We start from the raw sequence: 41,353 nt of genomic DNA, 5'->3' as shown, positions 1-41,353 counted from the left end.
CGGGGGCTGTTATTTCCCCCCCGGGCGCGCCCCCCGCCCGGCCCCCCCGGCCCCCCCCGCGGGGGGGGGCGGGCGTCGCCGCGTCGACAGCCGTAAGGCGTGACGGGGGCAGCCTGACACGCATGGTGCCGCCACGGCGGCGGTCGTGGCGGGGTCACAACCGCGGCGGCGGGCAGTCCCGCGGCACGGCCGCACCGGGCGACCATCTCGCCGGCTGGGCGCCGAGCGGGGCCGGCGCCGCCCCGCCCCCACCTCGCCACGAAAGCCCGAGCCGGCACGCCCGGGTCGGCCGGAGAGGCGTCCCGGGGCAGGTCAGCCCGCACGCCCGGCTCCCGGACCTGGGGTCTTTCGTTCGGATCAGGCCGGATCAGGGAGCGGGGTCCGGTGCCGTGCATCGCGAGGCGGAGGAGGGCGGCAGGGCGGAGCCCTGCCGACCGACGACAACGCGGCTGGGGGTACCCCCTGCTCGAAGAGCTTGGGGGAACGATGCCAGGCCCCGCGAGCCCGGCATGATCCAAACGAGAGGCCCTGGGGAAGGCCTCGCGGAACGGGTCCGCAGGGACCAGTACCGCCCCGCTCCTGGCCCACCGGGGCGCCGCTGTCTGCTGTGTGTCGCCGGTGGTGCGCCGGGAGGTCACGGACCCGGGCGGTCGAGTGGCCGACAGCGGCGGCGTGGGCGCCGGCAGGCGGTTCACTCGCCCGTGATGATCTCCGCCGCCGCTCGGCCGCAGACGCGGGCCGCGCCGTGGGTGGCGATGTGGAGGGCGCCGCGCGGGGGCGCCTGGGGGACGCCCATCTCGACGATCACCGTGTCCGGGCGGGCCGCGAGCAGGGTGTCCAGGGCGGCCGCCATCCAGGGGTGGCGGTGCTCGTCGCGGACGACGGCCACCACACGCCGGGTGCCGGCCTCCTGAAGGGCCGAGCGGCCCGCGCCCTCGCCGGCGAAGCTGCCCGTCCGGGTGCCCGGCAGGAGGCGGCAGAGCTCGGCGGCCACGCCCCACGGGGTCTCGTCGCCGACGGCGATGTTGGCGACGGGGGTGAGGGCGGCGACGTAGGGCGGATCCGTGAGCGGGGTGAAGCCCTCCGCGGCGGTGACACGCAGCGCGCGCCGGGCCGCCCGCAGCCCGGCCACCGGATCGGCGTCGCCGTCCGTCCCGGCCGGGCCCGCGGCCGCGGCGGTCCAGCGGGCGAGGGCGCGGACCCGGTCGGCGGCGTCCGCCAGCCGTTCCTCGGGCAGTTCACCGGAGCGGACCGCGGCGACCAGGGCGTCACGCAGACCGGTCACGGTCTCGTCGTCGGCCAGTCCGCCGCCCACGCAGATCGCGTCGGCTCCGGCGGCGATGGCCAGGACGCTGCCGCGCCGGATGCCGTAGTTGTCCGCGATGGCCCGCATCTCCATGCCGTCGGTGACGATCAGGCCCTCGTAGCCCAGTTCGCCGCGCAGCAGGTCGGTCAGCACCCGGCGGGACAACGTTGCCGGAAGCTCCGGGTCCAGGGCCGGCACCAGGATGTGGGCGCTCATCACGGCCTTGCTGCCGGCGGCGATCGCCGCGCGGAACGGGGCCAGTTCGCGCTCCTGGAGCACCTCGGCGCCCACGTCGATGCGGGGCATCGCGTGGTGGGAGTCCACGGCGGTGTCGCCGTGCCCGGGGAAGTGCTTGGTGCAGGCGGCGACCCCCGCGGACTGGAGGCCGGTGACGTAGGCGGCGGTGTGCCGGGCGACCAGGTCGGTGGAGGCCCCGAAGGACCGTACGCCGATGACCGGGTTGCCGGGGTTGGAGTTGACGTCCGCGGAGGGCGCCCAGTTGAAGTTCACTCCGCACTCGGCCAGCCGCCTGCCGAGTTCGCGGGCGACGGCCTGGGTCAGTTCCACGTCGTCCACCGCGCCCAGCGCGTGGTTGCCGGGGAAGCTGGAGCCGGTGCGCACCTCCAGACGGGTGACGTCGCCGCCCTCCTCGTCGATGGCGACCAGGACGTCCTCGCGTTCGGCGCGCAACTGGGCGGTGAGGGCGGCCAGCTGTTCGGGCGAGGCGATGTTCCGGCCGAACAGGCCGACCGAGGACAGGCCCTCGCCCAGGCGCCGGAGCAGCCAGTCTGGGGCCATGGTCCCGGTGAAGCCGGGCTGGAGGACCGTCAGCGCGTCGCGGGTGAGTGTGTCGGTGCCGGTGGCGATTGTCGTCATCGGGTGGCGTTATCCCTTCACGGCGCCCGCGGTCAGGCCACTGACGGCCTTGCGCTGGAGGTAGACGAAGAGGATCAGGATCGGGACGGCGAAGAGGGAGGAGGCCGCCATGGTCGCACCCCAGTCGTCGCCGAACTGGGTCTGGAAGCTGGACAGCCACAGCGGCAGCGTCTTGGACTCGGGGTCCTTGTTCAGCACCAGGACGAGGGCGAACTCGTTCCAGGCGGTGATGAAGCCGAACAGCGAGGTGGCCATCAGGCCCGGGGCGAGCAGCGGCAGGATGACCCGGCGGAAGGCCGTCATACGGGAGCAGCCGTCCACCATGGCCGCCTCCTCCAGTTCCTTCGGCACGGCGGCGACGAAGCCGCGCAGCGTCAGGATGGTGAAGGGCAGGATCATCATCGTGTAGAAGAGCGTCAGCGGCACGAGGCTGTTCAGCATCGACGCGTCCCGCACGATCATGTAGATGGCGATGATCATGACTTCCCAGGGCGCCATCTGGGCCAGCATGAAGCCGATGACGAAGCCGCGCCGCCCCTTGAAGCGCATCCGCGCCAGGGCGAAGGAGCCGGCCAGCGCGATGACCAGCGAGAAGATGACGGCGAGGACGGTGACGGTCACCGAGTTGGTGACGTACCTCCAGAAGTGGTCGACCGTCGTCGCCGTCCTGAAGTGTTCGAAGGTGAAGTCGACCGGGAACCAGACCGGGTCCTCGGAGATGATGTCGCCGGTCGGCTTGAAGGCCGTGGAGAACATCCAGTACACGGGGAAGACGAAGCCGATGAACAGGACGACGGCCGTGACGTTGGGCCACAGGCGGCCGAAGAGCGAACGCTTCACAGCTCGTCCTCCTCTTGCTTGAGCACGATCCTGAGGTAGTAGGCGGTCAGGCCGAGCAGGATCAGGATGGTCAGGACGGCGATCGCCGCACCCATGCCGTAGTGCTGGTTGCCCATGCCCTCGATGTAGGCGTAGACGGGCAAGGTCTCGGTGAGCCGGTCCGGGCCGCCGTTGTTGATGAGAAGGACCTGCGCGAACGCCTTGAAGACCCAGATGATCTCCAGGAAGGTCGTCGCGTAGAGGAAGGGCCGCAGGAACGGCAGGGTGACCGTGGTGAAGCTCCGCCAGGCACCGGCGCCGTCGAGGGAGGCCGCCTCGTACAGCTCGGCGGGGATGGTGGTGGTCGCCGCGTACAGGTTGATCGCGACGAACGGGATGGACCCCCACACGATCAGCGCGGTGATGACGAAGAACGTCGACATCCGGCTGCTGGTCCAGCTGTAGTCGGCCATCGAGTGCCAGCCGAGCTTGTCCAGCACCCAGTTGACGACGCCGAAGCGCTGGGCGAACAGCCACTGGTAGACGGTGCTGGCCGCCACGATGGGCATGGCCCAGGCCAGCACCAGGCCGATCAGCAGGGTGAACCGCATGCGCTTGCCGAGGCGGGCGAGCAGCAGGCCGACCAGCGTGCCCAGGACCATGATCAGGGCGACGTTGACCGCCGTGAACAGGATGGAGCGGAGGGTGACCCCCCAGAAGTCCTCACTGGTGAGGGTCTCCGTGTAGTTCTCGATGCCGTTCCACTCGGTGACGTGCTGGATCAGCTGCGTCATGTTGAGGTTCTGGAACGACAGCAGGAAGTCCTTCAGCAGCGGCCAGCCGAGCAGCAGCACAGTGGCCGCGCAGGCGGGCAGCAGCAACAGATAGGGGGCGAACCCGCCGCTGCGCGAGGCGGCTCGCGGTGTCGGACCGCCCGGTGCCCGGCCGTCCGCCCTGCGGGCGTCCACCGGGCCTGAGGGCGGCCGTTCGGTCTGCACGGTCATGCTCGCGATCTCTCTTCTCCGCCGAGGGGCCCTAGGTACGTCGACCCGCGTACAGGTGCCGGGGCGGGGCGGCCGTCCGTGGTACGGCCGCTCCGCCCCGGCTCACCCGGTGCTACTGCTTCTGCGCCAGGCGCTTGTTGAACTCGCCCTCGACCTGCTTGGCGGCCTCGGCCGGGGACTTCCCCTTCAGCACGGCGGTCATGTAGGCCTTGACCGGGTTCGGGTCGTTCTCCACCGCGGCCCACTCCGGGATCAGCGGCGTGGTGCCACCGCCCGCGGCGGCCGGGGCGGCGGCCTCGGCGACGGCGTTGCCCTGGAGGTTGCTCTGCAGCGACTCCTTGTTCGGGATGACGCCGTTCTCCTTGGCCAGCTGGCCCTCGTACTGGTCGGACAGGGCGATCTTCAGGAACTCGCGGGCGAGTTCCTGCTTCTTGCTGCCCGCGGCGACGGCGAGGTTGGAGCCGCCGAGGAAGACGCCCTCGGGCTTGTCGGCCGTGGCGCCCGGGATGGTGAAGTAGCCGATCTCCTTCTCGATCTTCGGGTTGGCCTTGATCGCGATGCCGGCCTCCCAGCCCATGCCGATGAAGGCGCCGACCTTGCCCTTGGCGAAGACCTCGCCCTGCTGCGGGTGGGCCTCGTCCTTGTCCTTGGGCGCCTTGGACAGGGCCTGGAACTTCTTGTAGGTCTCCATGGCGGCGGCGACCTTCGGGTCGGCCAGGTTGGAGACGTACTTGTCGCCGTCCTTCTTCACCAGCTCGCCGCCCTCGCCGATCACCAGGCCGACGAAGTGGTACCAGTTCTGGCCGGGCAGGTAGATCGGCTCGGCGCCGGTCTTGTCCCCGACCTTCTTGAGGTCGGCGTAGAACTCGTCGCGGGTCTTGGGGGTGTCCTTGATGCCGGCGTCGGCCCAGAGCTTCTTGTTGTAGAGGACGACGCGGTTGGCGAAGTACCACGGGGCCGCGTACTGCTTGCCCTCGTAGACGGAGGAGTTGTTGAGGGCCTCGGTCCAGTCGGCGCCGACCGAGGACTTCAGGTCCGCGAGGTCGGCGAGGCCGCCGGTCTTGGCGTAGGCCGGGGTCTGGGTGTTGCCGATCTCGAAGACGTCCGGCGGGTTCTCCTCGGACAGCGCGGTGGTCAGCTTCTGCTGGATGCCGTCCCACTGCTGGATCTCGAACTTGACCTTGGCCTTGGTCTTGGCCTCGAAGGCCGCGGAGACGTCCTTCTGCCACTGGTCCGGGGAGGAGCCGTCCATCACCCACACCGTGAGCGTCTGGCCGGCGTAGCCGTCCTTGCCGCTCTTGGCCTTGCCCCCGTCGTCGTCCTTGCCGCCCCCACACGCCGCGATGGAGACCATCATGCCCGCGATACCGATCGCGGCTACCAGCTTGCGCTTCACGCCACCCTCCTCAGGGATGCCACAAACCCCCCTGCCTCCCCGCGGTTGAGCGACATCCGAGCGTCGGCGTAACCGCCCGTGGGGCCGGGACCTGGACCAATGGTGTAGACCAGTACGGGGAGCTTGGCCCAGACCAATAGGGCTGTCAAGAGTGCGCCGACCCGCTCAGGTGGTCCGTTATGGGACCGCGATATGCAGGGACCTTTCATTGTTCGTCCGGCAAAATGGACGCTCGCGTTCCACTGGACCAGTGGCGACCGTACGCCACTCGCCGGCCGCGCCGGCCGCGTGGACCACCGACCCTGGCCGGGGTGATGGACTAGACCAGCCGGAGTCACGACGGTATACAGAGGAGATCACGGAGCGTACGGGTGACCACCCGGCACGCGAAGCCGTGCCACGATGTGAGCGGGGCCGACGGGACGTCGGCCGCTTCGGCACTGGAGCCGGGAAGGCGGAGCATGAGCACCGACGTCAGCAGTGCGGAGAACGAGGGTGGGGCGACCGTCCGTACCGCGCGCGTGCCCAAGTACTACCGCCTGAAGAAGCACCTGCTCGACATCACCCAGACGCTGCCGCCCGGCACTCCGGTCCCGCCGGAGCGGACCCTGGCGGCCGAGTTCGACACCTCGCGGACCACGGTGCGGCAGGCGCTTCAGGAGCTCGTCGTCGAGGGACGGCTGGAGCGCATCCAGGGCAAGGGCACCTTCGTCGCCAAGCCGAAGGTCTCCCAGGCGCTGCAACTGACCTCCTACACCGAGGACATGCGCGCCCAGGGCCTGGAGCCGACCTCGCAGCTGCTGGACATCGGCTACGTGACCGCCGACGACCGCCTGGCCGAACTGCTCGACATCACCGCCGGGGGGCGGGTGCTGCGCATCGAGCGGCTGCGCATGGCCAACGGCGAGCCGATGGCCATCGAGACCACCCACCTGTCGGCCAAGCGCTTCCCGGCGCTGCGGCGCAGCCTGGTGAAGTACACCTCCCTCTACACCGCCCTCGCCGAGGTCTACGACGTCCATCTCGCCGAGGCCGAGGAGACCATCGAGACCTCGCTGGCCACTCCGCGCGAGGCGGGCCTGCTCGGCACCGACGTGGGCCTGCCGATGCTGCTGCTGTCCCGGCACTCCCTGGACCGCGAGGGCCGGCCGGTGGAGTGGGTGCGGTCGGTGTACCGCGGGGACCGCTACAAGTTCGTGGCCCGTCTCAAGCGCCCGCAGGAGTAAGGGCCTTGTGATGGCGTAAGAATCTCGTGGCGGTCCGCGGCGTCATGTGCGCGAGGGATTCCGCGCGTGTGACACCGTGACCTAGATTGCCTGCGCACCGCACGGACGCTCGCCGGTGATCAGCTAGGGGACGGAGTCGCCACATGTCGAATGCCCCGGAAACCACCAGAGCGGTGGTGACACCCTTACGGGTCGTCATCGCCCTCTGTCTCGTCGTCCCCTTCGGGGCGCTGTTATGGGTGGGGTCGTACGCGAAGACGGATCCGGCGTTCATCGGGATCCCGTTCTTCTACTGGTACCAGATGCTGTGGGTGGTCCTCTCCGCGGCCCTGACGATGACCGCGTACCGGCTGTGGCTGCGTGATCAGCGCGCCGCCCGGGCCTCGCAGGCCGCCCCGACCGCCCCTACCTCCACGGCCGAGGACGGGGGTGCGGTGAAGTGAAGGACGGCGTCAACGGCGTCGCGCTCGGCGTCTGTGTCTTCTTCTTCCTGCTCGTCACCGTCATGGGCTTCCTGGCCGCGCGCTGGCGCCGTGCCGAGAACGAGCACAGCCTGGACGAATGGGGCCTGGGCGGCCGGTCGTTCGGCACCTGGGTGACCTGGTTCCTGCTCGGCGGCGACCTGTACACCGCCTACACCTTCGTGGCGGTGCCGGCCGCCGTCTACGCCACGGGCGCGGCCGGCTTCTTCGCGGTGCCGTACACGATCCTGGTCTACCCGCTGATCTTCACGTTCCTGCCGCGGCTGTGGTCGGTGTCCCACCGGCACGGATACGTGACCACCTCGGACTTCGTCCGCGGCCGGTTCGGCTCCAAGAGCCTGTCGCTGGCCGTGGCGCTCACCGGCATCCTCGCGACCATGCCGTACATCGCGCTCCAACTGGTCGGCATCCAGGCCGTCCTTGACGTGATGGGCGTCGGCGGCGGCGACAGCACCCACTGGTTCGTGAAGGACCTGCCGCTGCTGATCGCCTTCGGCGTGCTGGCGGCGTACACCTACTCGTCGGGGCTGCGCGCGCCCGCGCTGATCGCGTTCGTGAAGGACACCCTGATCTACATCGTGATCGCGGTGGCCATCATCTACATCCCGATCAAGCTGGGCGGCTTCGGCGAGGTGTTCGCCAAGGCGGACCAGAAGTTCAGCGAGTCGGGGACGGGCGGCCTGGTGCCGGCGGCGGCCGGTCAGTGGACGTACGCCACGCTGGCCCTGGGCTCCGCGCTCGCGCTGTTCATGTACCCGCACTCGATCACCGCGACCCTGTCCTCGCGCAGCCGCGAGGTGATCCGCCGCAACACCACGATCCTGCCGCTGTACTCGCTGATGCTGGGCCTGCTCGCCCTGCTGGGCTTCATGGCGATCGCGGCGGGCGTGCAGGTGAAGAACGGCCAGCTGGCCATTCCACAGCTGTTCGAGAACATGTTCCCGGACTGGTTCGCGGGGGTGGCGTTCGCTGCGATCGCCATCGGCGCGCTGGTGCCGGCGGCCATCATGTCGATCGCCGCCGCGAACCTGTTCACCCGCAACATCTACAAGGACTTCCTCCGTCCGCACGCGACGCCGAAGGAGGAGACCCGGGTCTCCAAGATCGTGTCGCTGCTGGTCAAGGTGGGCGCGCTGGTCTTCGTCCTGACCATGGACAAGACGGTCGCCATCAACTTCCAGCTGCTCGGCGGCATCTGGATCCTGCAGACCTTCCCGGCCCTGGTCGGCGGCCTGTTCACCCGCTGGTTCCACCGCTGGGCGCTGCTGGCGGGCTGGGCCGTCGGCATGGTCTACGGCACGGTCGCCGCCTACGGGGTCGCCTCGCCGACGCAGAAGCACTTCGGCGGCTCGGCGAAGGAGATCCCGGGCATCGGCGAGATCGGCTACATCGGCCTGACGGCGTTCGTGCTCAACGCGGCCGTCGCGGTGGTCCTGACGCTCGTGCTGAGGGCGGCGAAGGCGCCTGAGGGCGTGGACGAGACCCGGCCGGAGGACTACACGGCGGACGCCGGCGACCCGGACGTCGAGGTGGAACTCCCGCCGGCCACGGCGGCGGCCCCGCGCTGACAACCGGGAGGGGCATCCCACGGGCCGCCGGAGAAATCCGGCGGCCTGCCGCCGTGCCCGTGCGGCACACTCGGGCGCATGGACATCGTGATCCGGCCGGTGGAACCCGGCGAGTACGGCACCCTCGGTGAGATCACCGCGCAGGCCTACCTCCGGGACGGCCTCCTCGACTTCGGCGAGAGCGACGAGTATCTCGGCGAGCTGCGGGACGTGGCCAAGCGGGCGGCCGCGGCCGAGGTACTGGTGGCGGTGGCGGACGGGAAGGTGCTCGGCGGCGTGACCTTCGTCCCCGGCACGGGCCCCATGGCCGACCTCGCCGGTCCCGGGGAGACCGAGATACGGATGCTCGCCGTCGCGCACACGGCGCGCGGCCGAGGCGTCGGCGAGGCCCTCGTACGGGCCTGTCTGGACCGGGCACGGGCCGTGGAGGGCTGTGTCCGCGTGGTGCTGTCCACCCAGAGCGCCATGCACACCGCCCACCGCATCTACGAGCGCCTGGGCTTCGTCCGCACGCCGGGCCGGGACTGGAACCCCCTCCCGCACCTGGACGACATCATGCTGCTCACCTACGAGTTGACATTCTGACACGTTCCGGAATCGACACGGCACAACATATGGGGGTGCCCGACTCACTCAGCACAAGATGTATGCTCGTGCTCACTGTCGCCGCAGGGGAATCCGGTGCGAATCCGGAACTGTCCCGCAACGGTGTACTCGTGCGCGTATGCCCCCATGGGCCGTCACGAGCGTCAGTCCGAGGACCTGCCGACAGTGCGCCCGGCCGTCCGGTCCGGGTGCCCTGACGTCCGGGCTTCGTGGAATGGGCCGGTGGACGCGGCGCCGCGTGCGCTCGTGTGCTGCCCCCTGCCCTCGGCGAGGCCCCGTGCCGAGCGAGGGAGAGCTCCACGTGACCATCGCGCCAGCAGACCCGGTTTCAGCCACAGCTCCGGAAACCGACGGTCCAGGTGCCGTACTGCTGCGGACCCTGACCGAGCTGACCGCCGACCTCCCCGACGCCGACCCCGGCCGGGTCGCCGCCGCCGCGCTGCGCGGCCGGTCGGCGCGGGCCGACGAGGCCGAGTTGCGCGAGCTGGCCACGGAGGCGGCCGCCGGGCTCATCTCCGAGGACCCCGCCTACTCCCGGCTCGCGGCCAGGCTGCTGACCCTCGCCATCCGCGCCGAGGCCGCCTCCCAGGGCGTCGTGTCCTTCACCGACTCCGTCGCCGTCGGACACCGCGAGGGCCTTCTCGCCGACCGGACCGCCGAGTTCGCGCGCCGGTACGCCGACCGCCTCGACGCGCTGATCGACCCGGGCGCCGACGACCGCTTCGGCTACTTCGGCCTGCGCACCCTGCACAGCCGGTACCTGCTGCGGCACCCGATCACCCGCAAGGTGATCGAGACGCCGCAGCACTTCCTGCTGCGGGTCGCGGCGGGTCTCGCGCAGGACGACACCGCCCGGTCGGCCGACGAGGTCGAGGCGCTCTACGGATTGATGAGCCGCCTCGACTACCTCCCCTCCTCCCCCACGCTCTTCAACTCCGGTACGCGTCACCCCCAGATGTCGTCCTGCTACCTGCTCGACTCCCCCAGGGACGAGCTGGACTCCATCTACGAGCGCTACCTCCAGGTCGCGCGGCTGTCCAAGCACGCCGGCGGCATCGGCATCGCCTACTCCCGCATCCGCTCCCGCGGTTCGCTGATCCGCGGCACCAACGGGCACTCCAACGGCATCGTGCCGTTCCTGAAGACCCTGGACGCCTCGGTGGCCGCCGTGAACCAGGGCGGCCGCCGCAAGGGTGCCGCCGCGGTCTACCTGGAGACCTGGCACTCGGACATCGAGGAGTTCCTGGAGCTGCGCGACAACACCGGTGAGGACGCCCGCCGGACGCACAACCTCAACCTCGCGCACTGGGTCCCGGACGAGTTCATGCGCCGGGTGAACGCCGACGGGCAGTGGTCGCTGTTCTCCCCCTCGGACGTGCCGGAGCTGACCGACCTGTGGGGCGAGGAGTTCGACGCCGCGTACCGCGCCGCGGAGGCGCGTGGCCTGGCCAGGAAGACCATGCCGGCCCGCGACCTGTACGGCCGTATGATGCGCACCCTCGCGCAGACCGGCAACGGCTGGATGACCTTCAAGGACGCCGCCAACCGCACCGCCAACCAGACGGCGCAGCCGGGCCACGTCGTCCACTCCTCCAACCTCTGCACGGAGATCCTGGAGGTCACCGACGACGGCGAGACGGCGGTGTGCAACCTGGGTTCGGTCAACCTCGGCGCGTTCGTGGCCGGCGGGGACATCGACTGGGAGCGGCTGGACGAGACCGTCCGCACCGCGGTCACCTTCCTCGACCGCGTGGTCGACATCAACTTCTACCCGACCGAGCAGGCGGGCCGCTCCAACGCCCGCTGGCGGCCGGTGGGCCTGGGCGCCATGGGCCTTCAGGACGTCTTCTTCAAGCTGCGCCTGCCCTTCGACTCCCCGGAGGCGAAGGCCCTGTCCACCCGTATCGCCGAGCGGATCATGCTCGCCGCGTACGAGGCGTCCGCCGACCTCGCCGAGCGCAACGGCCCGCTGCCCGCGTGGGAGAAGACCCGTACGGCCCAGGGCGTGCTGCACCCCGACCACTACGACGTCGAGCTGACCTGGCCGGAGCGCTGGGCGGCCCTGCGCGAGCGGATCGCCGCCGTCGGCATGCGCAACTCGCTGCTGCTCGCGATCGCCCCGACCGCGACCATCGCCTCGATCGCGGGCGTGTACGAGTGCATCGAGCCGCAGGTCTCCAACCTCTTCAAGCGCGAGACGCTCTCCGGGGAGTTCCTGCAGGTCAACTCGTACCTGGTGAACGATCTGAAGGCGCTCGGCGTCTGGGACGCCCGCACCCGCGAGGCGCTGCGCGAGGCGAACGGCTCGGTGCAGGACTTCGCGTGGATCCCCGAGGACGTGCGGACGCTGTACCGCACGGCGTGGGAGATCCCGCAGCGCGGTCTGATCGACATGGCCGCGGCCCGCACCGCGTTCCTGGACCAGTCCCAGTCCCTGAACCTGTTCCTGGAGACGCCGACCATCGGCAAGCTCTCCTCGATGTACGCCTACGCCTGGAGGCAGGGGCTGAAGACGACGTACTACCTGCGGTCCCGCCCGGCGACCCGGATCGCGCGCGCCGCCCGGGCCCAGGCCGCCGCCACCGTCCCCGTCCAGCAGGCGGCGCCGGACGCCGACGCGATCGCCTGCTCCCTTGAGAACCCCGAGTCCTGCGAGGCCTGCCAGTAATGACCAGCGAGACCAAGAACCTGCTCGACCCCGGCTTCGAGCTGACGCTCCGTCCGATGCGCTACCCGGACTTCTACGAGCGCTACCGGGACGCCATCAAGAACACCTGGACCGTGGAGGAGGTCGACCTCCACTCGGACGTCGCCGACCTCGCCAAGCTGAGCCCGGGCGAGCAGCACCTCATCGGCCGGCTGGTCGCGTTCTTCGCGACGGGCGACTCGATCGTCGCCAACAACCTGGTGCTCACGCTCTACAAGCACATCAACTCCCCCGAGGCGCGCCTGTACTTGAGCAGGCAGCTGTTCGAGGAGGCCGTGCACGTCCAGTTCTATCTGACGCTGCTGGACACCTACCTCCCGGACCCGGAGGACCGCGCCGCCGCCTTCGACGCGGTGGAGAACATCCCCTCCATCCGGGAGAAGGCCGAGTTCTGCTTCAAGTGGATGGACTCGGTGGAGAAGCTGGACCAGCTGGAGACGAAGGCGGACCGCCGGCGCTTCCTGCTCAACCTCGTCTGCTTCGCCGCGTGCATCGAGGGCCTGTTCTTCTACGGCGCCTTCGCCTACGTCTACTGGTTCCGCAGCCGCGGCCTGCTGCACGGTCTGGCCACCGGCACCAACTGGGTGTTCCGTGACGAGACGATGCACATGTCCTTCGCCTTCGACGTGGTCGACACCGTGCGCAAGGAGGAGCCGGACCTCTTCGACGAGGACCTCCAGCGGCAGGTCACCGACATGCTGCGGGAGGCCGTCGAGGCCGAGCTGCAGTTCGCGCGCGACCTGTGCGGTGACGGCCTCCCGGGGATGAACACCGACTCGATGCGGCAGTACCTGGAGTGCGTCGCCGATCAGCGCCTGACGCGCCTCGGCTTCGCTCCGGTGTACGGCTCCGAGAACCCCTTCTCCTTCATGGAGCTCCAGGGCGTTCAGGAGCTGACCAACTTCTTCGAGCGGCGCCCGTCGGCGTACCAGGTGGCGGTGGAGGGCACCGTCGACCTGGACGAGGACTTCTGAGCCTCGTCGCGGCTCTCGCGGGCCTCCCGGTCCTCGTGGGCCTGGCGGATCCGGCGGTCGGCACGTCGGTCGTGGACGATGCCGATCACCGACGGCAGGACCATGAGGACCAGGAGTCCGAGGACGACGAGCATCGAGATCAGGCCTTGCAGCTGTGTCGTAGTCATGGACACCAGTGTGGCGCCGGACGCTCCTTACCGTGAGTGGCAGGACTGCCGTACACCTTCAAAATCCTGCCACCGCGGGGGCACACTGGAGCCATGCTGAAAAACGTGGCCACCGTGCTGCTGGACGGAGTGCACCCCTTCGAGCTCGGCGTGGTCTGCGAGGTGTTCGGACTCGACCGCAGTGACGAGGGGCTGCCTGTCTACGACTTCGCGGTCGTCTCCGCGGAGGGCCCGGCGCTGAGCACCCACGTCCCCGGCCTCACGGTCTCGACACCGCACGGCCTGGACCGGCTGGAGGAGGCCGACCTGATCACGGTGCCGGCCACCGACGCCGTCACCTCGCGCGGCTACCCGCCCGAGCTCCTTGACGCGCTGCGCCGGGCGGTGGACCGGGGCGCGCGGGTGCTCAGCGTCTGCTCGGGCGTCTTCGTGCTGGGCGCCGCCGGTCTGCTGGACGGGCGGCGCTGCGCGGCGCACTGGAGGCACGCGGACGAACTGGCCCGGCGCTTCCCCCGGGCGATGGTCGAGCCGGACGTGCTGTACGTGGACGCGGACCCGGTGATCACCTCGGCCGGCACCGCCTCCGGTATCGACGCCTGCCTGCACATCGTGCGCAAGGAACAGGGCCCGGAGGTCGCCAACAAGATCGCCCGGCGGATGGTGGTGCCCCCGCATCGCGACGGCGGGCAGGCCCAGTACATCGAGCGGCCGCTGCCGAAGTCCTCCTGCGACACGGTCGGCGAGGTGCTGGTCTGGATGGAGCAGCATCTGGACCAGGAGGTCACCGTCGAACAGCTCGCCGCCCGCGCCCATATGTCGCCGCGGACCTTCGCCCGCCGCTTCCAGCAGGAGACGGGTACCACTCCGTACCGCTGGCTGCTGCGCCAACGCGTGCTGCTGGCACAGCGGTTGCTGGAGGCGACGGACGAGACCATGGACACGATCGCGGACCGTACGGGGTTCGGGACCGCGGCGGCGCTGCGGCACCAGTTCGTCCGCGCGCTGGGCACCACCCCGAACTCCTACCGGCGCGCGTTCCGGGGCCCGCAGGCCGCCTGAACGCGCGCCGTGCCGCTCACGTCACCTCAGCACCGGCCGCACCAGCATCCTCTCCGGGCGCAGGGTGATGCCGACCCGGGGCGTGCCGTCCGAACCGGGAACCTCCTCGAAGCGGAACTTCGTCGCCACCGCGGCGGTGAACAGACTCAAAAGCGCCATCGAGAAGTGGTCACTGGGGCACTTGCGGTTGCCCACGCTGAACGGGCTCATGGCGTATTTCGGTACGTCCTTGGCGCGTTCCGGAAGCCAGCGGTCGGGGTCGAACTCAAGGTTGTCCGGATACGAGCGCCGATCTCGCTGGACGGCGTACGGGCTGTAGATGATGTCCGCCCCGGCCGGAATGCGATAGCCACCGAGTTCGGTTTCGGTCACCGCCCGCCGCGTCAATACCCATACGGCCGGCCGCAAACGCATCGTCTCCACGATGACATTGTTGGTGTGTGTGAGTCTGCGGACGTCGTCGAATCCGACCGGGCGGCCGCCGGTGACGGATTCGACCTCCGCACGGATCCGGTCACCGTGTTCCGGGTGTATCGCGAGCACCCGGAGCAGCCACATGATCGTGGCGCCCACCGTTTCGCTGCCCGGGGTGAGTATCGCGACCACCTGGTCGTGGATCTCCTGTTCCCCGATGGGCTCGCCATTGTCGTCCTTGGCCGTCAGCAATGCCGTCAGCAAATCGTCCGGATTCCGACCGGATGCCCGGCGCTCGGCGATGATCTCGTCGACGAGGAGATGCAGATCGGCGAGCGCCCGGTTGAATTCACGGTTGGCCGGCAGCGGCAGCCGGTACAGCGGCCCGAGCGGCACCACCATCCGCTGGTACATCCCGCGGAAGACGGTGGCCAGCGCGTCGCACAGCCGGTCGGCGCACTCGTCCATGTACCGGCCGCGCAGCAGGCAGCGGGCCGCGATCCGCACGGCGATCCGGAAGGCCTCCGAGGCGCAGTCGATCGTCTCCCCGGGCCGCCAGCGCTCGGTCAGCGCGTGCGCCTCCTCCTCCATGACCGGCCCGTAGGCGGGGATGGCGTCGAGCCGGAAGGCGGGCTGGATGGTGCGGCGCTGGCGCCGGTGCAGCGCGCCGTTGGAGGTGGCCACCCCCTCCTTGCCGACCAGGCCCTCCAAGGACTCCCACAGCGGGCCGGAGATGATGTAGTCGGGGCTGAGGGCCACCGCGCCGGTGAGGGCGGGCGTGGTGACGGCGTACACCGTCTTCGGGCCGAGCTGGAGCCGGACGACGTCGCCGTGGTCGCGCAGTTGGGACATGAAGGCCAGCGGATCGCGGACCAGTTTCAGACCGTGGCCGAGGAGCGGCACCCCGCCCCCGGCCACCGGTGGCTCTTGTGGTCCCGGTGCGTTGTGCCGGGTTTCCGACTGCACTGATTCGGCGGTCATTTCCCACCCGCCCCTTCGTTGTCGACGTACGGGGGTGTGGCCGGGTCCTCCCAACTGTCGACCATGTACCGGCCGGACTCGTGGTGGAACCAGTAGACGGAACTGAACCAGTTCCGCATATTGCCGAGGCACGCCCTTACGGCGGCGCTCAGTTCCTTTCCCCGTACCGTGCCGTCCGCGAGGCCGTCGGCGAAGCTCAATCCCTCCTGCTCCGCGAGCACGAATTCAGATACGCATTCCTCGATGCGCCCGCGCATTTCCGCTATCGCCTCCTCCGGACTCAGCCCGTCGTGTTTGACGAGACTGATCCCGAGGTTGTGCACCTCCTCGCCCGCTATTTCCTTGGGCAGTGAGCACAGATCGTTGTACCAGGCGGCGAATTCCTGACTCAGCAGCGCCGGACGCCGGTACGCGGGATTCTTCCGGACGGAGTCCGGGAGTTCACAGCCGGCGCTCGACTCCAGCAGATCGGTCCAGATCCAGTGGGCGAAGGTGAAGCGGCGCAGCGCGAGGTATTCCTCGACCGTGGGCACAACGTCCTCGACGCGGTTCTGGAATTCCCGGTCATAGGCGTCGATCACCGCGTGGAAGTGCCGCGCGAAGCGGGCGTTCCACCGCGCCGACAGGAACGAGTAGAAGCGCAGCACACTGTCCGCGAACCCCGCGACCAGGGCGTCCTGGTGGTGCAGGTGGTCCTGGGGGGAGTCCAGGGCCGTGTGCAGCGCGCGGCACAGCCGCTCCCAGGCGGCCGGCCGCCCGTGGACGACGTCGCGGTCCTGACGGTCGTCCCAGAGGAAGAACCACGCGCTGAAGTCCGCTATCGCCTGGACCACCTCGTCGGGGGCGCCGATGTAGTACCCCGCCATGAGGTCCGTGTAGCAGAGGCTGTCGGCGTGTTCCTCCACCTTGTCCGCGGACATGAGCCGCTTTTCCAGCAGCCAGCCGCGTGTCTTCTCCTGGAGTTGGGGCCAATACCCGTGCAACTGCCTGGGAAACTCGGCCTCGATCACCGGAAGCGCGAGCGTTGGTGGGACTGTGACCGCTGTCGTTGTCGGTGTGGTGCTGTATGGGAAAGCTGGCACGAACAAACCCCTCTCAGCCGCCGGTGGCGCACACCCTTCCGCCGTGCCGGGCGCACGCCGTCGCGTATCTCCGCACCCCCATTCAGCACCACAACTGACCGTTCTGGGAATGGATTTGCTCCATTCATCACCCCGGGATGCCGAGAATCTCCCCTTGTGTGACTGATTACGAATCACCAGAAGCGCACAAGGGATCGAATGCGTGACGGACACAAGTACGGCGCCCGACCGGACGTTCCGGTCGGGCGCCGTGTGCACAGGCCACTCGCGCCCCAACGGGCGGCAGGGGGTCAGTCGTTGGCGACCACGGGGTAGCGCGGCTCGTTCTCGGCCATCTGCCGCAGGGCGTCCTTGCGCTCACGCTTGGAGAGCCGGTCGATGTAGAGGTAGCCGTAGAGGTGGTCCGTCTCGTGCTGGAGGCACCGCGCGAAGTAGCCGGTGCCCCGCACCTTGATCGGGTTGCCCTGCTCGTCCTGCCCGGTCACCTCGGCGTAGTCGGGGCGGGCGAGCGGAGCGTAGGCGGTGGGCACGGACAGGCAGCCCTCGTTGCTGTCGTCCAGCCGGCGCTGCTCGGCGGGCAGCTCGACCAGCCGGGGGTTGCAGACGACCCCGACGTGCCGGGCGCCCTCGTCGTCCGGGCAGTCGTAGACGAAGACCTTCAGGTCCACGCCGATCTGGTTGGCGGCCAGGCCCACGCCCTCGGCGGTGTGCTGGCTGGCGAACATGTCGGCGACCAGCTGCTGGAGCTCCTCGCCGAAGTCGGTGACGTCCTTGCACTCCTTGTGCAGCACGGGGTTCCCGACGACCGTGATGGGCCGGGAGGTGCCGCGCTCACGCCAGGCCGTCTCGCGCTCCTCGCAGTCCTCCGTGTCGACGACGTACCCCTCGTCGTCGACGGGGAGCACGCCCGCGTGCTGCTGATCGGTGTCCTGCTGCGCCATGACCGACGTACGCCTTCCTGACAAGAACGGGGAGTGAATTCTGATACAGGGTACGGGGCCCGCGCCCCCGACCCGGCCCAGGACTGTCCGATATGCGACCGTGCCGGGAGGACTCGGCCGGCCACAACGGGCCCGCACGCGGGCCCGGGGCGGACCGGCGTCCTCAACAGACCTCTTCCAGATCCCGCCAGTCCCGCGAGTCCGGGCTGTCGGCCACCCACCCGTCCAGCAGCCCGCGGACCAGGGAAGCCGGAGCGGCCACTCCGCACTCCCGCTCCGGCACCCACAGCTGCCCGTCGGTGCGGTGCCCGAGCGGTCCGGGGTGCCCCGGCTCGCTGTGGTCGTGCGGATCGAGGTGCACCCCGTCGCCCTCGTCGGACGGCATCCGCGACTCCGAGCACATCCGGCACAGCAGCCGTACGGACGACGACCAGTCCTCGGCGGCGAAGCCGGCGTCGGCGGCGAGCTGCTCCAGCGCGTCCCGGTCGGCCTCGGTGGCGGCCTCCAGCAGGACCACCCAGGTGGGCACCGGCGAGGGCGCCCACAGCTCGATCTCGTCGAACACGGGGTAGGTGTGGCCGGCCGCGGTGGTCCGCTCCCCGTGGGGCACGCCGTCGTGCAGTACGACCTCGCCCCAGCGCCGCCCCGAGGAGGGCAGCGGGATGGACAGCACCTCGATCCGGGCCGGATCCAGGCGCCGACCCCAGACCACCTCGGCCTCGCCCTCCGGCGACAGCCGCACGGCCGCGCTGCCCAGTTCCATGCCCATCGGTTCCCCGGCGGCGGCCGCGCCTCCGGGCACCTTCAGTCCGTACGCCTGCCAGGCCCGCCGGGCCAGCGGCCAGTCCTGGAGTGCGGTGGCGGCGATGCCGACGTTCCACCAGTCGGGCGCCCCGGTCTCCTTCTCCAGCAGGGCCACGGCCCGCAGGCCCGCCGCCCTCGCCTGCTCCCAGTCGTGCCGGAACTTGTGCAGCAGGGCGAGGTTGAACCAGGACTCGGCCAGCCAGGGCTCCAGGTCGGCGGCGCGTGTCAGCAGCGCGCCCGCGTCCTCGTACCGGCCGTCGCCGATCAGCGTGAACGCCCGGTCGGTGGCCTGCCGCCAGGAGGCGGAGGGCCGGTGCCGTCCCTTGCCGAAGATCCTCACGATTCCCGCCTGCCAGTTCCGTCGAGTGGGTCGGCTTCTGCCCCCGGACACCCTCTCATTCGCATCCAACCACGTACGGCTGGAGGGACGCTCATTACCCATGGGTTACCCCTCGGCGGGAACCGTCAGGCCGTCCCGCGACAGCACCCGGCCCAGCGACTCCACCACCTCGGGGGCGTACGCGCCGGCCCCCGCCAGCCGCAGTTCCTCCAGGGCCCTGAGCGGGCCGCCGGGCCCGGCGTCGCGCGCCTTCTCCTCGTAGGCGTTGACCGCCCGCACGATCCGCGCGGGCAGCGGCTGCTCCCGGCAGGGGTCGGCCTGCCGCTCCACCACCACCGCGACCCGGGAGTCGACCCCGGTCTGCCGCACCACGGCCCCGCCGAGCAGCGCGATCCGCCGCTGCTCCTCGGCGGGCAGCCCCACGGTGGCCCCGGCGGGCACCGGGTCGACCAGGCTGAGCTGCCCGATGTCGTGCATCAGGGCCGCGTGCTCCAGCACGGTCAGCTCCGGTTCGGTCAGGCCCAGGTCCCGGCCCACGGCCCGGCTGAGCGCGGCCACCCGCCGGGCGTGCCCGGCCGGGGTGTACCCGGCGACCTCGGTGGCCCGGGCCAGGGAGGCGATGGTCTGCCGGTAGGTCCTCCGCACGGCCGCGTACCGTCTGAGGGACAGCTGGGTGAGCAGCAGCGGCAACGAGAACACGGGCAGCGCCCACAGTCCGGCCACGGCGACGGCGAGGGCCATGACCGCGCCGGTCGCGCACACCGCCGAGCCGATCCCGAGCAGGCTGCGCAGCTCCTCCCGCAGCAGCGGGCCGAACGGCCACCGGGTGCGGCAGTGCGCCTGCGCGGCGGCGAGCACGGTGCCGCACAGCGCGGTGAGCACCAGGAGCGCGAGCAGCAGCAGGGCGTACGCCGGGCCGACCCACCCCCGGAACACCCCTTTGCCGTAGAGGGGTTGGAAGCAGACGGCGGCGAAGGCGACGGTGAGGATCCGCCGCACGAGGTGGTCGAGCGTCCGCCCGCACCCGCGCGCGATGTGCGGCACACCGCCCAGCAGGCAGGCGGCGAGCACCACGGCGACGACCTGGAAGGCCCCGTGGTGGCTGGATCGGCCGGCGTCCTCGCCCAGCAGGGCGTACGACAGCGCCCCGGCGGCGCCGAGCGGCGCGGCCTCCCGGGCCTCCGACCCGGTCCACCGGGTGAGTTCGCCGACGAGGACCAGCAGCCCGAAGGCGAGGGCGGCCCCGCGTTCCTCGAGGCCGGTCCACAGGGTGACGGCGAGGGACAGCAGCGCGACCAGGGCCGCCGAGCCGCGGATGAGGAGCAGCAGGAGGGACCGGCTCATCGACGGGCTTCCGGCCGGCCGCCCCCGGACCGCTCCGACGCGCCGCCGGGACCACCGCCCGCGGACCGCTCCGGCACGCCGCCGGGACCGCCGTCGTCGGCGGCGGCCCCCGCCGCCGGAACGACGGGCGAGTCCTCCGCGCCGCCGGGAGCCGCCGCCGGGCCCGTGGTGCCGGGGACGGCACGGAACGGTGCCGTCGGGGCCACGGGCGTACCGTCCTGCGCGGTGACCGCCGGGTGCCAGCCGTACCGGTCCAGGGCCCGGACCAGCGCCGTGACCATCCGCGGGTCGAACTGACTCCCCGCGCAGCGCTCCAGCTCCGCCAGCGCTGCGGGCACCGGCCGGGCCCGCCGGTAGGACCGGGTGGACGTCATCGCGTCGAAGGCGTCCGCGACGGCCACCACGCGTGCGCTCTCGGGGATCTGACCACCTGTCAGCCCGTACGGGTAGCCGCCTCCGTCGAGTCGTTCGTGGTGGTGCAGGATCGCCGAGCGTGCCTCGCCCAGGAAGGAGATCCCGCGCACCATCTCGTGCCCGTACTCGGGGTGCAGCTCGATCACGCGCCGCTCCTCGGGGGTCAGCGGCCCGTCCTTGCGCAGCAGCCGGGTGGGGACGCCCAGCTTGCCCACGTCGTGCAGGATGCCGGCGAACCGCAGCACCTCGACCCGCTCGTCGTCCATGCCGAGCTCGCGCGCGATCATCATGGAGGCCTGGCCCACCCGCTCGCTGTGCCCGCGCGTGTAGCCGTCCTTGATGTCGACGGCCTGCACCAGCGCGCGGATGGTGGCCCGGTGCGCGGACCGCTCCCGGTGGTACTGGGCGTACACCCAGCCGGACACGCACATCGGCAGCAGCACGAGCAGCGCGGCGACCGGCCCGTAGGGGCTGCGCCACAGCACGGCCATCATCAGTCCCGCGAGCCCGTGCACCGCGATGGGCGCAGGCGACCGGGCGAACATCCCCTGCCAGGCCCGCCGTACCGGCACGTGCTCGGCGAGCGCGAGGACCCCGCCGTCCAGGGCCGTCAGCACCAGGCAGAAGGCGAGCACGGCGGCACCCGCGGGGAGCAGGACGTAGGGGAAGTCGCATCCGCCGACGGCGTCCCGGCCGCCCAGCGCCCCGTGCACCCGGGCGGCCGCCCACACCGCGAGGGCGAGCTGCGCGGCCCGCCAGATCCGGCGCAGCCCCTCGGGCCGCCGTCCGGCGCGGGCGAACAGGACGCCGGGCAGCGGGACGAGCGCGGCGGCGGGCGGCGGCAGCAGGAAGGCCGCCGCGAGCAGTACGGGGTAGAAGGGTCCGGCGAAGCCGAACCGGGCGAACTGCCTGCACCCGGCGTACACCGTGGTGAGCAGGGCGACCGCCCGCCAGGAGGTGTGTGTCACCGGCAGCGGCAGCAGACAGGCCAGGGCACCGAGGGCGGCACAGGCGACGTACGCACGGGCCCGCGGTGGAACCGCCTCCATGCCGCCCCTCCCCCGTCATGCCTCTCCCCTGGGAGCGTAGGGCGCACAGCCGGAAGTCCACGGGCCGAAGACCCGGGGATTAGCACGTTCGGGTGAAGAGCGTCCGGGTGGGTGCCCGAAGCGGATCCGCAAGCATGTCCGAGGCGCGTCCGACGTCTGTGCGAGCACGGGGTGCGGGCGGTGCCGGGTGCGGGCGGCAGGCGCGAAGGGAGCCGACGGGGCGCCGCGCGGGTGTCCGCGCGCGACGGGTCAGGACTCGTGCTGAGTCACCGGTGCCGCGGTCACGTCGTGCTCGGGGACGGTCTGGCCGGAGCGGATCAGATCGATCCGGCCCATGACCTTGGCACGCAGGTCGGCGGGGACGTCGTCATGTCCGCAGCACCGCTTGACCAGCTTCTTCACGGCCTGCTCCAGGCCGTACTTCTCCAGGCACGGCGAGCACTCCTCGAAGTGGTGCTCGAACTTGGTGCGATCGATGTCCGGCATCTCACTGTCGAGGAACTCGTAGAGGTGGTCGAGTACCTCACTGCAGTCCGTCTCGTGCGGGTCTCCGCAGCTCATGAGCCCGAGCCTTTCGCTTCGTTCGACTCTCCGGCGCCGGCCGGGACCAGTCCGCGCTCGCGGGCGTAGTCCTCGAGCATGCCGCGCAGTTGACGGCGGCCCCGGTGCAGCCGGGACATCACCGTCCCGATGGGTGTCCCCATGATGTCCGCGATCTCCTTGTACGCAAAGCCTTCTACGTCCGCGAGGTAGACGGCGATGCGGAATTCCTCGGGGATCGCCTGAAGCGCTTCCTTCACGTCCGAGTCGGGCAGGTGGTCGAGCGCCTGCGACTCGGCGGAGCGCAGACCGGTCGACATGTGCGACTCGGCACGGGCGAGCTGCCAGTCCTCGATCTCCTCGGCGGCACTGCGCTGCGGCTCGCGCTGCTTCTTGCGGTAGGAGTTGATGAAGGTGTTGGTGAGGATCCGGTACAGCCACGCCTTGAGGTTCGTGCCCTCACGGAACTGGTGGAAGGACGCGTACGCCTTGGCGTACGTCTCCTGCACCAGGTCCTCGGCGTCGGCCGGGTTGCGCGTCATGCGCAGGGCGGCCGAGTACATCTGGTCGAGGAATTCCAGCGCGTCCCGCTCGAAGCGCGCGCTGCGCTGGGCCGTCGACTCCACGGATGCGCCCACGCTCGTGCCCCGGCCCTCGGGCTGCTCCGCCTGGCCGTTGTCGGTCCCTGCGTCGGTACCGGGAACCGGACCCACCTCCTCAAGCGATGTCGTGGCACCGAATGCGGTTCCACTCGAATCGGAGGATAGACGACGACCCGTGCCTGCCGCCGCTCGAACAGGAGCGGTCCTCGCCGCGTGCAGCACCGTCCAGTCCAGGTCAGTGCGGCTGCTGCGGCTCGGGCAAACGGTCGAACCCATGCGGCGGACTCCCTCTCGTGTGACGTCGGCGCCGCTGAGCGGCACTACTGACCCGCTCAACAGCGGCGGTCCGCCAGGCATTCCCGGGAGTCACGGGAGTGACGCGGTCCACTGGGCGACGCCCTCGGTGATGATCTCCAGGACCTGGTCCTGCGTGATCCCCGCCCGCTTCGGCACGGCGAAGGCGTGATCGCCGTACGGCACCTCGACGAGCCGGTAGGAACCCTCCGGGAACTCCCCGGGCCTGCCGAACGGGTCGTTGCCACCCTGGACGACGAGCGTGGGCACCCCCGCGCCGAGCAGTTCGTCGGCGCGGGACCTCTCGGGCCTGCCCGGCGGGTGCAGCGGGAAGCTGAGGGCGAGCACGGCGTGCGCGCCCAGTTCGGCCGCCGTACGGCAGGCGACGCGCGCCCCGGCGCTCCGGCCGCCGGCGACCACCGGCAGCCCCGGCCCGGTGAGGGCGGGCCACAGGCCGCGCCAGCCGGCGTCCAGCGTCCGCGGCGCGGGCGCCACCTTCTTGCCCGCCACCCGCCAGGGCTGCTCGACCAGCGCGACGGTGACCCCGTGCGCCGGGAGTGTGCGCGCCAGGGCCTGGAGGTCGCGGGCCCCGACACCGCCGCCGGCTCCGTGGCTCACGGCGAGCACCAGGCGTGCCCCGTGGGCCGGGTGCCAGGTGATCCGGGCCGCGCCCGCTTCCGTCTCGACGATCTCGCTCACGTCGCTCATGTTCATGTCGTTCATGTTGCTCGCGTCGCCCACGTCGCTCACGTCAGAAGAGTGTGCCCTCTTCCGGTGCCGCGAGCTCCTCGAGCAGCTCCGGTCCGTTGTTGCGGACGTTGCTGACGGCCGTGGACACCGGGTAGGCGCGCATCAGGCCGGGGGCCGGCGGGGTGAGCAGCGCGCGCAGTTCGTCCGGGTCGGTGCGGGCCGGGTCCAGCCAGGCGTCCCAGCGGTCCGGGGTCAGCATCAGCGGCATCCGGGGGTGGATGTCCGCCAGCGAGCGCGGGCCCTCGGCCGGGGCCACCGCCAGCGGGGTCCGCTCGGCGTCCGTGGTGATCACCGAGCAGGTCGCCCACCAGGCCCGCGGGTGGTCGTCGGGCAGTGTCCGGTCCCGCCAGAACTCGTAGAGCCCGGCCATCGCGAAGACCGATCCGTCGGCCGGGGTCACGAAGTAGGGCTGCTTGCGCGGCCGCTTGCGCCTGCCCTCGACTTCCAGGTCCCGCTCCTGGGTGCCGGTGACCCACTCGTAGTAGCCGTCGGCGGGCACGACACAGCGCCGGGTGGCGAAGGCGCGGCGGTACGACGGCTTCTCGTGCACGGTCTCCGCGCGCGCGTTGATCATCCGGGCGGCGCCCTCGGGGGACTTCGACCAGGACGGGACGAGCCCCCACCTCAGCTTCCGCACCTGGCGAACCGGGCGGCGGTCGTCCGCGTCCTTCAAGGGACGGTCCAGGACGACGTGGACCTCCTTGGTCGGGGCCACGTTGTAGTCGGGCTCCAGGGTCTCCTCCGGGTCCCACTTCTGGATCTCGAAGACCCCCGCGAGGTCCTCGGGGCCGCGACTCGCTGCATACCGTCCACACATACGTGCAACACTGCCAGACCGCGCACACGGACAGGGAGCCACTCGGAAACATGGACATCCTCGCCGCCACCGCGCTGCCCGATCTCTGGGACCGGCTCGTCGGCACCCAGCCCGATCCCGACGTGTGGGTGGTGCTCGTCACCGCGGCCGCCGCGCTCGCAGTGGTCGTCCCGCACGGCCTGTGGCGCGTCTCGCGCAACGCGATCACCATCGCGCACGAGGGCGGGCACGGGCTGGTGGCGCTGCTCACCGGACGCACCCTGACCGGCATACGCCTGCACTCCGACACCAGCGGCCTGACCGTCAGCCGGGGCAAGCCGCACGGCATCGGCATGATCCTCACGGCGGCGGCCGGCTACACCGCTCCCCCGCTGCTGGGCCTGGGCGGCGCGGCCCTGCTCGCCACCGGTCGCATCACGCTGCTGCTGTGGGTGGCCACGGCGCTGCTGGTCGCGATGCTGGTGATGATCCGCAACGCCTACGGGGCGCTCACCGTGCTCCTCACCGGCGGCACGTTCCTGCTGGTGTCCTGGCTGACCGGGCCCCAGGTACAGGCCGCGTTCGCGTACGCGGTGGTGTGGTTCCTGCTGCTCGGCGGGGTGCGCCCGGCCTTCGAGCTCCAGGCCAAGCGGGCGCGCGGGGGCGCCGGGGACTCGGACGCGGACCAGTTGTCGCGGCTGACGCACGTCCCGGCGGCGCTGTGGCTGTTCCTGTTCCACGCGGTGTCGCTGTGCTCGCTGATCGGCGGCGGGCGGTGGCTGCTGACGGGGTGAGGCGGTCCCTCCGCTCTCCCTCGTCCGTCCCTCGTCGCCGGGCACGGTGTCGCAGGTCACGTGGCGGAGCCACCTCTCCGGCGGCACCGCGCCGAGCGTGCGTACCGGGCGCCGGGGCGCAGGCAGCGAACTCGGAACAGGCCCTAAGGTGGGGACCATGGCCCCGAACCCCGCGCACACCGCCCTCTGGCCCGCCCCGCACGCGAGCGGAGCCGTCGACGCGACGGTCCACGTGCCGGGGTCGAAGTCCGTCACCAACCGCGCCCTGGTGCTCGCCGCCCTCGCCTCCGAGCCGGGCTGGCTGCGCCGCCCGCTGCGCTCCCGCGACACGCTGCTGATGGCCGGCGCGCTGCGGGCCATGGGCGTCGGCATCGACGAGGGCGTGGGGCCGGACGGCACCGGGGAGGCCTGGCGCGTGATCCCCGCGGGGCTGCACGGCCCGGCCACGGTCGACGTCGGCAACGCCGGCACGGTGATGCGCTTCCTGCCGCCGGTCGCCGCGCTGGCCGACGGCCCCATCCGCTTCGACGGCGACCCGCGGTCGTACGAGCGTCCGCTGAACGGCGTCATCGACGCGCTGCGCGTCCTCGGCGCCCGGATCGACGACGACGGCCGCGGCGCGCTGCCGATGACCGTGCACGGCAGCGGCGCGCTGGACGGCGGGCCGGTGGAGATCGACGCCTCCTCCTCGTCCCAGTTCGTCAGCGCCCTGCTGCTGTCCGGACCGCGCTTCAACCAGGGCGTGGAGGTCCGGCACACCGGGTCGTCGCTGCCGTCGCTGCCGCACATCCGGATGACGGTCGACATGCTGCGGGCGGTCGGCGCACAGGTGGACACCCCCGAGTCGGGCGGCGAGCCGAACGTCTGGCGGGTCACCCCGGGCGCCCTGCTCGGCCGGGACCTGGTCGTGGAGCCCGACCTGTCCAACGCCCAGCCCTTCCTCGCGGCGGCGCTGGTGACCGGCGGCAAGGTCGTCGTCCCCGACTGGCCGGCCCGGACGACCCAGCCGGGTGACCGGCTGCGGCAGATCTTCACCGAGATGGGGGGTTCCTGCGAACTCACCGACTACGGCCTGGTGTTCACCGGTTCGGGTGCTGTCCACGGCATCGACGTCGACCTCGGCGAGGTCGGCGAGCTGACCCCGGGCATCGCGGCCGTCGCCGCGCTCGCGGACTCGCCCTCGACCCTGCGGGGCGTGGCCCATCTGCGGCTGCACGAGACCGACCGCCTGGCCGCGCTGACCAAGGAGATCAACGAACTCGGCGGTGACGTGACCGAGACGGCCGACGGCCTGCACATCCGCCCGCGCCGCCTGCACGGCGGGGTCTTCCACACCTACGAGGACCACCGCATGGCGACGGCCGGCGCGATCATCGGCCTCGCGGTCGAGGGCGTGCAGATCGAGGACGTGGCGACGACGGCGAAGACACTGCCGGACTTCCCGGACCTGTGGACCGGGATGCTCGGGGCGTAGGGACGCGGGGATCACGCCATGCGCCGCTACGGCAAGCACACCGACGAGGACGACATCCGCAGCCGCCCCAACCGCAAGGGCAACCGGCCGCGCACGAACATCCGCCCCAAGCACGAGGACGCCGCCGAGGGCATGGTCCTCACCGTCGACCGGGGACGGCTGACGTGCCTCGTCGACGGCCGCGCGGTCGTCGCCATGAAGGCCCGCGAACTCGGCCGCAAGGCCGCCGTCGTGGGCGACCGGGTGGCCCTGGTCGGTGACCTGTCCGGGACGAAGGACACCCTCGCGCGCATCGTCCGCATCGAGAAGCGCGGCTCGGTCCTGCGCCGCACCGCGGACGACGACGACCCCTACGAGCGCGTGGTCGTCGCGAACGCCGACCAACTGGCCATCGTCACCGCGCTCGCCGACCCCGAACCGCGCCCCCGGCTGATCGACCGCTGCCTGGTCGCGGCGTACGACGGCGGTCTGGAGCCGCTGCTGGTCCTGACGAAGTCGGACCTGGCCCCGCCGGACAAACTCCTGGAGCTGTACGGGGATCTGGACATCCCCTACGTCGTCACGAGCCGTGCGGAGCTGGACGCCGGCGCCGCCGCGGACCGGGTGCGCGAGCATCTCGACGGGAAGGTCACGGCGTTCGTCGGCCACTCCGGCGTGGGCAAGACGACACTCGTCAACGCGCTGGTGCCGGCGGAGCGGCGGCGGGTGACGGGACATGTGAACGCGGTGACCGGCCGGGGCCGGCACACCACCACCTCCGCGCTCGCGCTGCCGCTGGCGGGCGCGGCCGGCTGGGTCGTGGACACCCCGGGCGTACGGTCGTTCGGGCTCGCGCACATCGATCCGTTCCGGGTCATCCACGCCTTCCCCGACCTGGAACCGGGCACCGAGGGCTGCCCGCGCGCGTGCAGTCACGACGAGCCGGACTGCGCGCTGGACGCGTGGGTCGCCGAGGGGCACGCGGACCCGGCCCGGCTGTACTCGCTGCGCCGGCTGCTGGCCACGCGGGAGCGCAAGGAAGGCGACTGACCTCCGCGTTGTTTGGGTGCGGTGCGGTCCGGCAAGTGCATAATCGCACGGAGCCGGATCATGACCTGCCCCAAGCACGACCGAGCGGTCACGGCATGCGGACCCACGGGAGGACAGCACATGGCGTGGCTGCTGGTCATCGTTGCCGGGTTGCTCGAGACCGGCTTCGCCGTGTGCCTGAAGCTGTCGCACGGCTTCACCCGGCTCTGGCCGACCATCGCCTTCTGCTGCTTCGCCCTGGGCAGTTTCGGTCTGCTCACCCTGTCCCTGAAGAAGCTCGACGTGGGCCCCGCGTACGCGGTGTGGACCGGCATCGGCGCGGCGGGCACCGCGATCTACGGCATGGTCTTCCTCGGCGACCTGGTCTCCACGCTGAAGCTCGTGTCGATCAGCCTGGTCGTCATCGGGGTGATCGGGCTCCAGCTGTCCGGTTCCGCGCACTGACACGACGGCGCGGAGGGCGGACGGGTCAGCCCGGTTGGCGCGAGAGCGCGCCGCGTACCAGTTCGGCGACCCCGCCCCGGTCCGGCGGCGCCGCCACGCACGACAGGGCGAGGCGGATCACCAGCTCGCAGGCGCGGGCCAGTTCGAGGGTGTCCGCCCTGGGTGTGCCGGGGGCGGAGAGCAGGGTCACGGCACGGTCGCGGACGATCGCCACGAAGTCGCCGGGCGACGGCAGCGGGCCGTCGGCCCGGCGCTGGGCCGGAACCGCGCTGAAGGACGGCACCGCCGCCAGCGCCGGCAAGGGCAGCCGTTCGCTCCAGCAGCCGGTGAGCATGGCCTTCACCAGCGCGTTGTCCCGGGCGGCGGACACGGTCCACTCGGCGGCGGCGGTGAGCCGCTCACGCGGGTCGGCGGGAATGGTCAGGGCCCGGTCGACCCCGATGAGATAGCCGTCCGCCTCCCGCCTGACCAGGGCCCGCGCGAACCCCTCCTTGCTGCCGAACTCGTTGTACAGCGTCTGCCGGGAGACCCCGGCCGCCGCGGCCACGTCGACCATCCGCACCGCGGCCCACGGCCGCCGTGTCAGCGCCGTGTAGGCGGCGTCCAGCAGGGATTCCCGCGCTGCAGGCATCATCGCCTCCCTGGGGCGAGCGGCTCTGCGCCCAGATTTGACGCCCCCGAACGCACTGTCAAGGGTCCGTGACAGCATGTGTGCGCCACCGCGGGCGCCGCGCCCTCACTGCCATGGGGCCTCTCCCGGTTCGCGCGGCACTTCCGCACGCCGGGCCGCCCCGCCCCCCGTAGCCCCGTGTCGCCCCAGGCGGATACGGTTCTCGCATGCCGGACTACCTCGACGACCTGCGCCTGGCCCACGTCCTCGCGGACGCCGCCGACGCCGCCACCATGGACCGTTTCAAGGCCCTCGACCTCAAGGTCGAGACGAAGCCGGACATGACCCCGGTCAGCGAAGCGGACAAGGCGGCGGAGGAACTCATCCGCGGCCAGTTGCAACGCGCCCGCCCCCGCGACGCGGTCCTCGGCGAGGAGTACGGCATCGAGGGCACCGGTCCCCGCCGCTGGGTCGTCGACCCGATCGACGGCACCAAGAACTACGTGCGCGGCGTCCCGGTCTGGGCCACGCTCATCTCCCTGATGGAGGCCGGCGCGGGCGGCTACCAGCCCGTCGTGGGTGTCGTCTCCGCCCCCGCCCTGGGCCGCCGCTGGTGGGCCGCCAAGGGCCACGGCGCCTTCACGGGCCGCCGCCTGGCGCAGGCGAGCAGGCTCCAGGTGTCCCGTGTGGGGGAACTCGCGGACGCCTCCTTCGCGTACTCCTCGCTCGGCGGCTGGGAGGAGCAGGGCCGCCTGGACGGCTTCCTCGACCTGACCCGCGCGGTCTGGCGCACCCGTGCCTACGGCGACTTCTGGCCGTACATGATGGTCGCCGAGGGCTCGGTCGACTTCTGCGCCGAGCCGGAGCTGTCCCTGTGGGACATGGCCGCGAACGCGATCATCGTGACCGAGGCCGGGGGCACCTTCACCGGCCTCGACGGCCGCCCCGGCCCGCACAGCGGCAACGCCGCCGCGTCCAACGGGCTGCTGCACGACGAGATGCTGGGGTATCTCAACCAGCGCTGACGCGCGAGGGGGGACGCCTGCGCACGCCCCCGGCCGCCTGCGCACGCCCTCTTGTTGACCCCCGGTTTGCCTGAGACTCTGGGAGTTCCCCCACTTGTGAACTTGTGCAGTGCTCAACAGGCGCCGTCGGCGCCGGGCACGCATCAGCCGGATTCCCCGAGGAGGTGGCTCCATCCCATGCTCGTCCGCGACGCCATGAGCACGGTGGTCCTCACCATCGGTCCCGCACACACCCTCCGACAGGCGGCGGCGCTGATGTCCGCGCGCCACGTCGGCGCCGCCGTCGTCCACGACCCGGACGCAGGCGGCATCGGCATCCTCACCGAACGCGACGTCCTCAACTCCGTGGGTCTGGGCCAGAACCCGGACACGGAGCGCGTACACGCGCACACCACCACGGACGTCGTGTTCGCCGCGCCGTCCTGGACCCTGGAGGAGGCGGCCCGGGCCATGACCCGCGGCGGCTTCCGGCACCTCATCGTCCTGGACCACGACGAGCCGGCGGGCATCGTCTCGGTCCGCGACATCATCCGCTGCTGGGCGCCGGTCCGGCAGCACGCTGCGGCCGCGGGCGCGGGCACGGCCTGAGCGCACGCCGGCGGGCCGGGCCCCCGAGGGGACCCGGCCCGCCGTCCACGACAAGCGGTCCAGTGCTGGAGATCAGCCGCGCAGGGCCTGGACCGCGGCCTCCAGCCGCTTGCCGAAGTCGTCGTCCGCCTGACGGAAGTTGCCGATCGCGCGCTCGGCGATGTCCTCGCGCGAGACCTGCGAGATCGCGCCCGCCAGGTTGCCGATCAGTCGCTCCTTCTCCTCGTCCGACATCAGACGGTAGAGGTTGCCGGCCTGGACGAAGTCGTTGTCCTCGGCGTGGACCGCCGCCTCGTGGTCACCGGTGACGCCGGAGACCGGAACGGGCTGCCACAGCGGCCGGTCCGTCTGGAACGGCCCGCCGAAGCTGTTCGGCTCGTAGTTCTTCGCACCCTTGTGGCGGCCGTCGTACAGGTAGCCGTCACGGGAGTTGGTGCGCGCCTCGGTGGCGTGCGGACGGTTCACCGGCAGGTGGTCGGCGTTGATGCCGACGCGGTAGCGGTGGGCGTCGCCGTACGCGAAGAGGCGGCCCTGGAGCATCTTGTCCGGGGAGGGCCCGATGCCCGGCACGAAGTGGGCGGGGCTGAAGATCGACTGCTCGACCTCGGCGAAGATGTTCTCCGGGTTGCGGTTGAGCTCCAGCTTGCCGATCTCGATCGGCGGGTAGTCCTCGTGCGGCCACACCTTGGTGAGGTCGAACGGGTTGAAGCGGTAGGTCGCCGCGTCGGCCGCCGGCATGATCTGCACCTGCACGGTCCAGGTCGGGTACTCGCCGCGCTCGATGGCCTCACGCAGGTCGCGCTGGTGGGAGTCGGGGTCCTCACCGGCGAGCCGGGCGGCCTCCTCGGCGGTGAGGCTCTTGATCCCCTGGTCGGTCTTGAAGTGGTACTTGACCCAGAAGACCTCGCCGGCCTCGTTGCTCCACTGGTAGGTGTGGGAGCCGTAGCCGTTCATGTGCCGGTACGACGCCGGGATGCCGCGGTCGCCGAACAGCCAGGTCACCTGGTGCGTCGACTCCGGAGACAGGCCCCAGAAGTCCCAGACGTTGTCCGCCTCCTGGCTGCCCGTGTACGGGTCGCGCTTCTGGGTGTGGATGAAGTCGGGGAACTTGATGGCGTCCTTGATGAAGAACACCGGGGTGTTGTTGCCGACGAGGTCGTAGTTGCCCTCCTCGGTGTAGAACTTCAGCGCGAAGCCGCGGGGGTCGCGGACCGCGTCGGCGGCGCCGAGGTTGCCCGCCACGGTCGAGAAGCGGAGGAAGGTCTCCGTCTCCTTGCCGACCTCGGAAAGGAACGTGGCGCGCGTGTACGTGGTGACGTCGGCCGTGACCGTGAAGGTGCCGTAGGCGCCGGCGCCACGGGCGTGCACCACGCGCTCCGGGATGCGCTCGCGGTTGAAGTGGGCGAGCTTCTCCAGCAGGAGCTGGTCCTGGACGAGCACCGGGCCGCCGACACCCGCCGTCTCGCTGTTCTGATTGTCGGCAACCGGAGCACCGGCCTCCGTCGTGAGCGGCCCCTGGGTCACGTCGCCTCCTGGGTCATTTCCATCGTGCCTGTCTCTTGGCCAAAGCCAGTTTCGATCCTACAATGGACTTAGTCCAAGTCAAGTGGAGCTCCAAAGTCACACTGGTTCGGGAACTATTTCCCCTTGCTGTTAGGCTGGTCGGTATGAGTGACCTTCTGGAACGGCTGCGCGGACGCGGATGGCGGATGACCGCGCAGCGGCGCGTGGTGGCCGAGGTCCTCGACGGCGAACACGTCCACCTGACGGCCGACGAGGTCCACGCCAGGGCTGTCGCCAAGCTGCCCGAGATCTCCCGGGCGACCGTCTACAACACGCTGGGCGAGCTGGTCTCCCTCGGCGAGGTCCTGGAAGTCGCCACGGACAAGCGCGCCAAGCGGTACGACCCCAACGCGCACCAGCCGCACCACCACCTGGTCTGCGCCGGCTGCGGCGCGATCCGCGACGTCCATCCGAGCGGCAACCCGCTGGCCGACCTGCCCGACTCGGAGCGCTTCGGCTTCACGGTCTCGGACGTGGAGGTCACGTACCGCGGCCTCTGCCCGAACTGCGCGGCGGCCTGACGGCCACACTCGTGAAAGAAGGACCCCCGGCACCTCGACGGTGCCGGGGGTCCTTCTTTCGTGATCCGTTCCGGGAAGCACGCCCCCGGAAACACCGAGGGCCGGAATCCTTGATCGGATTCCGGCCCTCGGTTTTCAGTAGCGGGGACAGGATTTGAACCTGCGACCTCTGGGTTATGAGCCCAGCGAGCTACCGAGCTGCTCCACCCCGCGTCGGTGAATGCAACATTACGTGAACGGCGGACCGAGAAGCAAATCGTTCACGGAGACGACGGTGATCACGTCAGGCCGACAGCTCCTCGCGCAGCGCGTCCCGCAGCCGGGCGGCCCGCTGGGCGACCTCCGCCGGCCCCAGCGCCACGGCCCGGTCGGCCCACCCCTGCCCCTCGGCCAGCTCGCCGCGCCGCGCGTGCACCAGGGCGAGCCGCAGTGCCGCCCGCCCGTGCCCGGCGTCGGCCGCCCGCGCCCACCACACGGCCGCCTCGGGCTCACTGCCCTCCCGGGCGAGCAGCAGTCCCAGGTTGAAGGCGCCGTTACGGGACCCGGACTCCGCCGCCCTGCGGTACCACCGCGCCGCCTCGACCGCGTCCCCGCGGGCCGCGGCCAGCATCCCGACCCGCACCTGCGCGCGCCGGTGCCCCTGTCCGGCCGCCCGCTCGTACCACTCCTCGCACTCGGTCTTCTCCTGGATCGCCGGCTCCCCGAGCCCGTGCGCGGGCGCCGGCGGCCGCCGGGCGTCGAGCACGGTGGCCAGCCGGTACGCGGCCTCCGCGCTCCCGCCGCCGGCCGCGCACCGCAGGTGCCGCTCGGCCGCCCGCTCGTCGCCCGCCCGCAGCCGGGCGATCCCCACCTGCAACGCGGCCTCCGTGTGCCCGGCCGCAGCCGCCCGCTCGTACCACCGCAGGGCCTGGGCGTCCAGGTTCCGCCCGGCGTAGAGAATCCCCAGGTTGAACGCGGCGTCGACGCTCCCGGCCTCCGCCGCCTTGGAGAACCACGGCTCGGCGCCGCCGGTGTCCCCGCCCTGGAGCAGCAGGACGGCCAGCGCGTTCGACGCCTCCCGGTGCCCGGCGTAGGCCGCGCGCCGGTACCACTGCTCGGCCTGCGCGGTACGGCCCTGCTCGGCACAGAGCAGCCCGAGGTTGTAGGCGCCGTTGATGTCGCCCGCGTCCATCGCCGCCCGGTACCACCGCTCGGCGGTCTGCGTCTCGCCGCGCTCGGCGTGCAGCGCGCCCAGCGCGTTCGCCGCGTTGCCGTCGCCGTCCTGCGCGGCCCTCAGCCACCACAGGGCGGCGCTCTCGGCGTCACCGGCGTCCCGCAGCAGGAACCCGAGCGCGCAGGCGGCCCTGGCCTCGCCGTCCTTGGCGGAGGTCAGGTACCAGCGGCCGGCCTCCTTGAGGTCGCCGCGCCGCTCCAGGATGGCGCCCAGGTGCAGGGCGGCCCGCCGGTGTCCGCGCGCCGCGGCCTGGCGGTACCACTGCTCCGCCTCCGCCATCAGCCCGGCACCGTCACCGCCGGGCTTCCCCCCGGCCCGCCGGTCCAGCGCCCGCGCCAGCCGGTACTCCGCCTCCCGGTGCCCCCGCTCCGCGGCGACCCGCATCCAGCGCTCGGCCCCGGTGTCGCCGCGGTGCTCCAGGAGGTCGGCGAGGACGTAGGCGCCGAGGACGTGCCCCTGCTCGGCGGACTGGCGCAGCCAGTATTCGGCGGCGGGTTCGTCGCCGCGCTCGCGGTGGTGCCGCCCGAGCGCGTGCGCGGCCGCCGCGGATCCGGCGACGGCGGCGATACGCCACCACCCGGCGGCCTCGTCGGCGTATCCGCGCTGGTGGAGCAGGACTCCCAGGTTGTTGGCCGCGGCGCGGTCACCGCCCGCGGTGGCGGAGCGCAGATGGGGTTCGGCTCCGTCGAGATCGCCGCGGCGCAGCAGCATGGCCCCGAGGACGCTCATGGCCTCGACGTCGCCCGCCTCGGCGGCGAGGCGACGGCGCGCCAGCTCCGCGGCCTCGTCTGCGGCCGCCACGGACTCGTCCCGGGTCTCGTCCCGGGCTTCGCCTCCGGTCTCCTTGGAGTCGGAAGCCTGCACAAATCGCCCCGTCCCGAACAGAGTTGCCTTGTCCCCCATAACGTCCATCGTCGCACCACCTGCAACCCGGGTACATCTGTAATACCCCAGCCAGTGAGGTCACTTCAGCGTTTTGTCGACATGCCCACAGAGAGACAAGTCAAACACAGATCGCCCAACTCCCCACGGCGGCACGGCCGCCGGGCACGTCGGCACATGCGTTCGCCCACGGCGAAGGGCCCGGATCCGCGGTACGGATCCGGGCCCTCGGGCTCGACAGGGAGCGATCAGCCCCCGCTCGGGCTACCGCTCGGACTGCTGTCCGGTGCCGGACCGGCGCTCGCACCCGGGCTCGCGCCGCCCTTGCCGTCAGTGGCCTTGCCGTCGGCGGGCTTGCCGCTGCCGCCGGCCTTCCCCGCCTGCGCCTGCGCGTCCTCGGCCCGCTTCAGCGCGTCCTGAAGGTCCTTCTGCGCCTGGCCGTACGCCTGCCAGTCACCGTTCTTCAGGGCGGTCTGACCGTCGTCGAAGGCCTTCTGGGCGTCCTTCAACGCCTCCTGGACCGTCGGGTTGTTCGACGGCGGCGGCTTGGTCTCGCCACTGCCGGTCCCACCGCCGCCGGTCTCGGAGCCGGGTGGCTCGGTGGTCGAACCCTCCGTGCCGAAGACCTTGTTGAGCGCCTTGTCGAGCGTGTCCTCGAACGCGGTGTTCCCGCCGTACGTCACCAGGACCTTGCGCAGCAACGGGTACTTGAGCCCGCCGCCACGCAGGTAGACCGGCTCCACGTAGAGCAGTCCGCCGTCGAGCGGCACCGTCAGCAGGTTGCCGTACTCGACCTCCGAGTCGCCGCCCTTCAGCAGCCGGATGGACTCGGCGATGGAGGGTTCGGAGTTGAACTGGCTCTGCACCCGCTTCGGGCCGTCGATCGTCTTGCCCGTCGGCAGCTTCAGGATGCTGATCTTGCCGTAGTCGCTCGTGTTCGCGTCGGCGTTGACCGTCATGAACGCGCTCAGGTTGTCACGGCCGTTCGGCGTCATCGTCGTCGTCAGCGAGAACGTCTGCGACGACTCACCGGGCATCTTGAGGCTCAGGTAGTACGGCGGCACCGCGTCGCCCGACTTGTTGGTCGGGTCGTTGGGGATCTGCCACACCTCGCTGCCGCTGAGGAAGGTCTGCGCGTCCGTGACGTGGTAGCGCGTGAGCAGCTCGCGCTGCACCTTGAACAGGTCCTGCGGATACCGGATGTGGGACATCAGCTCCGGAGAGATGTCCTTCTTCGGTTCGACCGTGCCCGGGAACGCCTTCATCCAGGTCTTCAGGACCGGGTCCTTGGTGTCCCACTGGTACAGCTTGACCTCGCCCGTGTACGCGTCGACGGTCGCCTTCACCGAGTTGCGGATGTAGTTGACCTGGTTCTGCTGGGCCACCACCCGCTGGTTGTTGGCGGCGGTCAGCGAGTCCAGCGTCGTGTCACCGAGGGTGGTGCGCGAGGCGTACGGATAGCCGTTGGTGGTCGTGTAGGCGTCGACGATCCACTGGACCCGTCCGTCGACCACCGCCGGGTACGAGACCCCGTCGATCGTCAGCCACGGGGCGACCGCCTCGACGCGCTGCTTGGGCGTGCGGTTGTACAGGATGCGCGAGCCGTCGCCGATCGCACCGGAGTAGAGGATCTGCGGCTCGCTGAACGCCATCGCGTACGCGGCCCGGTTCAGCGGGTTGGAGAGGCTGACCCCGCTGTCGCCCTTGTAGCTGGTGGTCTTCTCACCGCTGTCGTCGGAGTAGTCGATCTCCTTCTGGGGACCGCCGACGATGGAGTAGGTGGTGGTCTTCTCGCCGTAGTAGATCCGCTGCTGGTACCGCGGGAGGTCGCCCGTGGACGGCAGGTTGTACTCGGTGAACACCGGGCGGCCCTCGGAGTCGGCCTCGGTGCCCTTGGCCGCGACCACGCCGTAGCCGTGGGTGTAGCGGAAGTGGTCGTTGATCCAGTTGTTCTTCGGGATCCCGGCGAGGTTCAGCTCGCGCAGGCCGATGACGGTGTCCTGGACCTTGCCGTCCTTGGTCTTGTACCGGTCGACGGCCAGGTTGGACGGGAACCCGTAGTAGTTGCGCACCTGCTGGAGCTGCTCGAACGTCGGCGAGACGATGTTCGGGTCCATCAGCCGGTAACTGGCCGCGTCGACGGCCGCGTCCCGCAGCTTCGCCTTGTCCTGGGTGCTGCTCGTGCCCGCGTAGTCGGCGACCTTGGAGTCGTCGATGCCGTACGCCTCACGGGTGGCCTTGAGGTTCTTCTGGACGTACGGGGCTTCCTTGGCCTGCTCGTTGGGCTCGACCTGGAACTTCTGCACGATCGCCGGGTACAGGCCGCCGATGAGTATGGCCGAGAGCACCATCAGGCCGAAGCCGATGACCGGCAGCTGCCAGGTGCGCCGCCACAGGGTGGCGAAGAACAGCAGCGCGCAGATGACGGCGATGCAGAACAGGATCGTCTTGGCCGGCAGATAGGCGTTGGCGTCGACGTACCTCAGGCCCGTCCAGTTGCCGGTCGCCTTGAAGTCGCTCGACTTCACCGCCAGTCCGTACCGGTCGAGCCAGTAGGCCACCGCCTTCAGCGTCACGAAGACGCCGAGGAGCACCGACAGGTGCCCGGTCACCGCGGCCGTGGCACGCGCGCCGGGGCTGGTGACGCGCAGCCCGCCGTACAGGTAGTGCGTGAGCACCGCGGCGATCAGGGACAGGATCGTGGCGGCGAAGCCGAAGCCCAGCAGGAAGCGGTACCAGGGCAGGTCGAAGGCGTAGAAGGAGACGTCCAGGTGGAACTGCGGGTCCTGCTTGCCGAACGGCACGCCGTTGACCCACATCAGCCAGGTCCGCCACTCGCTCGCGGCGGAGGCACCGGCGATCAGCCCGACGAGCGCCGTGATGCCGCACAGCAGCCACTTCTTGTACGGCGCGATGCTCATCCGGTAGCGGTCCAGGCTCTGCTGCTCCATCGACATGGCGCTCAGCGGCGGCCGCAGCCGGTGCGCCAGCCAGATGTTCAGGCCGACCGCGGCCGCCATCAGCAGGCCGAAGACGAAGAACAGTCCGATCTTGGTCCACAGTGTGGTGGTGAACACGGACGAGTAGTGCACCGACCGGTACCACAGCCAGTCCGTCCAGAAGCCCGCGAACATGGCGAAGACCATGCCGAGGACGGCGAGGACGCCCAGTGTCATGAGCAGGGTCCTGGCACGCCGGGACGGACGGCCCACTCTCATCCGCGGCCCTGTCGGGCCTCCGCCGCGGTCCGGCATCTGGAAAGCCAAGGTGTGCACCTCGAAAATCGCTGTTGATTCGGTTTCGTTGCGTCAGGCCCCCGAGTCCGTGGACCGTACGGTGGGCCCCCGGAATCGTGGGCCCACACCTATGCAACTTACTCACCGTTTACTCGGTTCCCGATTCCGCCCAGGAACGAGGCAGGATTGTGACCATGTCCAACACTCCCATGGCAGCGAACCCGCTCACCCGGGCGGTACTCGAAATCGACGAGTACGCCTCCGGTCTCGGCTGGGACCAGCCCGCTCGCCTCTTCGCCCTCGTAGACACCGCGCAGCTGCGGTCCCAGGAACCCGCCCTCGCGGCCCAGCTCGGCCTGGAGGACGAGCAGGAGACCTCCGGTCTCACCCCGGTCGAGCAGGACGAGGTCCCGGCCGACCGGCCCCTCGACGAGTTCCTCGCCACCATCGCCTGGCCCGGGGCGGTGGCCGGCTGCGCGCTGACCGTGGAGCGCCTGATGCTGCCCCCGTCCGCCGAGGCGCAGGTCCCGCAGGGACTGGACGGGCCGAAGCTGGCGAAGTGGGTGGCCGGCCACCCCGAGCGCCAGGAGGTCCGCATGACGGTCGCGGTCCTGCGCGACGGCGCCCGGGAGTCGGCCCTCCGCCTGCGCGAGAAGGACTCCGCCACGGAGGTCCTCACCGGCGCCGACCTGGTGCCGGGGCTCGCCGAGGCCCTGGCCGCGACCTTCGAGGACTGAGTTCCGCCCGCCCTTCGGTATCCGTCCGGTACACGGCCGGGGCGCTGCCCGTCAGCCCTTGGCCGTGCACTTCGGCAGATCGGCGGTCCTGCCGCCGCGGATGTCCTTCAGTGCGGTGAGCGCGTCGCCGAGCGTGTGCACCTTGACGAGGGTGAGCCCCGAGGGGGTGTCCTTGGCGGCGGCCGCGCAGTTCTCGGCGGGGGTGAGGAAGAACCGGGCACCCTTGCTGCGCGCGCCGACGGTCTTCATCTCGATCCCGCCGATCGGGCCGACCTTGCCGTCGTCGTCTATCGTCCCGGTGCCGGCCACGAACTTCCCGCCGGTCAGGTTGCCCGGCGTGAGCTTGTCGTAGATCCCGAGCGCGAACATCAGGCCCGCGCTCGGGCCGCCGACGTCGGCGAGCTTGATGTCGATCGTGAACGGGAACGTGTGATCGGTCCCGGCGGAGATCCCGACGATGGCCCGCTTGGCCCCGGTGTCGGCGGACTGCGTGGTGGTGAGGGTGACGTCCTTGGTGACGGTCGCCGTCCGGTGCTGCTTCGCGGCGTCGGCCTGCTCCTTGGCCGGCACGATCGTGAAGACCACGTTCTGCCCGGGCTCGTGCTTGGTGACCAGCTTGGAGACGTCGGAGGGCTGCTTGACCGGCGTGCCGTCGACGGCCCTGATGACGTCGCCCGCGTGCAGCTTGCCCTGCGCCGGGGTGTCCTTGACGACCGTGGAGACGATCACCCAGGACTGCACCGGGATGCGGAGTTGCTTCAGGGCGGCGACCTTGGCACTCTCCTGGGAGAGGGTGAACTCCTCGGCGTTCTCCTGGGTCGACTGCTCCTCCGTCTTGCCGTCGGGGTAGAGCGTGTCGTGCGGGACGATCTTGCTGTCGTGCGCCAGCCAGCCGTAGACGGCCTCGACGAGGTTCATGCGGTAGTCGGCACTGGTGACCCGGACGGTGGTCATGTTGAGGTGGCCGTCCGCCGGGTAGGTCTTGCGGCCGGAGATCTGCAGCACCGGCTCGCCGACGTGCTCGCCCAGGGTGTTGACCGTCGGCCCCGGTGACATCTCCGAGTAGGGCACGGGGAACAGGACTCCCGCGCACAGGAGCGCGATCAGCATCAGGGTGGAGGCGAGCATCGTCGCGGTGCGGCGTGGCATGACTCGACAGTACGGGACGGTTCTGTCAGCGCATCGTCAGGGCGGAACGCTCATGTACCGGAGTGGGACCTCTCCATGGCCTCACGGAAACGGGCGTAGCCGTCCAGCTCGGGACCGTCGCTGCGCATCTTGCGGGTCCGGTTCGCCCAGCTCCCCCAGAGTCCGGCGCCTATCGCGGCCATCAACGGAATCAGCAACCAGGCGAGCGCCGCCATGTCGGCCTCCCAACCCCAAAAGAGCGACAGCAACTGACTGATCAGCAGATTAACCATCCGCACTGACAACGCTCACGTCGGGGGTTCGGTTACGCAAGCGGAGCCGCGGCGACGGGCTCCGAGCGCTGCGCACGGGCGAGCCGGGCGCCGGCGGGCCAGTGCTGTGACCGGAAAGGTTCACCGGCTCGCGACGCCCGGCACGGCACTCCCCCAGCCTTCGGCCGGGGGTACCCCCACGCCGCGTTGTCGCATCACCCGAGTACATCCCGTACGCGGGCAATGCTCCGCCTCGCGAGGCTCCCCCACTGCCCGAAGGGCGTGGGAGGTGCCCCCAGCACCGGACGCCGCGAGCGTCCCGGCAAACCTTCCCGGCCACAGCACTAGGCGCCGACCCATTCCTCGGTACCGTCCGAGAACCTCTGGTGCTTCCAGATCGGCACCTCGTGCTTGAGGTCGTCGATCAGCTTCCGGCAGGCCTCGAAGGCCTCGCCCCGGTGCGGACACGACACCCCGACGACGACGGCGAGGTCCCCCACCTTCAGATCCCCCACACGGTGCACGGCCGCCAGCGCCCGGACCGGGTACCCGGCGGCGACCTTCTCGGCGACCCGGCGCATCTCCGCCTCCGCGCTGGGATGGCAGGAGTACCCGAGCGCGTCGACACCGGCGCCCCCGTCGTGGTTCCGCACGGTCCCCACGAACAGCGCGGTCCCGCCGGCGGCGTCGTCCCCGAGCGCCTCGAAGACCTCGTCCAGGGAGAGCGGGGTCTCCCTGACGCCGATCAGCTTGATGGGGTCCTCGGCGGCGTACTCGCCGGGATGATCGTTGGTGGCTGCCATGTGTCCATCGTGCCGCACACGCGGAAGGCCGGGGAACAGCGCGATCACCCGGCACGCGCGCGTGCCGGTTCGGAGTCTCGTACAGGGGGTGCCTTGTAACAGCGGTGCCTTGTACAGGGGGTGCCTCGGACCCTCGTACAGGGACCGCCTCGGACAGGGACGGCCGTGTCCGAAGTGCCCCGCGGCCCGCCCCTCAGCGCCGGCGTGCCTTCCGTGCCCGCCGTACCACCGCCGCCGCGCCCAGCAGGGCCACCGTCGCCCCGGCCGCCCCCGCCGCCGTCGCGTCCTTGCGGCCCAGGCGCCGTCCGGCGACCGTGTGCCGCCCGGACACCTCCTCCAGCAGCGCCTCGAGGACCTCCTCGTTGGTCCACCGCGGCCGCCACCCGGCGTCGTGCAGCCGGCTGCCGCTCACCACCCACGGGTACATGGTGTACGCCAGGTCCCCCGCCGGAGACGGCGTGAGCCCGATCCGGTGCAGCCGGGCCGCCGCCCC

The 41,353-nt window shown here is 71.1% G+C and carries 38 protein-coding genes, 1 tRNA gene and 1 riboswitch (1 of these 40 running past the window's edge); of the genes, 15 read left to right on the top strand and 24 right to left on the bottom strand.

The window, feature by feature from the left end:
* Window positions 1-691 precede the first annotated feature (691 nt).
* From ACIQMV_RS06210 to ACIQMV_RS06195, 4 genes are all read right to left on the bottom strand, one after another.
* Window positions 692-2,182: a glycoside hydrolase family 3 protein gene (locus ACIQMV_RS06210; protein ID WP_402591504.1), complete on the bottom strand. Its 1,491-nt coding sequence runs from the start codon at window positions 2,180-2,182 to the stop codon at window positions 692-694.
* 9 nt (window positions 2,183-2,191) lie between these two features.
* On the bottom strand, window positions 2,192-3,022 hold the full coding sequence (locus ACIQMV_RS06205) for a carbohydrate ABC transporter permease (protein WP_402591502.1): 831 nt from the start codon (window positions 3,020-3,022) through the stop codon (window positions 2,192-2,194).
* Window positions 3,019-4,005 (bottom strand): carbohydrate ABC transporter permease, encoded by a 987-nt coding sequence (locus ACIQMV_RS06200; RefSeq protein ID WP_402591500.1) that lies wholly within the window; start codon window positions 4,003-4,005, stop codon window positions 3,019-3,021. Before ACIQMV_RS06200 ends, ACIQMV_RS06205 begins: the two co-directional genes overlap by 4 nt.
* Before the next feature lie 112 nt (window positions 4,006-4,117).
* Complete coding sequence (locus ACIQMV_RS06195; protein WP_402591498.1) at window positions 4,118-5,401, bottom strand: extracellular solute-binding protein; 1,284 nt, start codon at window positions 5,399-5,401, stop codon at window positions 4,118-4,120.
* A gap of 461 nt (window positions 5,402-5,862) precedes the next feature.
* Between ACIQMV_RS06195 and ACIQMV_RS06190 the strand changes: the two genes are divergently transcribed.
* From ACIQMV_RS06190 to ACIQMV_RS06165, 6 genes are all read left to right on the top strand, one after another.
* Window positions 5,863-6,627 carry a GntR family transcriptional regulator gene (locus tag ACIQMV_RS06190; protein ID WP_141358515.1) on the top strand — a complete coding sequence of 255 codons (765 nt, stop codon included), beginning with the start codon at window positions 5,863-5,865 and terminating at the stop codon, window positions 6,625-6,627.
* A gap of 143 nt (window positions 6,628-6,770) precedes the next feature.
* A complete protein-coding gene (locus ACIQMV_RS06185; protein WP_402591496.1) occupies window positions 6,771-7,070 on the top strand; it encodes a DUF3311 domain-containing protein in 300 nt (99 codons plus the stop codon).
* Entirely contained in the window at window positions 7,067-8,677 is a 1,611-nt protein-coding gene (gene mctP / locus ACIQMV_RS06180) for a monocarboxylate uptake permease MctP (protein ID WP_402591494.1), read from the top strand. Before ACIQMV_RS06185 ends, mctP begins: the two co-directional genes overlap by 4 nt.
* Window positions 8,678-8,755: 78 nt before the next feature.
* Entirely contained in the window at window positions 8,756-9,262 is a 507-nt protein-coding gene (locus ACIQMV_RS06175) for a GNAT family N-acetyltransferase (RefSeq protein ID WP_384171539.1), read from the top strand.
* Window positions 9,263-9,307: 45 nt separating this feature from the next.
* Window positions 9,308-9,462: riboswitch (cobalamin riboswitch) on the top strand.
* A gap of 122 nt (window positions 9,463-9,584) precedes the next feature.
* The gene (locus ACIQMV_RS06170) at window positions 9,585-11,951 is read left to right on the top strand and encodes a ribonucleoside-diphosphate reductase subunit alpha (protein WP_402591491.1); all 2,367 of its coding nucleotides are present in this window, start codon (window positions 9,585-9,587) and stop codon (window positions 11,949-11,951) included.
* A complete protein-coding gene (locus ACIQMV_RS06165; protein WP_141358523.1) occupies window positions 11,951-12,964 on the top strand; it encodes a ribonucleotide-diphosphate reductase subunit beta in 1,014 nt (337 codons plus the stop codon). Before ACIQMV_RS06170 ends, ACIQMV_RS06165 begins: the two co-directional genes overlap by 1 nt.
* Here the strand turns inward: ACIQMV_RS06165 and ACIQMV_RS06160 are convergent.
* A complete protein-coding gene (locus ACIQMV_RS06160; protein ID WP_402591489.1) occupies window positions 12,877-13,131 on the bottom strand; it encodes a hypothetical protein in 255 nt (84 codons plus the stop codon). The two genes, ACIQMV_RS06165 and ACIQMV_RS06160, sit on opposite strands and share 88 nt — an antisense overlap.
* A 93-nt stretch (window positions 13,132-13,224) precedes the next feature.
* Here ACIQMV_RS06160 and ACIQMV_RS06155 point away from each other — a divergent pair, with 93 nt between their 5' ends.
* Complete coding sequence (locus ACIQMV_RS06155; RefSeq protein ID WP_402591488.1) at window positions 13,225-14,190, top strand: helix-turn-helix domain-containing protein; 966 nt, start codon at window positions 13,225-13,227, stop codon at window positions 14,188-14,190.
* A 21-nt stretch (window positions 14,191-14,211) separates the two neighbouring features.
* On the opposite strand, the gene ACIQMV_RS06150 is transcribed toward ACIQMV_RS06155, so the two are convergent.
* The 10 genes from ACIQMV_RS06150 to ACIQMV_RS06105 all read right to left on the bottom strand — a co-directional run bounded on the left by ACIQMV_RS06150 (window position 14,212) and on the right by ACIQMV_RS06105 (window position 24,562).
* On the bottom strand, window positions 14,212-15,585 hold the full coding sequence (locus ACIQMV_RS06150; RefSeq protein ID WP_402591487.1) for a cytochrome P450: 1,374 nt from the start codon (window positions 15,583-15,585) through the stop codon (window positions 14,212-14,214).
* On the bottom strand, window positions 15,582-16,667 hold the full coding sequence (cyc1, locus tag ACIQMV_RS06145; RefSeq protein WP_402591486.1) for an epi-isozizaene synthase: 1,086 nt from the start codon (window positions 16,665-16,667) through the stop codon (window positions 15,582-15,584). The genes ACIQMV_RS06150 and cyc1 overlap by 4 nt, the downstream gene beginning before the upstream one ends.
* Before the next feature lie 290 nt (window positions 16,668-16,957).
* On the bottom strand, window positions 16,958-17,608 hold the full coding sequence (def, locus tag ACIQMV_RS06140) for a peptide deformylase (RefSeq protein WP_401778270.1): 651 nt from the start codon (window positions 17,606-17,608) through the stop codon (window positions 16,958-16,960).
* Between the two features lie 163 nt (window positions 17,609-17,771).
* Complete coding sequence (locus tag ACIQMV_RS06135; protein WP_225075496.1) at window positions 17,772-18,752, bottom strand: hypothetical protein; 981 nt, start codon at window positions 18,750-18,752, stop codon at window positions 17,772-17,774.
* Between the two features lie 105 nt (window positions 18,753-18,857).
* A complete protein-coding gene (locus tag ACIQMV_RS06130; RefSeq protein WP_402591485.1) occupies window positions 18,858-20,096 on the bottom strand; it encodes an HD-GYP domain-containing protein in 1,239 nt (412 codons plus the stop codon).
* Window positions 20,093-21,559, bottom strand: coding sequence for an HD-GYP domain-containing protein (locus ACIQMV_RS06125; protein WP_402591484.1), 1,467 nt, complete (start codon window positions 21,557-21,559; stop codon window positions 20,093-20,095). Before ACIQMV_RS06125 ends, ACIQMV_RS06130 begins: the two co-directional genes overlap by 4 nt.
* 249 nt (window positions 21,560-21,808) lie before the next feature.
* Window positions 21,809-22,120, bottom strand: a complete 312-nt coding sequence (rsrA, locus tag ACIQMV_RS06120; protein WP_402591482.1) for a mycothiol system anti-sigma-R factor — start codon at window positions 22,118-22,120, stop codon at window positions 21,809-21,811.
* Window positions 22,117-22,812: an RNA polymerase sigma factor SigR gene (gene sigR, locus ACIQMV_RS06115; protein ID WP_216372773.1), complete on the bottom strand. Its 696-nt coding sequence runs from the start codon at window positions 22,810-22,812 to the stop codon at window positions 22,117-22,119. Before sigR ends, rsrA begins: the two co-directional genes overlap by 4 nt.
* A 255-nt stretch (window positions 22,813-23,067) precedes the next feature.
* Window positions 23,068-23,718: an alpha/beta family hydrolase gene (locus tag ACIQMV_RS06110; RefSeq protein ID WP_402591927.1), complete on the bottom strand. Its 651-nt coding sequence runs from the start codon at window positions 23,716-23,718 to the stop codon at window positions 23,068-23,070.
* 28 nt (window positions 23,719-23,746) lie between these two features.
* Complete coding sequence (locus tag ACIQMV_RS06105) at window positions 23,747-24,562, bottom strand: SOS response-associated peptidase (protein ID WP_402591479.1); 816 nt, start codon at window positions 24,560-24,562, stop codon at window positions 23,747-23,749.
* A 50-nt stretch (window positions 24,563-24,612) separates the two neighbouring features.
* On the opposite strand from ACIQMV_RS06105, the gene ACIQMV_RS06100 reads away from it, so the two are divergent.
* The 4 genes from ACIQMV_RS06100 (at window position 24,613) to ACIQMV_RS06085 (ending at window position 28,282) form a co-directional block, all read left to right on the top strand.
* The gene (locus ACIQMV_RS06100; protein ID WP_225075492.1) at window positions 24,613-25,335 is read left to right on the top strand and encodes a M50 family metallopeptidase; all 723 of its coding nucleotides are present in this window, start codon (window positions 24,613-24,615) and stop codon (window positions 25,333-25,335) included.
* A gap of 157 nt (window positions 25,336-25,492) precedes the next feature.
* Window positions 25,493-26,809: a 3-phosphoshikimate 1-carboxyvinyltransferase gene (aroA, locus tag ACIQMV_RS06095; RefSeq protein ID WP_402591477.1), complete on the top strand. Its 1,317-nt coding sequence runs from the start codon at window positions 25,493-25,495 to the stop codon at window positions 26,807-26,809.
* A gap of 18 nt (window positions 26,810-26,827) precedes the next feature.
* On the top strand, window positions 26,828-27,838 hold the full coding sequence (gene rsgA, locus ACIQMV_RS06090) for a ribosome small subunit-dependent GTPase A (protein ID WP_402591475.1): 1,011 nt from the start codon (window positions 26,828-26,830) through the stop codon (window positions 27,836-27,838).
* A gap of 120 nt (window positions 27,839-27,958) precedes the next feature.
* The gene (locus ACIQMV_RS06085) at window positions 27,959-28,282 is read left to right on the top strand and encodes a multidrug efflux SMR transporter (protein WP_141358554.1); all 324 of its coding nucleotides are present in this window, start codon (window positions 27,959-27,961) and stop codon (window positions 28,280-28,282) included.
* A 25-nt stretch (window positions 28,283-28,307) separates the two neighbouring features.
* Here ACIQMV_RS06085 and ACIQMV_RS06080 read toward each other — a convergent pair whose 3' ends face one another.
* Complete coding sequence (locus tag ACIQMV_RS06080) at window positions 28,308-28,916, bottom strand: TetR/AcrR family transcriptional regulator (protein WP_402591473.1); 609 nt, start codon at window positions 28,914-28,916, stop codon at window positions 28,308-28,310.
* 203 nt (window positions 28,917-29,119) lie between these two features.
* Between ACIQMV_RS06080 and hisN the strand changes: the two genes are divergently transcribed.
* Window positions 29,120-29,917, top strand: coding sequence for a histidinol-phosphatase (gene hisN / locus ACIQMV_RS06075; RefSeq protein ID WP_141358558.1), 798 nt, complete (start codon window positions 29,120-29,122; stop codon window positions 29,915-29,917).
* Between the two features lie 177 nt (window positions 29,918-30,094).
* Complete coding sequence (locus tag ACIQMV_RS06070) at window positions 30,095-30,505, top strand: cyclic nucleotide-binding/CBS domain-containing protein (protein WP_141358560.1); 411 nt, start codon at window positions 30,095-30,097, stop codon at window positions 30,503-30,505.
* A gap of 72 nt (window positions 30,506-30,577) precedes the next feature.
* Here the strand turns inward: ACIQMV_RS06070 and ACIQMV_RS06065 are convergent, their stop codons facing one another.
* Window positions 30,578-32,029 carry a catalase gene (locus ACIQMV_RS06065; protein ID WP_402591470.1) on the bottom strand — a complete coding sequence of 484 codons (1,452 nt, stop codon included), beginning with the start codon at window positions 32,027-32,029 and terminating at the stop codon, window positions 30,578-30,580.
* Between the two features lie 143 nt (window positions 32,030-32,172).
* Here ACIQMV_RS06065 and ACIQMV_RS06060 point away from each other — a divergent pair, with 143 nt between their 5' ends.
* A complete protein-coding gene (locus ACIQMV_RS06060; protein WP_141358564.1) occupies window positions 32,173-32,589 on the top strand; it encodes a Fur family transcriptional regulator in 417 nt (138 codons plus the stop codon).
* Between the two features lie 139 nt (window positions 32,590-32,728).
* Here the strand turns inward: ACIQMV_RS06060 and ACIQMV_RS06055 are convergent.
* The 3 genes from ACIQMV_RS06055 to ACIQMV_RS06045 all read right to left on the bottom strand — a co-directional run bounded on the left by ACIQMV_RS06055 (window position 32,729) and on the right by ACIQMV_RS06045 (window position 37,938).
* Window positions 32,729-32,802 (bottom strand) — tRNA-Met (locus ACIQMV_RS06055).
* Between the two features lie 70 nt (window positions 32,803-32,872).
* Window positions 32,873-34,714 (bottom strand): tetratricopeptide repeat protein, encoded by a 1,842-nt coding sequence (locus ACIQMV_RS06050; protein WP_172632847.1) that lies wholly within the window; start codon window positions 34,712-34,714, stop codon window positions 32,873-32,875.
* A 218-nt stretch (window positions 34,715-34,932) separates the two neighbouring features.
* On the bottom strand, window positions 34,933-37,938 hold the full coding sequence (locus tag ACIQMV_RS06045) for a UPF0182 family protein (protein WP_141366268.1): 3,006 nt from the start codon (window positions 37,936-37,938) through the stop codon (window positions 34,933-34,935).
* 176 nt (window positions 37,939-38,114) lie between these two features.
* Here ACIQMV_RS06045 and ACIQMV_RS06040 point away from each other — a divergent pair, with 176 nt between their 5' ends.
* Entirely contained in the window at window positions 38,115-38,657 is a 543-nt protein-coding gene (locus ACIQMV_RS06040; RefSeq protein WP_141358568.1) for a PPA1309 family protein, read from the top strand.
* A 51-nt stretch (window positions 38,658-38,708) separates the two neighbouring features.
* Here the strand turns inward: ACIQMV_RS06040 and ACIQMV_RS06035 are convergent, their stop codons facing one another.
* The 4 genes from ACIQMV_RS06035 to ACIQMV_RS06020 all read right to left on the bottom strand — a co-directional run.
* Window positions 38,709-39,806 carry a PDZ domain-containing protein gene (locus ACIQMV_RS06035; RefSeq protein ID WP_402591467.1) on the bottom strand — a complete coding sequence of 366 codons (1,098 nt, stop codon included), beginning with the start codon at window positions 39,804-39,806 and terminating at the stop codon, window positions 38,709-38,711.
* Between the two features lie 50 nt (window positions 39,807-39,856).
* Window positions 39,857-40,078: a hypothetical protein gene (locus ACIQMV_RS06030; protein ID WP_402591935.1), complete on the bottom strand. Its 222-nt coding sequence runs from the start codon at window positions 40,076-40,078 to the stop codon at window positions 39,857-39,859.
* 323 nt (window positions 40,079-40,401) lie between these two features.
* On the bottom strand, window positions 40,402-40,860 hold the full coding sequence (locus ACIQMV_RS06025) for a molybdenum cofactor biosynthesis protein MoaE (protein ID WP_225075482.1): 459 nt from the start codon (window positions 40,858-40,860) through the stop codon (window positions 40,402-40,404).
* Window positions 40,861-41,053: 193 nt separating this feature from the next.
* Window positions 41,054-41,353 carry the final stretch of an SDR family oxidoreductase gene (locus tag ACIQMV_RS06020; protein ID WP_402591465.1) on the bottom strand. Its footprint extends 810 nt past the window's final position, so the window shows 300 of its 1,110 coding nt (coding positions 811-1,110); the start codon falls outside the window, past its right edge — the gene reads right to left on this strand; its stop codon occupies window positions 41,054-41,056.

The organism is Streptomyces sp. NPDC091412 (assembly GCF_044756885.1).
In the GTDB taxonomy this organism is placed as follows: Bacteria; Actinomycetota; Actinomycetes; order Streptomycetales; family Streptomycetaceae; genus Streptomyces.
Note: the sequence above shows the minus strand (reverse complement) of the source record. Positions and strands in the feature narration are given on the sequence as shown.

What these genes read in the sequence shown, in the direction of transcription:
- ACIQMV_RS06030 (WP_402591935.1), bottom strand. Translation starts at nt 40,078, where the DNA reads ATGGTTAATCTGCTGATCAGTCAGTTGCTGTCGCTCTTTTGGGGTTGG.
- ACIQMV_RS06210 (WP_402591504.1), bottom strand. Translation starts at nt 2,182, where the DNA reads ATGACGACAATCGCCACCGGCACCGACACACTCACCCGCGACGCGCTG.
- rsgA (WP_402591475.1), top strand. Translation starts at nt 26,828, where the DNA reads ATGCGCCGCTACGGCAAGCACACCGACGAGGACGACATCCGCAGCCGC.
- ACIQMV_RS06155 (WP_402591488.1), top strand. Translation starts at nt 13,225, where the DNA reads ATGCTGAAAAACGTGGCCACCGTGCTGCTGGACGGAGTGCACCCCTTC.
- ACIQMV_RS06070 (WP_141358560.1), top strand. Translation starts at nt 30,095, where the DNA reads ATGCTCGTCCGCGACGCCATGAGCACGGTGGTCCTCACCATCGGTCCC.
- ACIQMV_RS06190 (WP_141358515.1), top strand. Translation starts at nt 5,863, where the DNA reads ATGAGCACCGACGTCAGCAGTGCGGAGAACGAGGGTGGGGCGACCGTC.
- ACIQMV_RS06160 (WP_402591489.1), bottom strand. Translation starts at nt 13,131, where the DNA reads ATGACTACGACACAGCTGCAAGGCCTGATCTCGATGCTCGTCGTCCTC.
- hisN (WP_141358558.1), top strand. Translation starts at nt 29,120, where the DNA reads ATGCCGGACTACCTCGACGACCTGCGCCTGGCCCACGTCCTCGCGGAC.
- ACIQMV_RS06105 (WP_402591479.1), bottom strand. Translation starts at nt 24,562, where the DNA reads ATGTGTGGACGGTATGCAGCGAGTCGCGGCCCCGAGGACCTCGCGGGG.
- ACIQMV_RS06185 (WP_402591496.1), top strand. Translation starts at nt 6,771, where the DNA reads ATGTCGAATGCCCCGGAAACCACCAGAGCGGTGGTGACACCCTTACGG.
- ACIQMV_RS06110 (WP_402591927.1), bottom strand. Translation starts at nt 23,718, where the DNA reads ATGAACGACATGAACATGAGCGACGTGAGCGAGATCGTCGAGACGGAA.
- ACIQMV_RS06025 (WP_225075482.1), bottom strand. Translation starts at nt 40,860, where the DNA reads ATGGCAGCCACCAACGATCATCCCGGCGAGTACGCCGCCGAGGACCCC.
- ACIQMV_RS06040 (WP_141358568.1), top strand. Translation starts at nt 38,115, where the DNA reads ATGTCCAACACTCCCATGGCAGCGAACCCGCTCACCCGGGCGGTACTC.
- ACIQMV_RS06050 (WP_172632847.1), bottom strand. Translation starts at nt 34,714, where the DNA reads ATGGACGTTATGGGGGACAAGGCAACTCTGTTCGGGACGGGGCGATTT.
- ACIQMV_RS06085 (WP_141358554.1), top strand. Translation starts at nt 27,959, where the DNA reads ATGGCGTGGCTGCTGGTCATCGTTGCCGGGTTGCTCGAGACCGGCTTC.
- ACIQMV_RS06165 (WP_141358523.1), top strand. Translation starts at nt 11,951, where the DNA reads ATGACCAGCGAGACCAAGAACCTGCTCGACCCCGGCTTCGAGCTGACG.
- ACIQMV_RS06200 (WP_402591500.1), bottom strand. Translation starts at nt 4,005, where the DNA reads ATGACCGTGCAGACCGAACGGCCGCCCTCAGGCCCGGTGGACGCCCGC.
- ACIQMV_RS06125 (WP_402591484.1), bottom strand. Translation starts at nt 21,559, where the DNA reads ATGGAGGCGGTTCCACCGCGGGCCCGTGCGTACGTCGCCTGTGCCGCC.
- ACIQMV_RS06080 (WP_402591473.1), bottom strand. Translation starts at nt 28,916, where the DNA reads ATGATGCCTGCAGCGCGGGAATCCCTGCTGGACGCCGCCTACACGGCG.
- ACIQMV_RS06035 (WP_402591467.1), bottom strand. Translation starts at nt 39,806, where the DNA reads ATGCCACGCCGCACCGCGACGATGCTCGCCTCCACCCTGATGCTGATC.
- ACIQMV_RS06060 (WP_141358564.1), top strand. Translation starts at nt 32,173, where the DNA reads ATGAGTGACCTTCTGGAACGGCTGCGCGGACGCGGATGGCGGATGACC.
- ACIQMV_RS06100 (WP_225075492.1), top strand. Translation starts at nt 24,613, where the DNA reads ATGGACATCCTCGCCGCCACCGCGCTGCCCGATCTCTGGGACCGGCTC.
- ACIQMV_RS06130 (WP_402591485.1), bottom strand. Translation starts at nt 20,096, where the DNA reads ATGAGCCGGTCCCTCCTGCTGCTCCTCATCCGCGGCTCGGCGGCCCTG.
- ACIQMV_RS06175 (WP_384171539.1), top strand. Translation starts at nt 8,756, where the DNA reads ATGGACATCGTGATCCGGCCGGTGGAACCCGGCGAGTACGGCACCCTC.
- rsrA (WP_402591482.1), bottom strand. Translation starts at nt 22,120, where the DNA reads ATGAGCTGCGGAGACCCGCACGAGACGGACTGCAGTGAGGTACTCGAC.
- ACIQMV_RS06150 (WP_402591487.1), bottom strand. Translation starts at nt 15,585, where the DNA reads ATGACCGCCGAATCAGTGCAGTCGGAAACCCGGCACAACGCACCGGGA.
- ACIQMV_RS06045 (WP_141366268.1), bottom strand. Translation starts at nt 37,938, where the DNA reads ATGCCGGACCGCGGCGGAGGCCCGACAGGGCCGCGGATGAGAGTGGGC.
- aroA (WP_402591477.1), top strand. Translation starts at nt 25,493, where the DNA reads ATGGCCCCGAACCCCGCGCACACCGCCCTCTGGCCCGCCCCGCACGCG.
- def (WP_401778270.1), bottom strand. Translation starts at nt 17,608, where the DNA reads ATGGCGCAGCAGGACACCGATCAGCAGCACGCGGGCGTGCTCCCCGTC.